At 42.8% G+C, this 57671-nt stretch carries 40 protein-coding genes and 1 riboswitch (1 of these 41 running past the window's edge); of the genes, 23 read left to right on the top strand and 17 right to left on the bottom strand.

Annotated elements, in window-relative coordinates; genetic code table 11:
- Window positions 1-206, top strand: the final stretch of a protein-coding gene (locus HRU23_17405) for an alkene reductase (protein ID NRA55918.1). The gene continues 895 nt to the left of window position 1, outside the view; the window shows 206 of its 1101 coding nt (coding positions 896-1101); its start codon lies off the left edge, out of view; the stop codon is at window positions 204-206.
- Window positions 207-306: 100 nt separating this feature from the next.
- Here the strand turns inward: HRU23_17405 and HRU23_17400 are convergent, their stop codons facing one another.
- From HRU23_17400 to HRU23_17365, 8 genes are all read right to left on the bottom strand, one after another.
- Entirely contained in the window at window positions 307-1413 is a 1107-nt protein-coding gene (locus HRU23_17400; GenBank protein NRA55917.1) for an aminotransferase class V-fold PLP-dependent enzyme, read from the bottom strand.
- Entirely contained in the window at window positions 1410-2588 is a 1179-nt protein-coding gene (locus HRU23_17395; GenBank protein ID NRA55916.1) for a DUF1864 family protein, read from the bottom strand. Before HRU23_17395 ends, HRU23_17400 begins: the two co-directional genes overlap by 4 nt.
- 354 nt (window positions 2589-2942) lie before the next feature.
- On the bottom strand, window positions 2943-3800 hold the full coding sequence (gene yghU / locus HRU23_17390) for a glutathione-dependent disulfide-bond oxidoreductase (GenBank protein ID NRA55915.1): 858 nt from the start codon (window positions 3798-3800) through the stop codon (window positions 2943-2945).
- Between the two features lie 228 nt (window positions 3801-4028).
- Window positions 4029-5828, bottom strand: a complete 1800-nt coding sequence (locus HRU23_17385) for a carbohydrate-binding domain-containing protein (protein ID NRA55914.1) — start codon at window positions 5826-5828, stop codon at window positions 4029-4031.
- A gap of 192 nt (window positions 5829-6020) precedes the next feature.
- Window positions 6021-7214: a HAMP domain-containing histidine kinase gene (locus HRU23_17380; protein ID NRA55913.1), complete on the bottom strand. Its 1194-nt coding sequence runs from the start codon at window positions 7212-7214 to the stop codon at window positions 6021-6023.
- A gap of 507 nt (window positions 7215-7721) precedes the next feature.
- Window positions 7722-10802, bottom strand: coding sequence for an efflux RND transporter permease subunit (locus HRU23_17375; GenBank protein ID NRA55912.1), 3081 nt, complete (start codon window positions 10800-10802; stop codon window positions 7722-7724).
- Window positions 10802-11965: an efflux RND transporter periplasmic adaptor subunit gene (locus HRU23_17370; GenBank protein NRA55911.1), complete on the bottom strand. Its 1164-nt coding sequence runs from the start codon at window positions 11963-11965 to the stop codon at window positions 10802-10804. The genes HRU23_17375 and HRU23_17370 overlap by 1 nt, the downstream gene beginning before the upstream one ends.
- Before the next feature lie 270 nt (window positions 11966-12235).
- Window positions 12236-12760 carry a hypothetical protein gene (locus HRU23_17365; protein NRA55910.1) on the bottom strand — a complete coding sequence of 175 codons (525 nt, stop codon included), beginning with the start codon at window positions 12758-12760 and terminating at the stop codon, window positions 12236-12238.
- Between the two features lie 513 nt (window positions 12761-13273).
- Between HRU23_17365 and HRU23_17360 the strand changes: the two genes are divergently transcribed.
- The gene (locus HRU23_17360) at window positions 13274-13885 is read left to right on the top strand and encodes a TetR/AcrR family transcriptional regulator (GenBank protein ID NRA55909.1); all 612 of its coding nucleotides are present in this window, start codon (window positions 13274-13276) and stop codon (window positions 13883-13885) included.
- 83 nt (window positions 13886-13968) lie between these two features.
- On the opposite strand, the gene hmpA is transcribed toward HRU23_17360, so the two are convergent.
- On the bottom strand, window positions 13969-15150 hold the full coding sequence (hmpA, locus tag HRU23_17355; GenBank protein ID NRA55908.1) for an NO-inducible flavohemoprotein: 1182 nt from the start codon (window positions 15148-15150) through the stop codon (window positions 13969-13971).
- Between the two features lie 174 nt (window positions 15151-15324).
- Between hmpA and norR the strand changes: the two genes are divergently transcribed.
- Window positions 15325-16896, top strand: coding sequence for a nitric oxide reductase transcriptional regulator NorR (gene norR, locus HRU23_17350; protein ID NRA55907.1), 1572 nt, complete (start codon window positions 15325-15327; stop codon window positions 16894-16896).
- 78 nt (window positions 16897-16974) lie between these two features.
- Here norR and HRU23_17345 read toward each other — a convergent pair whose 3' ends face one another.
- Complete coding sequence (locus HRU23_17345; protein ID NRA55906.1) at window positions 16975-17640, bottom strand: hypothetical protein; 666 nt, start codon at window positions 17638-17640, stop codon at window positions 16975-16977.
- A gap of 261 nt (window positions 17641-17901) precedes the next feature.
- Here HRU23_17345 and HRU23_17340 point away from each other — a divergent pair, with 261 nt between their 5' ends.
- The 3 genes from HRU23_17340 to HRU23_17330 all read left to right on the top strand — a co-directional run bounded on the left by HRU23_17340 (window position 17902) and on the right by HRU23_17330 (window position 23371).
- On the top strand, window positions 17902-18819 hold the full coding sequence (locus tag HRU23_17340; GenBank protein ID NRA55905.1) for an SDR family NAD(P)-dependent oxidoreductase: 918 nt from the start codon (window positions 17902-17904) through the stop codon (window positions 18817-18819).
- A 212-nt stretch (window positions 18820-19031) separates the two neighbouring features.
- On the top strand, window positions 19032-21446 hold the full coding sequence (locus HRU23_17335) for a winged helix-turn-helix domain-containing protein (GenBank protein NRA55904.1): 2415 nt from the start codon (window positions 19032-19034) through the stop codon (window positions 21444-21446).
- Window positions 21447-21457: 11 nt separating this feature from the next.
- Window positions 21458-23371 carry an ABC transporter substrate-binding protein gene (locus HRU23_17330; GenBank protein ID NRA55903.1) on the top strand — a complete coding sequence of 638 codons (1914 nt, stop codon included), beginning with the start codon at window positions 21458-21460 and terminating at the stop codon, window positions 23369-23371.
- Between the two features lie 184 nt (window positions 23372-23555).
- On the opposite strand, the gene ggt is transcribed toward HRU23_17330, so the two are convergent.
- Complete coding sequence (gene ggt, locus HRU23_17325; protein ID NRA55902.1) at window positions 23556-25310, bottom strand: gamma-glutamyltransferase; 1755 nt, start codon at window positions 25308-25310, stop codon at window positions 23556-23558.
- Between the two features lie 351 nt (window positions 25311-25661).
- Window positions 25662-25759: riboswitch (TPP riboswitch) on the top strand.
- Window positions 25760-25878: 119 nt separating this feature from the next.
- Here ggt and thiC point away from each other — a divergent pair.
- From thiC to thiH, 6 genes are read left to right on the top strand one after another with little or no spacing between them, the layout of a single operon-like run.
- On the top strand, window positions 25879-27795 hold the full coding sequence (thiC, locus tag HRU23_17320) for a phosphomethylpyrimidine synthase ThiC (protein ID NRA55901.1): 1917 nt from the start codon (window positions 25879-25881) through the stop codon (window positions 27793-27795).
- A complete protein-coding gene (gene thiE, locus HRU23_17315; GenBank protein NRA55900.1) occupies window positions 27795-29489 on the top strand; it encodes a thiamine phosphate synthase in 1695 nt (564 codons plus the stop codon). Before thiC ends, thiE begins: the two co-directional genes overlap by 1 nt.
- Window positions 29482-30351, top strand: a complete 870-nt coding sequence (locus HRU23_17310; GenBank protein ID NRA55899.1) for a HesA/MoeB/ThiF family protein — start codon at window positions 29482-29484, stop codon at window positions 30349-30351. The genes thiE and HRU23_17310 overlap by 8 nt, the downstream gene beginning before the upstream one ends.
- 10 nt (window positions 30352-30361) lie before the next feature.
- Window positions 30362-30589 carry a sulfur carrier protein ThiS gene (gene thiS / locus HRU23_17305; GenBank protein ID NRA55898.1) on the top strand — a complete coding sequence of 76 codons (228 nt, stop codon included), beginning with the start codon at window positions 30362-30364 and terminating at the stop codon, window positions 30587-30589.
- A 3-nt stretch (window positions 30590-30592) separates the two neighbouring features.
- Window positions 30593-31363 carry a thiazole synthase gene (locus HRU23_17300; protein NRA55897.1) on the top strand — a complete coding sequence of 257 codons (771 nt, stop codon included), beginning with the start codon at window positions 30593-30595 and terminating at the stop codon, window positions 31361-31363.
- A gap of 4 nt (window positions 31364-31367) precedes the next feature.
- Window positions 31368-32519: a 2-iminoacetate synthase ThiH gene (gene thiH, locus HRU23_17295; protein ID NRA55896.1), complete on the top strand. Its 1152-nt coding sequence runs from the start codon at window positions 31368-31370 to the stop codon at window positions 32517-32519.
- A gap of 88 nt (window positions 32520-32607) precedes the next feature.
- Here thiH and cysZ read toward each other — a convergent pair whose 3' ends face one another.
- Entirely contained in the window at window positions 32608-33351 is a 744-nt protein-coding gene (gene cysZ, locus HRU23_17290; protein NRA55895.1) for a sulfate transporter CysZ, read from the bottom strand.
- 170 nt (window positions 33352-33521) lie between these two features.
- Between cysZ and smc the strand changes: the two genes are divergently transcribed.
- The 3 genes from smc (at window position 33522) to HRU23_17275 (ending at window position 40273) form a co-directional block, all read left to right on the top strand.
- Entirely contained in the window at window positions 33522-37025 is a 3504-nt protein-coding gene (gene smc, locus HRU23_17285) for a chromosome segregation protein SMC (GenBank protein ID NRA55894.1), read from the top strand.
- 17 nt (window positions 37026-37042) lie between these two features.
- On the top strand, window positions 37043-38116 hold the full coding sequence (zipA, locus tag HRU23_17280; protein ID NRA55893.1) for a cell division protein ZipA: 1074 nt from the start codon (window positions 37043-37045) through the stop codon (window positions 38114-38116).
- A 210-nt stretch (window positions 38117-38326) separates the two neighbouring features.
- Window positions 38327-40273, top strand: coding sequence for a DNA ligase (locus HRU23_17275; GenBank protein ID NRA55892.1), 1947 nt, complete (start codon window positions 38327-38329; stop codon window positions 40271-40273).
- A gap of 103 nt (window positions 40274-40376) precedes the next feature.
- On the opposite strand, the gene HRU23_17270 is transcribed toward HRU23_17275, so the two are convergent.
- Window positions 40377-40862, bottom strand: coding sequence for a GNAT family N-acetyltransferase (locus HRU23_17270; GenBank protein ID NRA55891.1), 486 nt, complete (start codon window positions 40860-40862; stop codon window positions 40377-40379).
- A gap of 94 nt (window positions 40863-40956) precedes the next feature.
- Here HRU23_17270 and HRU23_17265 point away from each other — a divergent pair, with 94 nt between their 5' ends.
- Complete coding sequence (locus HRU23_17265) at window positions 40957-41856, top strand: LysR family transcriptional regulator (GenBank protein NRA55890.1); 900 nt, start codon at window positions 40957-40959, stop codon at window positions 41854-41856.
- A gap of 241 nt (window positions 41857-42097) precedes the next feature.
- Window positions 42098-43411, top strand: a complete 1314-nt coding sequence (locus HRU23_17260) for a hypothetical protein (GenBank protein NRA55889.1) — start codon at window positions 42098-42100, stop codon at window positions 43409-43411.
- Between the two features lie 514 nt (window positions 43412-43925).
- On the opposite strand, the gene HRU23_17255 is transcribed toward HRU23_17260, so the two are convergent.
- Complete coding sequence (locus HRU23_17255; protein NRA55888.1) at window positions 43926-44894, bottom strand: substrate-binding domain-containing protein; 969 nt, start codon at window positions 44892-44894, stop codon at window positions 43926-43928.
- Window positions 44895-46163: 1269 nt separating this feature from the next.
- On the opposite strand from HRU23_17255, the gene HRU23_17250 reads away from it, so the two are divergent.
- From HRU23_17250 to HRU23_17240, 3 genes are all read left to right on the top strand, one after another.
- Window positions 46164-47783 (top strand): methyl-accepting chemotaxis protein, encoded by a 1620-nt coding sequence (locus tag HRU23_17250; protein ID NRA55887.1) that lies wholly within the window; start codon window positions 46164-46166, stop codon window positions 47781-47783.
- A gap of 545 nt (window positions 47784-48328) precedes the next feature.
- A complete protein-coding gene (locus HRU23_17245; GenBank protein ID NRA55886.1) occupies window positions 48329-49474 on the top strand; it encodes a hypothetical protein in 1146 nt (381 codons plus the stop codon).
- A gap of 9 nt (window positions 49475-49483) precedes the next feature.
- Window positions 49484-49900: a phosphate ABC transporter substrate-binding protein gene (locus HRU23_17240; protein NRA55885.1), complete on the top strand. Its 417-nt coding sequence runs from the start codon at window positions 49484-49486 to the stop codon at window positions 49898-49900.
- A gap of 166 nt (window positions 49901-50066) precedes the next feature.
- Here the strand turns inward: HRU23_17240 and HRU23_17235 are convergent, their stop codons facing one another.
- Window positions 50067-51371 (bottom strand): PAS domain-containing methyl-accepting chemotaxis protein, encoded by a 1305-nt coding sequence (locus HRU23_17235; protein ID NRA55884.1) that lies wholly within the window; start codon window positions 51369-51371, stop codon window positions 50067-50069.
- A 382-nt stretch (window positions 51372-51753) separates the two neighbouring features.
- Entirely contained in the window at window positions 51754-52041 is a 288-nt protein-coding gene (locus HRU23_17230) for a SelT/SelW/SelH family protein (GenBank protein ID NRA55883.1), read from the bottom strand.
- Between the two features lie 900 nt (window positions 52042-52941).
- Between HRU23_17230 and HRU23_17225 the strand changes: the two genes are divergently transcribed.
- Window positions 52942-53367 (top strand): hypothetical protein, encoded by a 426-nt coding sequence (locus HRU23_17225; GenBank protein ID NRA55882.1) that lies wholly within the window; start codon window positions 52942-52944, stop codon window positions 53365-53367.
- A gap of 4 nt (window positions 53368-53371) precedes the next feature.
- Window positions 53372-54958, top strand: a complete 1587-nt coding sequence (locus HRU23_17220; protein ID NRA55881.1) for a hypothetical protein — start codon at window positions 53372-53374, stop codon at window positions 54956-54958.
- Between the two features lie 248 nt (window positions 54959-55206).
- On the opposite strand, the gene HRU23_17215 is transcribed toward HRU23_17220, so the two are convergent.
- Window positions 55207-56363 (bottom strand): IS3 family transposase gene (locus HRU23_17215; GenBank protein ID NRA55880.1). Its coding sequence is split into 2 segments (ribosomal slippage): window positions 55207-56105 and window positions 56105-56363, totalling 1158 coding nucleotides; the frame shifts between segments, so codons are not numbered across the junction.
- Window positions 56364-56478: 115 nt separating this feature from the next.
- Between HRU23_17215 and HRU23_17210 the strand changes: the two genes are divergently transcribed.
- Window positions 56479-57453, top strand: a complete 975-nt coding sequence (locus tag HRU23_17210) for a transposase (GenBank protein ID NRA55879.1) — start codon at window positions 56479-56481, stop codon at window positions 57451-57453.
- The last annotated feature ends 218 nt before the right edge of the window (window positions 57454-57671 follow it).

Below are 57671 nucleotides of genomic sequence, written 5' to 3'. Positions count from 1 at the left end.
CGGGTCGTTACAACGACGACAAAGCGGCACAGGCAATCGATACGGGAGTCGCAGATATGATCGGTTTTGGACGACCTTTTATCGCCAATCCTGATCTACCTAATCGGATTAAAAATAATTACCCGCTGGCGTCGCACAATCCTGACACATTGTTTGGTGGGGCAGAGCAGGGACTAACTGACTACCCAGATTACAGCGCGAATTAATCGATAATTTTGATATCCGTATTTATTAATAAAGCGCTTGCCCGAGTGCTAGTTAACACTCGGGCATATTTGTTCACGTTATCGATGCGGCGATATAGCGCTAAGATGTTGGGTATAAGCAGTTAAGTAGCTTGTTCAACTCATGCTGATTGTTGTATATGTGCGGCGAAAATCGTGCACCATCAATACGTTGATCAAACAATATCCCTTGTGTTTGCAACCGATTTATAAAACTCGCTTGCCCCTGACCCATATCAATAATAGTGGTACCACCGCTACGCGCTACATCGCGCGGGCTAACAAGATGCTCAGCGTGCAACGCTTGCCATAGTTGACCATTTAAATCGCGGTTGTGCGCATAGATTTTATCTAGACCTATCGCCAAGGTGTTGTTAATGCTGTTAGCAGCCAGACAGTAGGGCAGCACTGAAGGGGTTCCACCCCAAAATCGCAGGGCGCTAGGGTGGTAACTAAAGTGCTCAATATCAAATTGAAACGGATCTTGATGGGAAAACCACCCGACATCTATCGGATTACAACGCGCTACATTTTCGCGTTTTAGCCATAAAAACCCCGCGCCGGGGCCGCCGCAAAGCCATTTTACGCACGAACCCAGTATAAAGTCAGCATCCCAAACTTGGCAGTCAATCGGCATTACGCCAACTGACTGCGCAATATCTACGATGGTGACAATACCGGCGCTGCGGGCCATTTTACAAATTGGCGCGATATCTAGCCGACAGCCGCTATTGGAGTAAACATGGCTCAGTAACACTAAACCGACATCTGCGGTGAAAACTCGTTGCCACGCTTGATTATCATGGACATTAAAATTGTCATCGAGCAGACGTAGCTGATAACCCAATCGCTCGGCTTGTCTGGCGACAAAAACCATACTGGGGAAATCACGTTTAGACATCAAAATTATCGGGCGCTTAGGATCAAACGGTAGCGCCTGTAATATTTTGGTATAGGCGCTCGACAAATTGACCTGTGGACACAGCAAATCGGTTTCGGTATTGAGCAGTTTAGCCAGTGCTAAAGTAAAGCCTTCTATCGCTGTTAACCAGTGTGGCCAAACTTGCTCTGGGGTTTGCGCCCAAGGCGTGAGCATTGCTTCGTTGAGCGCCGCTTGCGTCGTTTTAGGTTGCAGCCCAACTGAGTGACTTAAAAAGTAATTGTCGGTAACGTGAAAGCGTGATCTCATATTGACTCCACACTGGCTTTAATTCGCTGAACATCTGTGTATCGGGTGGGTATATCATCTCGTGGTGCAGCCAATCGTAGATCTCGCAATGTTTCCAGCGAACGCAGCAACACGTCCAACGGCGGACCACTGGCCGTTAATTTATCCATGTGCTGCTCGTTGAGCGATTGAGCGGGTCTGGTGATGAACTTATCAACTAATTGATTGTGGTGCTGGCTGGCTGTGCGACCATGCATTTTGCAAACTTTTAAGAAAAGGCCCACAAACTGCTGATACCAATCACAGTGGTGTAATGCTGTTGGTGTCTCAATAATCTGGTCCATTAAGCTTTTCCTGCGCATACAATCCATTAATCGGCTTTGATCCTCGGGCATCATATAGAGCATTTTATCGACCAACAGCTGCGAGTAGTAGGGATGATCGGCACGGCATAAACCCAGCATCATATCGATAATATTAATCCCAGAAAAGTCGCCAGCATTGGCGCCGCGATAAATATGCTGTCCAACCCGATAAGATTTGTAATAGGGCCTTATTTGATAGAAGAATGCGTCAACGTCTAATTGGCCGAACAGGGTTGAGTTATACGAGAGCACGTCTTTTAGCGCATCGTTGGCCGCGATTAATAAATCGGCGGCCGCAGGGTTAGAGATACCTAACGGTATAATCCGAAAGAGTGCATCAGCTGCTCTTTTATAAGCGAGCACTGCGCGATTGTTATAATCATTGAAAATGTATTCGTCATTAAGCGAGGTGAAACTTTTTGCCACGCCATTGATAGCGCGGTTATGCGTGGTTAAATGGGCGGTGGCAAAACGCGGTGTTACGCCGAGCGAAGCACCCAATTGCAAAGCCAGTGCTGACGCTTCAACGAGCGGTGAGCTGACTTCTCTGCTCGGCTCGGTGATATCGTGACGGCGACAAGCGGCCATATAAAAACCAACATTACCTAATAAATCAAAACCTGCATCAAAGCCTTCATCGGTATTGCCCTCAGTGAGCAGTGCCTTTATTAAATTTGTGCCCTGCGTTTGCAAAGTGGTCTTTATTTCATCACCGACACCAGTGACATTAGCGCGATCGGTCTGTTGAATATACAGCTGTTCTAACGCGGTATTCATCTGGACAAATTCTGTGCGGATCCATAAATCAAATCGTTCAACATTGGCGGTCATTATTGCTGTCCCTTTATCCGATGGCCCGCTGGAATTAAGTTGGGCATAAAATAAACAATAACAGGTTTGTTTGCTGATACAAGCGGTTGGGGCAAGAGTGAGCAAGCCGTAACACAAGGCGTTGGTAAAATTCGAGATGTCTATTGATGAGAATAGGCGGTTTAAAATTGATTAATGGTCGCTAATCACGGCTTGTAATAAGGCTTATTGTTATTATGCTGGGCGTAGAAAAAATAGACAGCTGATAGGAGCGGTAGAGAGTGGTTAACGGATTACCGCTCGAACTAATCAATAACTTGCTAGCATGTACGTTATGCCCGCTAGCCAAGACTAGGGGCATAATAGATAACGAGGTTAAGATTGCTGCTTTAATACGTTATCGATGTCGGCGGCGCTGTGGCGTTCAAGTAATTGTTCTGACTCTTCGCCCCATGCTCGGTTAACCACAATGCCGCGTTTTACCGCATTACGTTGTGATATTTCAGTGGCCCAGCGAAGTAAATTAGGGTAACTGGCGACATCAAGAAACTCACTAGCTTCATAGAGTTTACCAAGCACCAAATTGCCATACCACGGCCAAATGGCCATGTCAGCAATGCTGTATTGGTCGCCAGCAATAAATGGGTTGTTGGCCAGCTGTTTGTCTAACACGTCAAGTTGGCGTTTTGCTTCCATTGAAAAACGATTAATTGGGTATTCAAATTTTTCAGGTGCGTACGCATAGAAATGACCAAATCCGCCGCCAAGGTAAGGTGCAGAGCCTTGCAGCCAAAACAACCAATTCATCACTTGGGTGCGAGAGTTGAGATCTTGCGGTAAAAAATGGCCAAATTTCTCGGCCAAATATAGCAAAATAGCCCCTGATTCGAATACATTAATCGGGGTGTCTGTTGAACGATCGACCAAGGCCGGAATTTTAGAGTTTGGGTTTACCCCAACAAAGCCAGAAGAGAACTGATCGGCATCACCAATTTTAATTAAATAAGCATCATACTCAGCGTCACTAACACCAAGGGCTAGCAGCTCTTCTAACATGATGGTTACTTTTTGGCCGTTAGGGGTCGCCAGAGAATAAAGCTGCAATGGATGAGAACCAACGCTCAGATCTTGTTGATGCCTCGCGCCAGAATCAGGGCGGTTAATACTCGCCCATTCACCGCCATTTTCGCTATCCATGGTCCAAACTTTAGGTGGTACATACTGATTGTCCATTTTGTTTCCTCGTTGGTGTCGTGTTACGCAGATTCAGTCTAGCTGATTATCTTTTGATTTTTTAGCCAATTTGGCCGTTATCATAATGATCTATATGGGGGCAATTTATTAAAATAGAAGATTGGTATTAAGAGTCATTGATAAAAATAGTGAGGATTAAACATAAAACGGCATGTTTTCCGCCCAAATGAGTGAAAAACATGCCGTTTTTTATTAGTTACTGCTCGCTTAATCAGTAAATGTATAGGTTAGGGTGCCGCCACTGTAGGTGCCAGATTGGTATAAACCGTCTTCTTGGCTGCCTGTTGAGCTGCCGCCAAAGTATAGGTCATAGCTTTCTTCATTAGTTAACTGTGGTGAAGAGAACACCAGCGATTGGTAATTTTTCTCTGGTGCAAAGGTCAGCAGTTCAGCGCCATCATTATCGATAATCGAGACAAGTTGGCCAGCCGACTGGGTGCCAAACGTAACGCCAAGCCAGCGCTGGCTTGAGTCTGAACTAGGCGCCTGAACCATACCAGAGCTGCCAACAGCAACGAGCAAACCACCAGAAATGTCAAATGTGCCATCGTAATCAAGGGGGCCATTCATGTTCTCGGTTGGGCCATTAACTATCACAGTACCGCCAGTCATCTCGATATTGCCATTAGAGTCTAAGCCATCGCCACTGGCGTTAACGACAGTATAGCCATCATTTATTTGCAAATAATAATCGCTATTACCACTACTTTGTCCACCCGGTGTGAAACCAGAAGCATCGGTACCACCTGCGATATTTATACCGTCATCGCTGGCGATTAAACGGATCTGCCCGCCATTAATAATAACGACACCACTTTCTATTCCCTCGTAAGACTTGGAAATATTAATATCGCCGTCGTTAATTATGATCTTGGCATCGGCGTGAATTGCGTCATCACCCGCGGCTATCGCAAAACTGGCTCCATTGATCGTAATACCGTTATTGGAGTGGATGGCATCGTCTGCAGAATCGATGGTAAAGCTACCATCGTCGATAAAGATATTAACGGTCGCTTTTAACCCTTTTGCTGAGGCGTCACTAGCAAGACTTTCATTGTTGCCGCTACCAGATGTCAGCGTAAAACTACCATTGCTGATTTGAATATTGGACTTAGCTTGAATTGCATTAGCCGCCGATGTTATCTCAAAGGTGCCTGCAGAAATTGAAATATAACCTTTATCGGCATTTTCATTGTCAGATTTAAAGCCATCACCTTGGGCATCAACGGTGATATTACCATCATTGATAATCAGGTAGTCTTTGCCACGAATAGCATCGTCTTGAGCAACGACGGTTATATTGCCGTTGTTAATAATTAAGCCGTCTTTACTGGTGATACCATCATTGAAGTTGGCGTTAACGGTTAAAGAGCCTGTTCCGGTAATGGTTAAATCATCTTTACTAAACAACGCGGCATTAGGCTCATCGTCATCACCCTCAAAGAGATAATCGCTCGCATCCGTTAGCGTGTTATAAGTGCCTGCACTGAGAATAATAATAGCTTTTTCGGCGCTTTTGACATAAATCGGGGCATTTGACTCGTTGGTGATATCAGCATTATCTAAAATCAATCGGACAACGTCTTCATCGTCGGTATCGACAATAACTTGGCCGTTGTATAAAGAACCTGTTAAGCGGTAAGTACCAGCAGAGGTTATTTCCAAAATGCTGCCATTGGCCGTGGCACCAGTGCCATCAATAGTGATTGAATCACCCGCAAACTCGATCAGTACTTCGTTATTACTATCCCATTGATAATCAGTAGCCTGTTCGTGACCCGCTGGCGTGATAAAGTAATCTGTTGCAGATACCGTTTGCTGTTCTGAATCAGCGCTTTGATCATTGGCAGCGTCGTCAGTACTGCTAACGTCGGAGCTCTCATTAGTACTGTCAGTGGTCGTTACGCCTTCGTTGGTGGATGTTTGTTCATCACTTGCGCCACACGAAGCAAGACCTGTAACCAGACTTAGTTGGGTGACTAACAATAAAATAGCTTTTGTTTTCATTGGTATCCTCTAGATAAAGGTAAATTTCATAGAGGTTATAACAAGTCACTCGATAAGTAATATCAACGGGAGTAAAAACACAAATAATACACATTTGCATCTTAATGTCTGGATATTTAGACGACAGCTATCTTGAAAAATGCCGCACTGTTAAATTTTTAATCCAGTCAGGTAATCTTTAAATAATTATTTTTATGGCGGCTGGTCAGTAAGTGGCAGTTTTAAAGTGAACTCAATGCCACCCTCTGGTCTATTGGCACATTCAATCGTACCATTTAAGGATTGGGTAACTAAATTGTATACAATGTGCATGCCTAAACCACTACTTCCTTTACCACGTTTAGTGGTAAAAAACGGGTCAAATATTTTTTCAATATTTTCGGCACTAATACCACTGCCAGAGTCATTATAGGTAAAATTAAGGTACTGATCCGAAATTGAAAAATCCAGCCCGATATTACCAGATGTAGCATGTTCAAAACCGTGGGTTAATGAGTTCATGACTAAGTTGGTGATAATTTGAGTGAGGTCGCTGGGATCTCCCCAAAGAGATATTTTGCTACTACAGTGTAAGGTTATTTGGCAATCAATCTTCTTAAGTGCTGGCTTTAGGCTAGCTAGGATCTTCTCGGTATATTCTTTAACATTATATAAACGTAAATTTTTGTTTGATTGATCAACAGCCACTAGTTTGAAGCTATTCACTAACTCTGCCGAACGTCTTAAATTAGTATTTAAGATCTCGGCACAGCTGGTTGTATCTTCGATGTAATGATCAAAATTTTCGCGGGTAACCTTGTTGAGTTTAAATTGTTTAGAAAGTGTCCTAGTTCTATCGCTAAGGTGAGATGAGGCTGTTATAGCAATGCCGATAGGCGTGTTAATTTCATGTGCTATGCCCGCTACAAGCCCCCCTAAAGAGGCCATTTTCTCCGACTCGATTAATGATAATTGTGCAATTTTTAATTTCTTTAGAGACTCTTGCAGTTGTTGGTTCTTCTTTTCTAGCATTGAGGGGCTGGGTAATTTAAGGAATATTGGGATCACAAACCAAATGATAATACCTGCCATAACCGAGGTGAATGCGGTTATGGCTTTAATCATTGCTGAAATGCCATAAATTGGCTTCCAGATGATAATAGCGCTAACGAGGTGTGATGAACCGCAAGCCAGAAATATAATGGATCCAACTAAGATAAAAAACCAAGGATAAGGTAAGTCTTCGCGTTTTCTAACAAATATAATGACAGCGATGGTAATCGAGAAATAAGCAAGCGCAGTCAATACATCAGAGATCACCGATGTCCAGAGAATGTCGGGTTGCCATAAGTAGCACATACCATGTGGCATAAAATTACTATTTTCAAAAAAGGACGAATCAGCCATGGTTATAACCTTAGTCAAACCCAAATTCACTACATCACTAACACTACAAGTACCTCTGTCTAATTCTAGTAGAAAAAATCAGAATTTATCATTATTGATAATAAGAAAAAAGAGAATAAATTATGCGGCGGTGGTGAGCAACCCGAAGGGGCAATGCCTTTGCATGGAATCAGTTGTAGTGAAATTAGCCCTTTAATAAAGGTTGTTTAAATGTGGTGGCGTCAGGGTGATTTAAAGCTACTGTACAGATGGTCGAATTGGTTCTTTGTTTATTGGAATGGGCGTTGTGTTAGCGAGAGTAGAGCAATAACGTAGCGGCAAACAGTAATAGCCATCTGCTAACGTATATTCGTTATTGCAGTAATACGTCATGTAATGCACTAACTAATAGCGTTAGCGCATTACAGTAACCGTTAATATTCGATGGCCTTTTTGCAGTAATACCGCTCGTAAAACAACAGAACCTTAGTTCAATGCCGACGATATACTAACTCGGCACCTTACATTTTAGGCTAACGAAGCCGCGGCACTCACCGTTTTATGGCGCATTAGCAGTTTAAAGGCCGCTGGCACAAAGTAAAATGATAATAACGTGGTTAATACGGTGCCGCCCGCAATAGCCACGGCAAAGGGTGGCCAAAAGCCACCGCCCGCTAAGATCAGCGGTAAAAATCCACCAACGGTGGTGATCGTTGTTGAGGTAATATGGCGGGTACAACTTAATACGGCATCGATGATCGCATCGCTATCACCAGCCATCGCTTGCGGGTTTGTTTTTAGTTCAGCGACTATCACAATCGCGGCATTAATCGCTAATCCCATTAAGCCTAATAAACCAATAATCACGGTAAAGCCAAACGGGTAATTAAACAGATATACACTGAGTAATCCTAGGCCAATTGATTGAAAGGCAGAAAGGAAAATTAAACCACCGAGTCTAAATGAATTAAAAAGTAACACTATAATGGTAATAAGCAGGGTCATAATAACCCCTATACTGGCCATTAAATTGCCTATTGCATTGTTGCGTTTGGCCGCCTCACCGCCAAATTCCAAGCGGTAACCTGCTGGCAGGGTAAATTGTTGTTTTTCTAATTCAATTTGCAATCGTTTGACCACAATTGAAGGTAATATCCCCGCGCGAATATAGCCTTCAATCACGTTAACCCGACTATTGTTGCGGTGAGGAATAGCGCCAAGGCTAGGCTTAATGCTTAAGCTTGAAATTGCTGACAACGGTATGCTCGTCTGACCGTCACCTGAGATAAGGTTTAAGTTATATAAGTCTTCAATATCTTGGCGGTTATCACTGCCTAAACGTACTCGTACTGGAATTGATTCGGTCGCTTCGATAACTGAACCGCCAGTTTGCCCCTGTAATGCCGATTGTAACTGCGCAGCTATCGCGTTAAGTGACATACCTGACAGTTGAGCTGCGTCTTCGTTGATTTTCAGCCTGACTTTCGGTGTGCCAGGTTGTAAGGTCGCTCGTGTATGAATAACATCCTCGGTAGTCGACAGTATACGGCGCAGTTCAAGCCCTAATATTTTTAAGGTATTGAGATTAGAACCATAAAGTCTCATTTCAACGGGCGCATTAAACGGAGGGCCTTGTTCAAGTTTTCTAACTAATATTTGGGCAAATGGAAATTGCTGATCGAGCTGTTGTTGCAGCTGAGGAATTAGCCGGTTAGCCGCCTGATAGTCGTGCGCGGTGATCATCGCCTGGGCAAAATTAGCCGCGCCTTCATTGCGTGGCACCATGTTGTAATAGAAAGAGGGCGCATTGTTACCAATAAACCAACGCACATCCTTTATACCTGATTGCTGGTTTAACACGGCGCTGATTTGCTTGGTCACTGTTTCGGTTTGTAAAATACTGCTTTGTGACGGCAAGTTGAGCTCAATATGAAACATATCGCGATCAGACGCTGGGAAAAACTGCTCTTGTAACTGTCCCGCCAACATAAATCCTGTCAAAGGTAAAATAAACACTAAGGCAATTGCAGTGCGTGGCGCGCGAAGTACCATCGCCAACGAGCGTCTAAATAGCTTACTAACGCGCTCGAGCCGCACGCCGTTGTGATACCAACGCTGCTTGCTTGCGTTATTGACTCGGACAAAACGTCCCGCTAACGTCGAGACAATGACATGGGAAATAATGTAAGAGCCAATTAAAGAAAAGATCACGCTTAGTGCAATGCCACCGACAAATTCACCCGCAGGCCCGGGCATTAGAACGATAGGCATAAAGGCCAAAATTGTTGTCAGGGTTGATCCTAATAAAGGCAGCCATAAATGTTTTAGGGTTGAAATTACCGCAGCAGTGGCTTTGGCACCTTGTTGCAAGCGTTGCTGAATGGTGTCGACCATTACAATAGCATTGTCAACCATAATACCCAGTGCCACCACCAGTCCGGTGACTGACATTTGGTGAATAGGCAGGCCGTAATATTTCATCACACTTAGGGTAAATAATACCGTTAATGGCAAGGACAACGTCACGACAAGCGCCGAACGCCAACCTAACGACAGCAGTAACACCACGGCGATTAAGCCAAACCCCACCAGAATATTCTCGACCAGTTCCTTTAACCGAGTATCGGTGTAGCTGTTTTGATTAAACAGGATCTCAAGTTCAATATTACTGGGTAAATTTTGGCTAAATTGTTCAAGTCGTTGTTCAACCGTATTGCTCCATTGATCTATTCGCAGCTTAGGCAGCATTCTGGTGCCAACCACAACAGCCGGTTGGTCTTCGATGTTGACTAGCTCAGTGGCTGGTGACTTAATGTGGCGACTGACCGTTGCGATATCAGCGACTCGGGTAATATAACCGTGCTGGTCATTAACTAATGGTACTTGGCGTATCCGATTTACTGAATCGAAATCACCCGTTAATTCAACCTGTAATTGGTTATATGGATTAACAAGTTTGCCAGCGCTAACCTTAGCATCCGATGCCGCAAGGTGCTGAGCGATATCGGCGACCGACAATCCCATGCTGGCAATACGGTCTGGGTCTATTTCCAACAGAATTTCTTCTTCTGGTTCGCCATAAACATCCACAAAATCGGTTCCGCCAACCGTACGTAACATGTTTTTTAACTCTTTAGCATAACGACCGAGAATGGCTAAGTTGGCATCGCCGCTGCCGGCCCACTTTAAGCCAATTAACATGGTAAATGCGTAACCTCGGTCATCATCGAGTCGTGGTACTGACGCGGCGCTGGGTAATGATGGCGTGACATCATTAAGCAGGTCGCGCGCCCGTGACCAAATTGGTACGGTGTCGGTGATGCTGTCTTTTAGTTCAATTTTTACCAGTGATACACCTGGCCGCGAGGTTGAAGTAATGTTTTTTATTTGCGATAACTTACTTAACTTACTTTCAATGAGCTCGGTGACAAGGGTTTCAACTCGCTCGGCGCTGGCACCAGGCAAGGCTGTAAAAACACTGGCGACTCGGTTCGTTATGCGCGGATCTTCAGTACGAGGTAAGGTTGATAACGCGCCCAAACCAGCAACAATTAACACAATAATCATTAATGCCAATAATCGACCATTTTCAATAAAGGCTTTTAACATTATTGTTGCTCCGCCAGTGCGATACTATTTGCTAAAACATCGCCACTGGTGACTAACTGGCCGGGTACTAGGCGGTGCAGACCCGCGGAAAGGTAGCGTTCGCCATCATTTATTGCACCACTGATGTAAGCCTTTTCTTGGGTGAGGTATAAAACTTCGACATTACGGCTTTGCAAGGTGAATAACGCGGCTTGTTGCTGTGGTTGCAAAATATAGAGATTCCACAAACCACGAACTCCATCGGTAAGGGCGGAAATAGGCACCCAATAACCGACATTTTTATTAGTCTGGTTCAAGTTCAAATAAGCCAGTTGGCCGTTAATTAAAGGCGAGTTATTGTTTAGTTTAAAACGCAGTTGAACGGTTCTGGTTTGTGGGTCGACATCTAAGCCTTTAGTTAATAACGTTGCCTGATGTGCCTGCTGAGCAATAGTGACAGTAAATAATTGATTTAATTTGAGCTGTTGGGCTAATGCGACAGGCACGCCGACTTTAATTTCGGGTTTGGATGTTTGCAATGTATTGATCGCTGGCGTGCCGGCGGCAACAACTTCACCGATCGAAATAAAACGTTTACTGATCACGGCATCAAAAGGGGCGAGCAGGCTAGACTTGGCTATTTTTATTTGGTTGGCGCTTAAATTGGTTTTGATCCGTTGGGCCGATAAAGTAAGTACTTGCTGTTTGGTTTGCAATTCATCAAGACTTTGCGCCGAGGAGTAATTCTTTTTGTTGAGGGTTGTTACTCGGCGCAGATTGGTAGCAAGTAATTTTTGATCTGCTTTATTTTGGCTTAACTGAACTTGAAGATCCTTGCGTTCAATTAACAGCAATTTAGTATCTTGCTGCGCGAGAATATCACCTTGTTTGACTAATTTACCTTCATCAACAAAAATGGCGGTTACTTTACCGGCTTGTTCAAAACCAAGATTAGCATTTTGCTTAGCCTGGACTTTACCAATAAATTTACGCTTAACCAAATATTGTGATTGCTGGCTTAATATATCGCTACTTGCTTGATGAGCATAAGGACTTTCACTCGGCGCTTGGGCTTGTGAATCACCACAACCAGTGACAATCAGGCTGGTCCCTAGCATAATCGTAATTAATGACAGCTTGCGCCGATTCGCAATATATACTTTTGAAAAAAACGCGGTCTGCATGGCAATATCCTATGTAATATCGTAATCTATGGAACTAATAATTCCATTCTAAATTAATCAAACTGGACTGTCTAGTTTGATTAAAGAATGAGTGATGTGAGTGAAATTACAACAGTATTGAATGTACACTTAGCCAAAAAATCGCGCTACAAATATTGGTGAAATCAGATCAAACGTTACCCTGAAAATAAAAAATGCGGATCAGCTCTAAACTGATCCACATTACAGCGAACATTACGTTTTTGATCTCAAGGTATAACTCAGATTAACTCACTGAAACGTTACTGTGCCGCCAGTAACTTCAAAATTATTACGGCCATATTTACTTAAATTAGGGCAGTTATTGATGGTGCCAGTTACCACAATCGTACTGCCGGGCAGCACGTTTGAGTATTTACCTGTGCCAGCAACAATGGTTAATGTTTGTTGAACTTTAAAAGGCGTTACATTATCTGAACAATATGGGTCACCGGCGTAAACTTGCGTGATTGAATCGCCAGCGGTATACATCACCCCTTTACGTTTTTTATTCACAAAAGTGTGACTTAAGCTGTAATCGGGATTTAATAAACCTTTCATTACGCCTTTAAGCTCAATATGTCGCTTTCTTGTTATTGCCGGGTTGCTATTGATTAATATAACGCGAAAGTATCCTAATTGTTCTGTTTCAGTAACAGAGAGTGTTTTTGCGAAACCTGTGATCGCAGTATAAGTACCCGGGGTTACAGCATTGGCCGTTGCTGAAACTAAACTCAGAGATAAAACTACGATGCCTAAAACATTAGTTCTGTTCATTAATATGTTCCTTATATTAGTTAATTATTTTAAATATTAGTAAAGAGCGACCGACTTGTTGTGGTTGAATTAACAGTGCTAGCGTGCAATTGGCAATAGGTCTCCATTTTAGTGACTGTTATCTGTTGATTGTGAAATCGTTTGTTGGCTGGAGGTAATAGGTCATTTAAAGAGAACTGGACAATTTAACCAACCGATTGTCCTGATTTTAATCGTGTTTAGTTTAGTTAATTTGAGCAGAACGTGAGAGATATTTTTACGTGTTTATAAAAATCAAAGTGTTAGCAACCGTTAAACCATCATCAAACAAGATTACGAGCAATCACTTAGCGTACAAGCTTATGGTAAAGCTAATATATAACGTCATTAATTACAGGGTGTTGCTGGGATCATAGGTACTTTTGAAAAAACGCGGTCACCATGGCAATATCCGAAGTAATAACGTAACCTATGGCAATAGACAGCCCACTATTGATCATACTGGACAGTCTAGTTTTGTTAAAAGCGAGAGATATGAGTAAACTTAGAACCAAAAGTGAAGAAAAACGGGCGTTAATCCAACACGCAGCCACCGAATTGTTTTGCGAAAAAGGCTTCGCTGCGACCAGTATGGAACAAGTTGCTAAGCAAGCTGGGGTGTCAAAGCAAACTGTTTATAGCCATTTTGGTAGTAAAGATGAATTATTTACCGATGCCATTAGCTGTAAGTGCATTGCGCATAATATCGTTGACTTAGTTAATGATAAGCTCGATAACCCGCAACAGGCCTTAACTGAAATTGCGACAAATTTTATTGCGCTGATGACGTCGCAAGCTGCGGTAGAAATGCATCGAACCTGTGTTGCCGAGTCTGTCACATACCCCCATGTCTCGCGGTTGTTTTATGAAGCAGGCCCAGAACGGATGATTAATGAGCTTGACAAGGTAATGCGTGAATTTGTTAAACGCCGCTTGCTTGATATCGACAATACCCGTCATGCCGCCGTGCAATTCTTGTGTGCGATAAAAGGCGAGATTTGCATCCAGCTCGAATTTAACGTTGAAACAACCAATAGCCCCGACCAAATCAATCAGTACATTGAGAACACCGTGGCAATGTTTATTCGCGGTTATCAAATTAAATAAGTTTAAGAGTTGAGGCTTATGTCGCTGTATTACATCAACCTCAACACACTAACCTTTCGTTTAGTTACTCCTCGCTTTATTGATTAAACCGTTAAACTTTCAGTTGGGCCAAAAAACTCATAATGAATTTGAGCAGGTGCTATGCCTAGTTTGTGTGCAATGGCTAAAGCGCTTTGCATAAATGGCTTAGGACCGAGTAAATAAAATTCAACATCGCGATCCTCTGGCAATTGCTGGGCAATTAGTTGCTCGGTAATAAAGCCCGTGGCATCTGGCTGGCACGATGCTTGTGGATTGCTATAAATGTAAAAGGGCGAAATATGATCATGGGTTGCTGTTAATTGCGCAACATGGTCTTTAAACGCATGAACCTTACTGTCAAGAGCGGCATGAATAAAACGAATATCTCGTCCTGAACCGGCTTCACTATTAAGCATGCTAATTGCCGGTGTAATGCCAACACCAGCGGTTAATAATATTAAAGGTTTGGTATTTTTACGTAAGGTAAAATCACCAGCCGGGTGTAACAGTTCAACACAATCATCAAGCTTGAGCTTGTCATGCAGCAGGTTCGAGACGACACCCTCTGGTTCGCGTTTAACGCTGATGCGTAAATAGCTCATGCCGGGCGCATCAGACAAGCTGTAATTTCGACGAATTTTTTCGCCCGCTTGGGTGGTAACGATAATCGTTAAAAATTGGCCGGGCTTAAACAAGGGCAGGGCCTTGCCATCGGTGGGCTCAAAGTAAAAAGAGCTAATAACCGAACTTTCCTCAATCCGCTTAACCAACTTAAATTGACGTTGGCCACGCCAGCCGCCAAGTTGCTGCTCGTTTTGTGCGTAAGCCGTTTCTTCTGCCGCAATAAGAATGCTGGCTAATTGGCCATAAGCTTTGCCCCACGCATCAATTACTTCGTCAGTTGCGCCGTCGCCAAGCACAATTTTTATCGCTTGCAGTAAGCAACTTCCGACCGCGTCATATTGATCAGGCATTATGCCCAGCGACACATGCTTTTGAACTATTTTACTGACTGCGTCGCTTAAATTTCCCAAGGCATCGATGTTAGCGCCATAGGCGATCACTGCACTGGCTAATGCTTTTGGCTGGCTGCCTTTACCTTGGTTAGTCTGATTGAAATAAGGCACAACATCGGGATGTTGGCTAAAAAGTAACGGATAAAACGTTCGGGTAATGTCATTGGCGTGAATTTTTAATACGGGCACCGTGGCTTTAATAATTTTTACTGTGTTGCTGTCTAACATTGCCGATTCCTATGGGAAATTAATTGAGATCAGCAATCACTTATCACAAAACGTGCCAAGAAAGTAAGTCGCTGATTAATAACACTTAAAGTTTGTTCTTAAACACGAGCTAGTCAAATTGACCTAGATCAATAAACGTGTCAATTAGACCCATATTAGGTTATTATGACCTTTATGAATATTTCTCCGTTTATTGATATTGTTGAAGACTTAAATCGACAATTAACTCAAGCCCAACGTTACCAACGGCTAGTATTAGCCATTCAGCGCGCGATCCCTTGCGATGTCGTGGCGTTACTCAAATTACACGATGGTTGTTTAGTGCCTGTTGCGACAGTCGGCTTAATGGAACAAGCACTAGCACGCCAGTTTGTGATCGACCAGCACCCCCGCTTGCAACATATTTTGAGCAACCCGCAAATTACTCGGTTTGATAGCGACTGTACGTTAGCCGATCCTTACGATGGCTTAGTACAGGGCTGTGGCGAGCAATTACAAGTGCACGATTGTATGGGCTGCACTATTTTGATTGATGGCAAACCTTGGGGCGTATTAACCCTTGATTCTATGCTAGCAGGTAGCTTTTCGGCATTAGATCCGGTGGAAACCCGTGCTTATATTGCCGCTGTTGCAGCCGTTATTAAAACCAGTCAGCATATCGAAGCACTAGAGAGTAAAGTTGAGCATAACCAACAAGTCACTCAGCATTTGATCGCAACGGTTAATTCGGGTGACATTATCGGTCGCAGTGCCGCAATTAAAGATATGCAGCGTGAGATTAACACGGTTGCCCCCAGTAATTTATCGGTGCTCATTACTGGTGAAACAGGGGTCGGCAAAGAGCTGGTTGCTAAAAGTTTGCACCAGCTATCGCAACGAAAAAATCAGCCGTTGGTGCAAATAAACTGTGCCGCATTACCTGAAAATATTATTGAAAGTGAATTGTTTGGTCATGTGAAAGGCGCTTTTTCTGGCGCGATTAACCAACGTAGCGGGCGGTTTGAATTGGCCGATGGTGGCACCTTATTTCTTGATGAAGTAGGAGAGTTGCCATTGCCAGCGCAAGCCAAGTTGTTACGCGCACTGCAAAATGGTGAAATTCAGCGGGTTGGCAGCGACAAAACCACGGTAGTGGATGTCAGAATTGTCGCGGCGACTAATCGTGACTTGCAGCTTGAAGTCAAAGAAGGTCGGTTTAGAGCCGATCTTTATCACCGATTAAGTGTTTATCCGCTCTTAGTACCGCCGTTGCGTCAGCGTGATCAAGATTATTTGTTATTGGCAGGTTACTTTCTTGAAAAAAGCCAGCAACAGCTAGGTGTCGTAAAATTACGTTTACAAGCTTGTGCTATTGAACAACTGGCTCGTTATGACTGGCCGGGCAATGTTCGAGAATTAGAGCACCTGTTGAGTCGCGCAGCACTTAAAGCCATTAGCGAACAAGGGCGACATGCGAGCATTGTTAGCATTAGCGACCAGCATCTTAATTTACAGCTCACATCAGCGCCCAGTGAGCGGAGTAATCTAGGTAGTAATATTGGTGATGCTGCCAATAGTATTTCATCGGTGAGTGAAGTAATCAATGATGTTACCCAGCTAGGGCTGCGCCAAGCAACCGATCAATATCAACGTCAGTTGATTGATACGGCGCTAAGCCAGGCGCATGGAAACTTAGCCGCTGCGGCTCGACTGTTACAAATAGATCGCAGTAACTTAATTAGGACCATGCGTCGCTTAACTATGTAACTTTTAAGCCCTGAACAGGCTTTGTTTGCAGTACGCTGCATAAGTTAATGAGTTGAACGGTAACTTATGCAGCAGGACTTATTTTCTAACAATAGTCACCATTGCAACTGGGCCATGCCAGTTGTAAGTGGCTCGGCTTAGATCGGCTTCGCCATGAATACCTGGGCTCGGGTAAATATATCCTTCACCTTCGTCTTCAGGAGAAAAGGGCACTCCCGCGCAATGCGGGCCAGGAATGTTGGCACACAATTCATCATTGGTTTCACTGCCACCATCATAAGCTTTCATGTAATAAGTCACCGGCATATTACGTTTTTTGGGTAAGGTCATGCCCAGCATCGCGACTAGGGTATCATTGGTCGGCAATGCCATAGCAACCAAACTTAGTTGGCGATAACGCCCCGACGCCGTTACCTCTAATTCAACGGACATGCCGGGCATCAGCAGTCCTGCGGTGGCTGCGGTATTATAGACTTCATCAACATTGGCCAATTCTTGATTTAAGCCTGAAATATCACCACCTTCGGCAATATTTATAATGTTTTGACTGGCGGCACTGCCAACCGAAAATAACGAGAAAGATTTCAAATGACTGGCCGCCAATAAAGGGGTGAAATTTATGCCTTTGGTAATGTTGGTTACCGTCACTTGATAAGTACGGCCCTGGTGATTGTAATTAGCACTGGCTTGGAAACTTAATGAGACTGCTGCGGCTAACATTAATACTTTATGATTAAACTTCATTGCGCTACTCCTGATGATTTGAGGTATGCCCAGTGAGTTGCCACTGGCTTGCTCATCAACAATAGGGCAGCGGTGTCACGGCTTAATCACGTCTTTATCACGAATTAGTCACAATGATCGAACTAAAAAGCTCACAAATGTAAATAAGTAGTTGCTGCTTATTGCGCGAAAAACTACCATGGGTTTAAAGAATGTCGTGTTAGCACTAATACCCAATATAGTGCTTAATTTCAAATGAAACATCATGTTAAGAGGTTAAGAATGACAATAGATTTTAGCGGAAAAGTAGCAATAGTTACTGGGGCCGGCAATGGGCTTGGTCGCAGTCACGCATTGGAATTAGCAGCACGCGGGGCCAAAGTAGTGATTAATGATTTGGGCGGGGCCAGAGATGGCAGCGGTCAATCCTCTGTGGCGGCACAAGAAGTAGTGGCCGAGATTATTGCGCTCGGCGGTGAGGCGATTGCCAATGGCGCTAACGTCGCTAATTTTGACGAAGTGCAAGCGATGGTCGACCAAACTATGGCCACTTGGGGCCGAATTGATATTTTAATTAACAATGCCGGGATCTTGCGCGACAAATCTTTTACTAAAATGGCACTAGATGATTTTAAATCGGTGTTCGATGTGCACGTTATGGGCACGGTTAATTGTTGTAAAGCGGTGTGGGATATTATGCGCGACCAAAATTATGGCCGTATTATGATGACCACATCGTCTAGCGGCATGTACGGCAACTTTGGCCAAACTAATTATGGCGCCGCTAAAATGGCGGTGTTGGGTTTAATGCATACCTTGGTATTGGAAGGGTCTAAATATGATATTCGAATTAATGCGTTAGCCCCCATTGCCAATACTCGAATGACCCAAGATTTAATGCCCGAACAAATATTGCCGTTACTGACTCCCTTTGCTGTCACCGCTGGCGCATTAGTTTTGTGTGATGACGACGCGCCTAATCAATTTATTTTATGTGCGGGAGCTGGTGGTTATGCGAGCGCAGCCATGCATGAAACCCAAGGCGTGATGTTGTCAGCTGCCGATCAATCGCCAGAAAGTGTCCGCCAACATTGGTCGCAAATTTCAGATCCCCGTGATCAACAAAAATTAAGCTCAGGCATGCAACAGTCAGAGAAATTTATTACCAAAGCGTTCGCACTACTTAGTGAGAAGAGTTAAGAATTAATTGAATTAAGTCATCGGATATTGGTTGAATTTGAGCCTTGTGGCACGCTCAACAAGCGACGTTTATAGTCACCAACGCCTAGTTTAGCGTTAAATCGATTGTTTTATCGGCTGGCTGGTGGTCAAAATCAATATTTGTTTTGAGCTTGCTGCTAACTGGTTATAATAGGGACTTTGTCGTTGTTATAATCTTTTAGGAAGCAAGTTTGGTCGATCCAGTAACGTCTGATGATTATCAGTTAGGCCCGTGGTTTTTTTACAGCCAGCGCCGTCAATTAGAGTCATCTGAACAGCTCATTGAGTTAACCCCAGTCCATAGTGCAATTTTATTGATATTGGTTGAACATTACCCTGAACCCGTGGCGAGTGAGCAACTTATTAAACAAGTGGGTGTTGAGCTCACGCGTAATAAACTATATCAAAGTATTGCTCGGTTGCGCCGGATCTTTAACGATTCAGTTCATCGCGCTCATTTTATTGGCACCATCCCCAAACGTGGCTACTGCTTGGTCATGGAGCCACAGCGAGTTACATCGTCGCCTCAGCTGCCTATTGCCGTTGAGTCAAGCACTGAACAATTACAAAACCCTGCAGCAGGTTTAACATCGATCAATGTGTTAGACGATTTGAGTTTTATTACTGCAGCTCCCCAAACGGCGATTATAAACAGTGAACCAGCGGCTAAAGCCTCAGCATTAGAGCCTGAGCCTGAATTTCATGTTGAAGAACCGTCTCTGGAAGCACTTTCTTTTAAAGGAAAGTCTGTTAAAGGAAAGTCTGTTAAAGAAAAGTCAGTTGAAGAACTACCTGCTGACGAAGTACTTGATCGACAGATTCAAACTGAGTGTAGAGCCAGTAGTGCCGAACCCAGTGCTAATACCAATATCAATACCAATGAAAAATTAGAACAGCCGACACCACAACCTCGCGTTACTAAACGCCGACGGCTAGCACCGTTGCTGATTATAATCAGCATGTTGGCGTTTATTACTGCCAGCTGGTGGTTTAACGATAATGAGCTTAAAGTAAGCCAAGCAACGAGCTCAGATCTTGTTTATCTTACGCCTGTTACCTTTGAGGTAAATGCTGACAATGTACCTGCGATGTTAAGCGAAGATGTTGTACAACAAGTGACTCAAAACGTCGGCTGGTGGTTAAAGCACAAAATACAACACATTGGATCGATAACCGTCGTTGAACATCAAAAGCTGGACAAATATCCACGTTTGGACACGGCATTATTTTATGCCGAAGATGGCGTACAGATTAAGCTAACTTATTATGACAGCGCCAATAGCGCTGCGATTAAGTACGCGTCACTGCCGCTAAATTACAGTGGTAGCTGGGCCAGCCAGCCAATAAACATTGCACTCACCAGAATACTTGCACCTAATGTTAAGTTGAATTTAGCGCAAGAACATTGTGAATTTAACCAGTTTGTTGGCACCAAAGAACGTAAACCTCAGTTAGAGTCAGGCTGCCTGATAAGCTATCAGCAACAGCTGTTGTTGTTAAATGAACAACTAGCAAGCGTGGAACAAACTGTTAAATCCTCGGTTGAACAACAACAAGCTGAACAATCGTTCAGTCAGCTTGTTGGCGTGCTTAAACAAAAGTTTCCAACTGATAGTTTAGGCTATCGGGCCGCTGCGCAGTGGTCGTTACGTCAAGGTGATATTGCTAGCGCGACAGAACAATACGAGCGGGTGATTGAACTAAATAACTCGCAGCTCGACAATTTTACTGCCCTAGCGCAGCTATATCGCCAGCAAGGTCAATATCAATTAAGTTTACGCTTGATCCACGCTGCACAGCGTTTAGCTCCGGTCAATAAAGAGCTAAACTATTGGCAAGCACGCGATTTGGCGCAGTTGGGATATTTCGCCCGTGCTTATCAACTAGCGAAGCAACAACTTAATTTTAGTGATAATGTAATAGAGAAATTGCGTTTTACTCATCTTAATTATGACAGCTTGGCAGCATTAGACAGCGCTGGTCTAGCAATCGCCGATCCAAAGTTGATTAAGGCCGTGGAGCAATCATTGGCAAACAATTCACTCCCACTTGATCATCCTGTTGATGCGCTTGCTATAAGTGGCCAACATTCTGTGGTTAATCTTCCAGCAAAGTGGCGTTATGTTGTATTGCTTAGCGCCAATGGTCAATTAGAACAAGCATTAGCTTTTGTCGCAGAGCATAAAATGACGCCGCTACCAGGCAATGATATAGCGCTTGTTAGCAATCAAGCTTTGTACTTGGTACATTATGCTCGGATACTGCAATTAACGGGGCAAGATAAAAAGGCCCAGTCATTGCTGCTTGCTTTAGTTGACTTTTTTAGTAACGAACCAATAGCGCCATCGTTTTATTCAACCCATTTGGCGCAAGCCTATGCACTACTGGGTAATACGACTAAAGCGATTGAAGAATTGTCCCGTGTTGTTAGCACTGGTTGGCTGCCTGATATCCGTTATGACCTTGCAAATTTGGAATTTAATCCTAATTTTAAGTCGGTGGCCGATAATTTGACGTTTATAGCCTTAGTTCAATTGGTTAACCAGCGGAAATTAAGAATCAATAAACACTGGCTAAATTTAGGGCTCGATCCAGTGAAGGAATAGATAAAAATAGTATGATATTACTACGGCTTTGCTTACTGCTTACTTTAACTCTGCTAACTCCTTATAGCAGTGCAGTAAGTGATCCGTTAAAGCCTGTCGTCGTTCAAATAAAATGGCATCATCAATTTCAATTTGCGGGTTTTTATGCCGCGAAAGAACTTGGTTATTATCAAGATGTTGGCCTAGATGTAACGATTAAAGAACGTAAGACCAAAAATTCGGTACTAGACCAAGTTTTAAGTGGCCAGGCCCAATATGGGGTGGCAGATTCAACCCTAGTGTTACACCGCTTAAAAGGGCTGCCAGTAGTGGCATTGCTGGCCAGTTATCAGTATTCGCCGTTGGTATTAATCACTCGAGCCAGAGACAATATTCTTAATCCGATCCAACTTAAAAACAAACGGGTGATGTATGGGTTAAATTCTGACGACAGCACGTTATTAGCGCTGTTCAAACAGTTTGATCTGACGATCGAAGATTATCAATTTGTAAACGTAGCTGATCCACGTAGCGCATTAGAGAATAATGAAATAGACGCCTATGCTGGTTACATCACCAATCAACCTTATTTGCATCAAGAATCAGGTTTGGCCGTTAATATCATCAATCCATCAAATTATGGTATTGATTTTATCGGTGATTTTGTTTTTACCACCGAAGCCTATTTGGCTTTAAATAGCACCGAAGTTGCTGAGTTTAAACAAGCAACCATCAAAGGTTGGCAATATGCGCTGGCCAACCCAGCGCAGGTCATTGACTGGATTATTCATGTCTATCGTGCAGAACGATCGCTTGGCGCGTTGCAAAATGAAGCCCGCATGAGTCGGCGTTTTTTTGACCAAGATCTAACTAAGCTCGGTCAGATCTCGCAGCAACGACTGCAACAGTCAGCTCAGCTGTATCGTGACCTAAACATGGTCCCTAGCCAAAGTACTTTAACGGGATTTCAGTTAACGTTGCAAACAAACAAACCCTTGGTTGATTGGCGCATTGTTGCATTTAGCTTGCTGATGTTTACGCTGGTTATGTGTCTGTTATTCAAGCTTCGGCGTAAAATAACTACTGGGCTAAATAAAATCAGTGCCTTGTTCTCAAAAACGGCCTTATTAGAGGCCCAATATCAGCACCAAATAGATCAAAATATTCTCAGCTATCGAACCGATAAAAACGATTGTTTTGTTTTTATTTCACCCGCATTTTGTGCAAAAATTGGTTATTTAGAATATGAGTTGATTGGGCGACCGAGGTCGGCTTTTTACCATCCTGAGTTTCCTTCATCGGCAGCAATAAAAATCAGCAAAAGCATTTTGTCACACTTGAGTTGGAGTGGTGAGATTATGTATAAAAACAAACGTGGTGATTTATATTGGCATCGCGCGCAGTTAGAACCCATTGTTAAAAATGACTATTTGTTAGGATATTCGTCAATTGAGTATGATATTAGTGACAAAAAACGGATCGAACAGGCGGCTGTAATCGATGCGACGACCGGCTTATTTAACCGCTTTAAGATTGAACAACTGTTAAAGTACGAATACAACAGATCTAGCCGCACTAATTTACCGTTTTCGGTCATTTTGTTAAATTTTTCAGGCATAGAATTAGTGCGCACCAAAGAAGGGGAACAGGCGCTAGACGAAATGTTATTATCGCTTGCCAATATTGTAAGTTGTGAAATCAGGTTGTCTGATACGGCAGGACGGTGGAAAGCCGAGCAATTACTGATTATTTGTCCTGAAACAACCAGTAATGGCGCTAAGTTACTAGCCGCCAAAATTTCCCGCAGTATTGAACGTTACACTTTTAGTTCGGCTATTGTGCCACTAGTACTTATTTCTGCCGATCGATTAGGCAAACGAGAAGACATTAGCCAATTGATTGAACGGCTAGAAATAAAACTAGCCAGCGCCAATCAAGGCCATTGACCTTAAGTAAATGACCTTAAGTAAATGAGCTTAGGTAAATGAGCTTGGCTCTATTCACCTTAAATGTAGCTAGCTTCGCAATATATTGGTACAACAGACCCAATGAGCTTAGATTCATTGAGCTGATTAATTGAAATGAGTGGCGCAGTGAGTATCAAGCTGCGCCGACCCGCTTTTACATACGCTATTTAGCTATCAGCGCCTTAGTCATAACTCCCTTGCTCAGTGCCGAAGGCCTGCGGGGATCCGATGCCCCAAAATATCCTTGTTGGTTAAGCATTATCGTTTGAGTACTGCCCATCGCTTGCTTAACTTTTATCTGATGACCTTTTTGCGTCAGCAACTTGACGGTATCTGGGCTTATTCCCCGTTCAATCCGTAAGTAGTCAGGCAACCACTGGTGATGAATACGCGGCGCTGCACTCGCTTCGGCAATATTCATTTGGTGGTCAATGACATTGAGGATCACTTGCAAGGTAGTGGTAATAATGCGCGAGCCACCAGGGCTTCCAGTGACGAGAAACGGAACACCGTCTTTTAATACGATGGTCGGGGTCATTGAACTGAGCGGGCGTTTCAACGGCGCAACGGCATTAGCTTCGCCACCGATTAAACCATACGCATTGGGCGTGCCAGGTTTTGCCGAAAAATCGTCCATTTCATTGTTCAGTAAAATGCCGGTACCAGCAGCGACGAGTCCTGAGCCATAGCTAAAATTAAGGGTATAGGTGTTAGATACTGCGTTACCGTATTGGTCGATAATACTATAATGAGTGGTTTCATTGCTTTCGTAAGGGGCGAGTTTACCCGGCGCGACATCGGTACTTAAGGTGACCTTGTTGGGGTTGATTTGCGCGGCGAGATCTTTGGCATAATTTTTATTCGTTAACGCAGCAACAGGCACTTTTACAAAATCAGGATCGCCTAAATACTTACTGCGATCGGCATACGCACGACGCATTGATTCGGCCATCGTATGAATGGTCGCGCTGCTATTATGACCCATTTCGCTGATTGGAAACTGCTCTAGCATATTTAACATTTGCACCAGATGAATGCCGCCAGAAGAAGGGGGCGGCATTGAAGCGACTTGGTAACCACGGTAGTTGCCGATCACAGGCTGACGTTCCATGACTCGATAGTTTGCCAAATCTTTGGTGCTTAGCACGCCGCCTGCTTGTTGAACGGTGTTACTAATGCTGTTGGCCACATAACCTGCGTAAAAACCAGCTGCACCTTGGGCGGCAATCAGTTTAAGGCTTGCGGCTAAATCACTTTGCACCAACCGCTCACCAGGCTGATAAAAACCACCGTCGGCTTTATAAAATATGGCTTGAGAACTGGGCCATTTACCTAAACGTTTGGCCATTTTTTTAAGTGAACTGGCTAAGTCGGCGGTAACCACAATGCCGTTAGCGGCTAAATCGATCGCGGGTTGCATTACTTGGCTACGTTTCATGGTGCCGTATTTATTAAGCGCCACCTCCATGCCCATGACAGTGCCGGGAGTTCCGACTGCTAGGCCGTGAAAGCGTGATAGTTTACTGTCGGCATTGCCGTCTTGATCTAAAAACATGTCACGAGCGGCCTGCGCTGGAGCAATTTCACGATAATCAAGCGCAATAGTCTTTTGCTCTTTGGCCAAATAAATCATCATAAAACCACCTCCGCCAAGGTTGCCTGCTCGGGGCAGTGTTACCGCTAAGGCATAACCAATAGCGACAGCCGCATCAACGGCATTGCCGCCGGCCGCTAAAATATCAACCCCAATTTGGCTGGCCAATGCTTCTTGAGTCGCGACCATGCCTGAATTTGCCCACACCGGATGGTGCAGTGCGAATTTGCTATCAATAGCAAGTTGCGCTGGCGTATTAGCAGCAGAAGCGGCCAACGTCACTGTCCATAATGATAAAACAATGTATTTTTTTATTTTTAGCATCGTACATTCCTTAAGTTAAACACCAATAGAAATCCTAACTTAGTCTGAAAATAGAGTTAAGGTTAGTATTTAATTAGATTTTTTTTGAGGTTGGTCCAGTGCCGTAAGAGCATGAGTGATACTGATGTTTTATTTTTGTTTAAGAGACGATAAAGTCATTGCTACAGCGGACTTGCGCGATATAAACCCCTAAAGATTTTGTGGCCTTAGGATTAGCCTTATCGCCGGAATACCGGCTGCTGAGTAATATTTAGTAAGGCGTTTTCAATTTGTTGCTTGAAATAATTTAGCGATTAGCCCTATACTGCTCCTGTTCCAATTGACAGATTGCGTTAATCCGCATGTCTTTGGAAGATCTTGTCGGAGTGCCACTGGCTGAGACCGCATTGCGGGATCCGTAGAACCTGATCAGGCTAATACCTGCGAAGGGAAACAAGAGGGATATTGATATTTCACAAATTTGCTGTGTCTGCTTGTCTGCCTACAGCCAAAATTTGATCAATTCCTACTCTTGCCACTTCTCCTGACATTCATTACTCCAACATAATTATTATATGGTGATGTTTGCATGGCTAGAATAGATAGAGAAAAAGCCCAGAAATTTATTGATGAAATCTGTGGTCAACCTTTCCCCAACTCAAAAAAAATCTATGTCGAAGGTTCGCGCCCCGACATAAAAGTACCGATGCGTGAAATTGCTTTAAGCGATACCTTGCTCAGCGGCAGTAAAGACAACCCGGTATTTGTACCAAACCAACCTTTGCATGTTTACGATACATCGGGCCCATACAGCGACGTTGATGAAACAATCGATTTACGTAAAGGCCTTGCTGCGATGCGTCGTGACTGGATCCTTGAGCGCCAAGATACCTATGAATTGGCTGAGGTTTCTTCAAACTTCACCCAACAACGCATGGCCGATGAAGGGCTAGATCATTTACGTTTTGAGTCACTGCCTAAGCCGCGTAAAGCGCTTAAAGGCAAGTGTGTGACCCAAAAGCACTATGCGATGCAAGGTATAATCACGCCAGAGATGGAATATATTGCGATCCGTGAAAACCTTAAACGTGAAGAAGTTCGCGATAAGGAATTAACACAACAACATCCAGGTTTTAGCTATGGCGCAAGTTTGCCTGAGCAAATTACTGCCGAGTTTGTGCGTCAAGAAGTTGCCCGCGGTCGCGCGATTATCCCCAATAATATCAACCACCCAGAATCAGAGCCAATGATTATTGGCCGTAACTTTTTAATAAAAATTAACGCTAATATTGGTAACTCGTCGGTAACGTCGTCGATTGAAGAAGAAGTTGAAAAGCTGGTATGGTCAACGCGTTGGGGCGCAGATACCGTGATGGATCTGTCAACTGGCCGTTATATTCATGAAACTCGGGAGTGGATTGTCCGTAACTCACCTGTGCCGATTGGCACCGTACCCATTTATCAGGCGCTTGAAAAAGTAAATGGCGTTGCTGAAAACCTCACGTGGGAAGTGTTCCGCGATACACTTATTGAGCAGGCCGAGCAGGGCGTTGATTACTTTACTATTCACGCCGGGGTATTGTTACGTTATGTGCCAATGACCGCAAAACGCGTAACAGGCATCGTTAGTCGTGGTGGTTCTATTATGGCTAAATGGTGTTTGTCACACCATAAAGAAAGCTTTTTATACGTTCACTTTAGAGAAATTTGTGAGTTGTGTGCGCAATATGATGTCGCGTTATCACTGGGCGATGGTATGCGTCCGGGTTCAATTGCCGATGCCAATGACGAAGCACAATTTGCAGAATTAGAAACCTTAGGCGAACTAACTCAGGTTGCTTGGGAGTACGATGTGCAAGTCATCATCGAAGGCCCAGGTCATATTCCATTGCACATGATCAAAGAGAACATGGACAAGCAGTTGGAGATCTGTGATGAAGCACCTTTTTATACTTTGGGGCCTTTAACGACCGATATCGCACCGGGTTATGATCACTTCACGTCAGGCATTGGCGCGGCGATGATCGGCTGGTTCGGCTGCGCAATGTTGTGTTATGTCACTCCCAAAGAGCATTTGGGTTTACCAAACAAAGAAGATGTTAAAGAGGGTTTAATCACCTATAAAATTGCCGCTCACGCCGGTGACTTAGCCAAAGGACATCCGGGCGCCCAAATTCGTGATAATGCGATGTCTAAGGCGCGTTTTGAATTTAGATGGCATGATCAATTTAACATTGGACTTGATCCTGAACGTGCGTTGGCCTTTCACGATGAAACTTTGCCCCAAGACTCTGGCAAAGTAGCGCATTTTTGCTCAATGTGCGGGCCTAAATTTTGTTCAATGAAAATTTCACAAGAAGTTCGTGATTACGCGGCCAAGCAAGAAACAATTGAAATAAAGTTACTCGATGAAACCATTACGATTGATGCTGCGATGGCGCAAAAATCACAAGAGTTTAAAGATCAGGGCAGTGAGATTTACAAGCTGGCAGCTGAGGCAAAGTAATGGCCGAACTAGCTGATACGATCCCAGTTATCTGGACTATTGGTGTTGATTGCTTAGATGGCGCGGGCATCATGGCGGATGCCCGCGCCGCAATGCATTATGATGTGCATTGCGTGACCATGGCCAGTTGCATCACGGCGAAAAATAGCCTGCTTGTTACTGCGCTGACCGCAACGCCTGTTGATCTGCTTGAAGCGCAGTGGTTAGCATTAATTGAACAAACATTAATAGAACAGAAAGTGCCGCAGGTGATAAAAATTGGTTTTCTGGCCAATGTTGATCAAGTTATTTGGCTAGGCGGTAAGTTAGCCGAACTACGTTATTCACAAATGCAACCAAGCGAAAGTGCACTGGCTACACGGGTCATTTATGATCCTGTATTGGCCAGCACGAGTGCTGGTTTTGCATTTAACGAGTCGATGTTTGCCGCGATAAAGCAATACTTGTTGCCCGAAGTTGATTTGTTAACACCAAACTTACAGCAGGCACAGCGGCTGTGCCAAGTTACCATCGATGATAATCAAGCGGTAAGCTATTTAGTGGCATTAGCCCGAACTTTATCCATTGAGTTTGAGCTCAGTGTGTTACTTAACAGTGGCCAGTTGGCACATGACCAGTCATTATCTAATGATTCACTGCCTGGTGAGTTGAGATATGACTGTTATGTAGCAGGCTTACACGCCGTTGAAGCGCGCGAGCCATCACGTGGTTTTGTGATGACATCGCCGTGGTTAGCCAATGACCGTACTTTTAATGGTACTGATAGCATCTCTGACAGTAGTTTAAGCAGCACCTTCGCCAGTTTAATCGCTGCTTTATTAGCGCAAGATTATACTATGTGCGACGCGCTGGTACTGGCAAAGACCACCATTAATCAGGCGACTGAACACGCAGTGCCACTTGGTAATGCTCAGGGTAGCTTAAGTGCCTTAACAGTGCCAACTCAAGCCAAATATTTACCAAAACTTAGTGAGCTAAATTTGTTTTTAGCCCAGCAATATATCACTGAGCATGACGATACGCCATTTACACCAACCCAGCAACAGCTTGGTTTATATCCAGTGGTCGATACACTAGATTGGCTTGAACGACTGTTACAGCTTGGAGTGAAAACCATTCAACTACGGGCTAAAGACTTTTGTGCCGACGAGATAGAACCACAAATAATTGCGGCCATAGCCTTAGGTCGAAAGTATCAAGCACGGTTATTTATTAACGATTATTGGCAGCTCGCGATTCAACATCAAGCCTATGGCGTGCACCTTGGGCAAGAAGATTTAGCACTCGCTGATTTGGCGCAAATAAAAGCAGCAGGATTACGATTGGGCTTAAGCACCCATGGTTTATATGAAGCTGTAATGGCTAATCAACTGCAACCAAGCTATATCGCGCTTGGTCATATTTATGCAACCCAAACTAAAGACATGCCATCGACACCCCAAGGTATTGATAAGTTAAAAATTCAGGTTGAGTTATTTAAATCGCAGCGGCCTTTGGTTGCCATTGGTGGTATTACCCGCGCGCGGGTTGCTGACGTGGTAGCCACTGGTATTGGCAGTGTCGCCTTAGTGACCGCTATTACCCAAGCTGACGATGTCACACAGGTAACCGAGTCTTTGTTGACACAAGTAGGCGCCGGGCAAGTAGCAGTCAATTTAATACCGACGCTAGCGAGCGAGGTGATTGATGAGTAACTTTCAAGCGACAGCCGACGCTGGTTTATCTTCAGAAGATCAATCTAGCTTGTCTTCACAAGAGCCATCTAGCTTGTCATCACAGGAGTTTATCCGTTATTCGCGCCAGATCATGCTAGATCAATGGGGTGAAGCCAAGCAATTAAAACTCGGGCAAGCTCATGTTGTGATCATTGGCGCTGGCGGTTTGGCCAATATCGCAGCCAGTTATTTAGCCGGCGCAGGCATTGGCCGATTATCAATCATTGATGAAGACGAGGTTGAATTATCAAATTTGCCACGCCAAATAGCCTTTGATCTTGATTCAATCGAAAATTCCAAAGTCTACGAACTGGCTAACCGCTTGCGTGAGCAAAATGATCATATTGAGATCATTAGTTTTCATCAGTACCTCGACCCTGCCAATATTGGCAAGCTCGTTCGTGACTGTGATTTAGTGCTCGATTGTACTGATAATACCGTGACACGACATTTGGTTAATCGCCACTGTGTTGAGCAGAAATTGCCGTTACTAAGTGCCTCGGTCGCCGGTTGGCACGGGCAGTTACTGTTGGTTGATCCCGAGCAGCCGCAATGGGGGTGTTATCACTGTTTATTTCCGCAGATCAGCAGTGCCAAAGAGGCTGCGAGCTGTCAAACGCTCGGCGTAGCTGGCCCGATGGTTGGAGTGCTAGCGTCGTTTCAGGCAAGCCAAGCATTGCGCTATTTGATCGACGCCCCCAGTGATTTAGCCAGTAAGTTGGTTTGTATTAATGGTGAAAATTTAGCCATGCAGTCGTTTGGCCGTGTCAGTGATAGCCAGTGTTTAGTCTGTGCTACACAAAAGAAAAAGCCAAAGTCACAATCTGAGCATCAGCAGTAGGAGCATCATAATGAACAACAATAACCCGACAAATGCGGTGTTGGTCAACCAAGAAAATTGGATCGAGCTTAGTGAACAACTAAGCAAACTCGATCAATTGCTAATTCACCTCGACTGTCTTAATGACGGCGTGGCTGTGGCGATTAACAATCAGGTGGTGACTAAAGAAAACTGGTCGACACAAGTTATTAATAATAATGACAAAATAAATATATTTGGCGCAATCGCCGGGGGATAAACAATGAGTGATTTATTAACGATAGCCGGTCACCAATTTGATTCTCGGTTGTTTACCGGTACTGGTAAATTTTGTGACAAAGCCACCATGATGGCTGCATTAGTGGCTTCTAAATCGCAGTTGGTTACCATGGCCCTTAAGCGGATTGACACAAACGGTAAGTCAGATGATATTTTGGCGCCGTTATTAGCCAACAATATGAAACTGCTGCCTAATACCTCTGGTGCAAAAACCGCTGAAGATGCCATTTTTGCCGCTCGGTTAACCCGTGAAGCTTTGGGTACCAATTGGATTAAATTAGAGATCCATCCTGATCCTAAGTATTTAATGCCCGATGCAATCGAAACATTAAAAGCAGCAGAGGTACTGTGTAATGAAGGCTTTATCGTTTTGCCCTATATTCACGCCGATCCTGTGTTGGCCAAACGGCTAGAGCAAGTAGGCTGCGCCGCGGTAATGCCATTAGGCGCGCCCATTGGCAGCAATAAAGGACTAGTTAGTCGCGAATTTCTAGAAATAATCATTGAACAAGCCAATGTGCCAGTCATTGTTGATGCTGGCATTGGCGCGCCATCACATGCCGCCCTGGCAATGGAAATGGGCGCTGATGCGGTGTTAGTTAATACCGCGATGGCTGTATCGCCCGATCCTGTTGCCATGAGCAAAGCTTTTGCGATGGCGGTTGAGGCGGGTCGTTTTTCTTATATCGCAGGTTTGGGTCAGGTCAACAACAACGCAATTGCAACCAGCCCGCTAACGGCTTTCTTGGACTAACAACATGAGCAGTTTTCAAGATTTATTTGACCAGCACAGCTGGGAACAAACGGCCGCTACTATTTACGATTGTGACGAAGCGGGCGTAGCGGCGGCGCTGACCAAGGCTAAAAGCAATACCAAACTTAGCCTCGATGATTTTAGGGCACTGATTTCACCGGCAGCTGAGCCTTATTTAGAGCATATGGCGCAGCTGAGTAAAACCATTACCCAGCAGCGTTTTGGTAAAACGATTCAAATGTTTGTACCGTTATATTTGTCAAATATGTGCTCAAATATATGCACTTATTGTGGTTTTAGCATGGAAAATAAGATCCGTCGCACCACGCTTGATATGACGCAACTTAAAGCCGAAGCCATTGCGATTAAGAAACTCGGTTTTGACCATATCTTGCTGGTGACTGGCGAATCAGAACGTAAAGTCGGCATGGCCTATTTTGAGCAAGCCTTGATTGTCTTGCGTCAGTATTTCTCGCATATCTCGATGGAAGTACAGCCGCTGCTGACCGAAGATTACCGCCAGCTAAAAAGTTGGGGGGTTGAAACGATCTTGGTCTATCAAGAAACCTATCATCGTCAAAAATACGCGAGTTATCATTTAAAAGGTAAAAAAGCAGATTTTGACTTTAGGTTGGCAACCCCAGAACGGGTCGGTGATGCTGGCATTAATAAAATTGGCATTGGCTGTTTGTTAGGACTTGAAGATTGGCGAACCGACGCGTTACATGTTGCGATGCAATTACAGTATCTTGAACGACAATATTGGAAAATGAAGTTTTCGTTATCTTTTCCCCGCTTAAGACCTTGTGAGGGGGGGGCAACTGTAAATTCGCCGATGTCAGAACGGCAATTAGTCCAGCTGATTTGCGCTTATCGTTTGTTTAATAATCAGGTTGAACTATCGTTATCTACCCGTGAATCGGCGGTGTTTCGTAACAATATGTTGAGTTTGGGGGTTACAACCATGAGTGCTGGTTCTAAAACGCAGCCGGGCGGGTATGCGAGCGAAGACAAATCGTTGGAGCAGTTTAGTATTGATGACAACCGCAGTCCGGCGCAAGTCGCGGCCATGATCAAAGAGCAAGGTTACGAAGTGGTTTGGAAAGATTGGCAACCGGGTTTAAACGAAGTAGCTGATCGGTGTGAAGTCGGTTAGCGGAATATTTTAGAATTAAGATCAGCCACAATGGTCGGCTGATCTTAATTAGCGGTCAAGCAACGGTCAAGCAACGGTCAAGTAAGGGTTAATCAGGTTGCTGTGCTTTATAGCGATCAACCCACAACGCAGTCGCGCCACAAATGGCCGCAGGCATCACCACTAAGTTTACAATTGGGATCATTGAGAAAATTGTTACCATAAAGCCAAACGACATTGCGGTTGCGCGATCTTGCTGCAGTTGGCTTTTCATATCATCGAAACTAATTTTGTGATTATCAAACGGGTAATCACAATATTGAATTGCCATCATCCATGCCGAGAATAAAAACCACAACACTGGCGCAACAGTTTGTCCAATCACCGGAATTAAAAACAAAATCAAACAGCCAATCGCTTTAGGTAAATAATATTTTAGCTTAATAAATTCTCGTGATAACGTCCGTGGAATGTCTTTAATGACATCTGCCGCAGAGCCTTCTGGTGCAGGATCGCCGGTCAGGTAACATTCAACTTTTTCTGCTAGCAAGCCGTTAAACGGCGCGGCAATCCAGTTGGCCACCGAACTAAAAATAAAGGAGAACACCACCAAGACTATTATCACCGCCAGTGGCCACAAAATGAAATTTAACCAAGACAAAAAATCAGGAATAAAGTGATTGATGTAATCAAAAACCTCCTCCAATTGCAGGTAGAGAAAATAGAAAGCGCCGCTGAATAAAATTAAATTTATAGTAAGGGGTAATAAGACAAAACTGCGTAGGCCTTTAACCTGAATTATTTCGAAACCTTTTAAAAAGTAGCTGGCACCGCTGTGCGATTGTTTAAGCAAGGTATAGATCCTGTATCAAATGCGTTAATTGCGACAATATAACAAAAAAGTAGCGCTAAGGTGTTACAAAATAGGCGGTTAAATCGCATTTTTGTTCAAATTTACCCAATCCCTAAAGCAGTATGCGATAATGCCGGGTTATTGCCATATTTTATACCTCAAAGAGAGCCATGCGCTTAAAACAACTCAAGCTCGCAGGATTTAAATCCTTCGTCGATCCCACTAAAATAAGTCTGCCTAGTGATTTAAGCGCAATCGTTGGGCCCAATGGCTGTGGCAAATCAAATATTATCGATGCGGTTCGTTGGGTTTTGGGTGAGAGCAGCGCCAAAAATCTGCGTGGAGAGGGCATGACCGATGTCATTTTTAATGGCTCGACCGCGCGTAAACCTATTTCACAAGCCAGTGTTGAACTGATATTCGACAATAGCGACAACAAAATGTCAGGGCCGTGGCAAAGCTACAGTGAAATTGCGATTAAGCGCCAAATTAACCGCGATGGTCAGGCCGATTATTTTATTAATGGCCAAAAATGTCGCCGGCGTGACATTACCGACTTATTATCTGGCACCGGGCTTGGTCCGCGCAGTTACGCGATCATTGAGCAGGGCACTATTTCGCGCTTGGTTGAGTCCAAACCTCAGGAATTGCGGGTCTTTTTAGAAGAAGCTGCGGGCATCACCAAATATAAAGAGCGCCGTCGTGAAACAGAAACGCGGATTAAGCACAGCCGAGAAAACCTTAGCCGTTTAGCCGATATTAAACATGAATTAGACACGCAGGTTTCTGCACTGGAATCTCAAGCCCAACAGGCCGAGCAATACGGTCAGTTAAAAGCCCAAGAACGCAGTTTAAATCAAGATATTATTGTGTTGCGCTGGTCTAAATTTGAGCAGGAATTAACGCTAGCACAACAGCAAAAACAACAGCAGTTTCAGCTTTTAACCGAGCTTGAACACAAACAGGCATTAGCTGAACAGCAAAACGAGCAAGTGGTCAGTGAAATCACCCGCTTAAGTGAACACTCAAATTCTTTATTGCAGCAATGCTACCAGCAAGAAACCGAGGTAGCCAAAGCAACAGCTCAAGTTAAACTGCTGGCCACCAAACACCAGGACTTACTTGAGAACCAAGACAAGCTTCAGCTAAGCCTTAATGCCAATACCGATCGCCAGCAGCAGCAAACTCACAAAGTTGCAGTTGCTACCGACGCGGCAGCTCAATTAGCGCCACAACTAGTCCAATTGACAGGGCAGTTAGCGGTACTAAATAGCAACAGTGTCGATACCCAACAGCAACTTGAGCTGAGCCAACAACAATTAAGTGATCTGCTAAAACAGCAAACCTCTTTGCGGCAACAGCTTGAACTTAGTGAGCATTCCAGTGCTAAAATTGGCCAAGATAAGCTCAAGTTAGCCAGCCAACGCGAGTTAATGACTGATAAGCTCAGTAGCTGCGCCGTGGAACGGGCAAGCTTAGCGCCACAAGAAAAAATGCAACACTACCAGGGTTTAAGACAGCAACATGTCGATGCTCTCTCACACCAAACGGCGGCAAAATCGCAGTTGCAGCAAAGCAATGCCGTGGTCACTGCGATGCAACAGCAAGTACTAGCGCTTGAACAACAACAGCAAAAGTTAGCCAATGAAATGGCGACCAATCAGTTGTTAATTAGCGCAAAACTCGCCAATGATGACCAAATGTTAGCCAATCATTATCAAGGCTTTCAACAGCTATGGCAAAAAATCACGATAGCACCGCGCTGGCAACGAGCACTGCAGGTGGTATTAGGCGACTTTTTACAGGCTTATTGTGTTGAGACTCATACACCAGCTTTGGCTGGCACTGGGCATCGGTTAGTTCATAAAACGGACTCTGCAGCGGCTGCTTCGCCAAGCCAAGTTACAACGCCGCAATTGTCTCAAAGTTTACAAGCACTGATTGAGTGCGATTATGCGATCAACGATCTGATATCAGGGATCTTTTGTGCTGATGATCTCCAGCAAGCCAAAACGATAGCTGCAAGTTTAAGCGCTGGCCAGTCGGTTATTACGCCCTGTGGTCAATGGTATGGTCAAGGTTTCAGCGTGATTAGCGCGCCTGCCAACGATGACGCGACTGGACTCGGGCTGCTTGAACTTGAGCAGCACCTGCAACAACAGCAAACCAAAATGGTGACATTGCAGGACCAAGCTGAGCAATTAGCGCAACAGGGAAATTTGCTTGAGAAAACGCTAACTGAGCACCTTGAAGCCAGCGAGCTATGCGATCAACAAAGCATTAGTTGTCAGCAACACATGATTGAAGCGAAACAACAGTGGTTGCTTGAACAGCAAAAATGGCAATACGTATGCGATCAGCACGATGACATTCGGCGTCAAATTGTCGATTTAGAACAGGTTGAATCGTTAGAACAGCAGCAGTTGGTGCAATTGAGCCAGCAACAAATAGCGCTAAATCAACAGATTAATCAATTAATTGCTGATCTTAAAACAGCACAAAGCAGATTGTCGGTATTAAAACAATTACGCCATGGTCAGCAACGCGATTTAGTGCAGCTTCAGCATCAAAAACACGACGCTGAACTGGCCGACCAAAAACTACAAATGCAACTTAGCGCCACGCAGCTACTGCTAAGCCAAATTAATGATGTGGCTCAAGACACTCAACTGGCGTTAAACCAGGTGATCGAGCAGTTAGAAGCCAGTGCAGCACCTTTAGCTGAGCAACGTCAGGCCTGTCAGGTTGGTGGTGAGCAACTGGCTGTATTACGGCACGAGCATCAACAACAGAGCCAGCAGCTTAAACAGTGCCAAGTTAGTCAAGAGCGTCTTAACCAAAGTAAAAAAGAGCAGCAGGTTAAGCTAGCTAAAGGCCAGGCGCTTATTCAGCGCGCCAATTTAACCAGTGAAACGCTTAAAGTAAAACTAACCGCGCAAGAACAAGCACTAGAGCTATCAGCAACGGCGCTTACTGCGTTAGCTGCAGCGTTGGTGGTTGAAACTGATCCCACATTATGGCCGCAGCGTTTAGTCAATGTTAAAGAACAATTAGCTAATATTGGGCCAATCAACTTAACAGCGATTGAGCAATATAATGAGCAGAAACAGCGCTCTGATTTATTGAAGCAACAAATTGACGATTTAGAGTCGGCCTTAGAAACCTTGGGCAGTGCAATCAAAAAAATTGATAAGCAAAGCAAAGAGATGTTTAAACAAACTTTTGATGCGGTTAATCGCGATTTTAAAATTCTGTTCCCTAAAGTCTTTGGTGGCGGCAGTGCTCAGCTAACATTAACCGATAGTGACCTGTTATCTTCAGGTGTTAGCATCATGGCGCAACCACCCGGTAAGAAAAATAGTACAATTCATCTCTTAAGTGGTGGCGAAAAAGCATTAACCGCATTATCATTAGTGTTTGCGATATTTCAATTGAATCCTGCGCCTTTTTGTATGCTTGATGAAGTAGATGCACCTCTTGATGATGCCAATGTCGAAAGATATTGTAATTTGGTTAAAGAAATGTCTGAAAAGGTACAATTTATTTTTATTACGCATAATAAAGTTAGCATGGAAATGGCCGATCATTTGACCGGTATAACCATGATGGAAGCGGGTGTTTCGCGTGTCGTTGCAGTGGATGTAGCACAAGCTGTTTCTTTAGTTCAAGAATAACAAAATTGGTAGTATTAATGGAATTAGAATTACGTACAGTTTTATTGATTATTGGTTTAGTGGTTATTGCCGCTATTTTAATTCATGGCTTGATTAGCATTCGCCAATCAAATAAGCCCGTTGACCTAACTGGGATCGATCTTAGGGAGCAAGACGACGAAGGCAATATTATTCGTGATGGCTCTGGCTTTGATCGTCACGGGGTTGGGGTTGCCCGCATTATCGATGACAATGGCGAAGAATTACCAGTGGACTCAAGTTTTAATGGCTCACTAGGTAATACTGACACAACTAAAGTCGACACTAATGCGGTACAACAATCAGAGCTTGACAGCAGTGAGACAACGATTAATTTTGACGTAGCACTTGATGGCACTGAGAATAATAATGGTGCGTCGCACTTGATTATCGAAGAGCCGATTGCTCCAGTATTCGACTCGCCAATTCAGCGAGAAAAGCCAGTCAGTAAATTCGATTTTGTTAAACCTAAACCGCCAGAGCCTGTCATTCGATCTACCCAAGCAACAACTATCGAATCGAACAACCTTGAATCTACCATAATCGAACCGGCTCTTGTCGAACCCGCAACCGTAGTATCAGCAAAAGTTGAGCCAACGGTAAAGCCAACAATAATAAAACCGACCACCGTGGAGCCAGTGGATCCGATGGATGTGCTGGTACTTAACGTGGTTGGTCGTGATGCTAGCGAGTTAGAAGGCGCGCACTTATTGCCGTTATTACTGACCTTAGGCTTTAAATTTGGTGAGATGGATATTTTCCACCGTCATGCCAGCAGTGCTGGCCACGGTGACGTTTTATTCTCTTTGGCCAATATGGTTCAGCCGGGTATTTTTGATATCGACAATATGGAACAATTTAGTACCACGGGTGTATCGTTGTTTATGCAGCTACCTCATACTCAGGGTAATTTAGAAACATTTAATATTATGCTTAATGCGGCCGCTAAAATTGCCGAAGAGTTTGACGGCCAAGTGCTCGATGGTAAACGTAATATTTTAACCAACCAATTAACCCATCAATATGTTGAGCGGATCCGCTCTGTTGAGCAACGTGTAGCCGCCAACAAATAATATTATTAGCATTGTAACATTAACAAAGCGCAGTATATTTACTGCGCTTTGTTGTTATGAGTGTAAGTTGTTATGAGCGTAAAATGACCTAAACCAAGCGCTGTTATAAGCAATGTGGTTCTTATATTATTTAGGGTATTAGATCCGCCCAATTATTCATTATTATCCAAATTTAACATTAATTTTTTAGCCGCTTAATAGGTGCCGTTCATGTCCATCGTAAAATTTAATCCAGCACAATTATCAATTATTGAGCCACTAGATATCACACTTGAAGTAAGCGCTATTGACGCGTTATTTTCTCAGGCTATCAACGACCTGTCGCTTGAAGACTTACTTATTAGTTTAAAAATAGCGAACGCGTTGTATCGTGCTGGCAGCCCGGTGTTTAACGACGAAACATATGACAGCTCAATAGCTGCGCTTAAATCTCGCGAGCCTAACCACCCATACCTATCAACGATAGAGCCAGAAGCTGTAGCCGACAGTAAAACCGTTGCTTTGCCTAAAAAAATGCTTTCGACGGACAAAGCATATTCATTTGAAGAAATTAAAAAATGGACAGGTCGACTGTTAAAAGCCGCTCAAGTTGTTGGTGTTAGTGACAGTGAGGTACAAATTAGGGTAACGCCTAAGTTAGATGGCTATGCGGCATTTGATGATGGCACAAAGCTTTATACCCGCGGTGATGGTATTCGCGGCCAAGACATTACCCGCGCTTTTCGTAAGGGACTGCAAGTTGCAGAAAATGGCGCCCGAGGTTTAGGCCCTGGTGAAATCGTGATCAAGAAAAGTTATTTTGATTCGGTTTTAAGTGATAACTTTGAAAATTCAAGAAACATCCAAGCGGCGATTATTGCTGAGAAGAAAGTCGATGAGTCGGTCCAAAAAGCAATTGATGAAGGTGCCTGCGTATTTTACCCATTTTCGTTAATTGAAAATTGGACCGGGCATTTTGAACAAGTGCTGGCTGATTTCGACAATATTGTTGAGAAAATTTGGAATTCGGTAGATTACGATATTGATGGCGTGATCCTTGAAGTTACCAATGATGCGATAAAACAAGAGATGGGTGCCACCAGACATCACCACCGCTGGCAAATTGCGTTTAAAGTTAACGAAGACTCTGCCCAAGTTAAAGTGTTAAACGTGGTACCACAAACATCGCGCACCGGCAGAATATCACCAGTTGCAGAATTAGAACCGACTAAGTTAAGTGGCGCGACTATTAGCCGGGTTACCGTTCATCATTACAACATGGTCAAAACCAACAGGGTAGGGCCTGGTGCCATTGTGCAATTGGTTCGAAGTGGCTTGGTTATTCCTAAAATAGAAAAAGTGATTCAAGGCGCTGAGCCACAATTACCAACCGAGTGTCCTAGCTGTAGTTCGCACTTGATTTGGGAATCAGATCATTTAGTGTGCCCGAACAAAACCGATTGCCCAGCGCAAACCGAGAATACCTTGGTCCATTTCTTTAAAAGCCTGGGCAATAACGATGGTTTTGGTCCTAAAGTGATTGAAAAGCTTCACCAGTTCGGGATAAAGCGGATTCATGAAATCTATGAAATACAACGCCATCAATATCTAACTTATGGTTTCGGTGATAAAACTTCGCGTAACTTGGTTGAACAATTGCGTGTTAGCCGCGAGGTTGAAATAGAAGATTGGCGTTTTTTAGCAGCTTTTGGCGTGAGTCGATTGGCTGGCGGTAATTGTGAAAAGTTGCTGCAACACCACTCGCTTGTGGAACTGTTTGAGCTTTCTGTTGAACAAATGGTAACAATTGACGGTTTTGCCCAAGTGAGCGCTGAAGCGATTGTTGAAGGTTTAGCTAACGTCAGGGACGAATTTTTCAAAGTTTATGAGTTAGGTTTCAAATTAGCTGCTACCCCAAAACAGTCTGACCAAGCCAACGATGATTCACCGATCGCAGGTAAAATCGTGGTCTTTACTGGCACCATGACTAAAGGATCTAGAGGCGATATGGAAAAACAAGCCAAAGCGCTCGGTGCTAAAGTGGCAAAATCAGTGACTGGAAAAACATCATTTTTAGTGACCGGTGAAAAAGTTGGCGAAAGTAAAATTAACGCTGCGAAAGACAAGGGCGTTGAAGTGCTTAGCGAATCACAATACCTTGAGTTTATTGGTCTTTAATTTGTAATCTATAAAGGCGCTTTGGTAGCAAAGCGCCTTTATGTTAGCGTTGAAATCATGCGAACGCTTCGTTTTCTGAGCAGAAAAACTAAGAGTTATACCATTACGGCTGCTCGGCAAAATCAATCAGAGTTTGGCCAGACATCCGGTAACCAACCCATTCATCTTGTGATTTAGCACCTATCGATTGATAAAAATCACGTGACGGCTTGTTCCAATCAAGACAGCTCCATTCGAATCGACCACAGTCTTTTTCTAGCGCAATTTGTGCCATTTTTTTCAGCAGTAATTTTCCTGCCCCTTTGCCACGATGTTCTTGAGCAACATATAGATCTTCAAGATAAAGGCCAGACTTGGCGAGCCAAGTCGAGTAGTTGAAAAAGTAAATTGCGATGCCTATTGCTTGACCATCTTGTTCACAAATTAAGGCATTAATATGGCTGTCGTTAGCAAAAATAGTGTCTGAAATTGTTTTTTCGGTGGCCAATACTTCATGTTCTGCTTTTTCATAAATTGCCAGCTCACGAATGAAATTTAAAATAATAGCTGCATCTTTGGCAACTGCTTGACGAATTGAAAGTTGATTCACTTTTTGCTCCAGTTATGTTTATTGACGTTATCATAACCTTTGAATTACTATGATAACAGTGCATTATATTCATATTAAAATGAAAAGGATTCATGTGAATTTACATCAATTTGACCTAAACCTATTAATTTTGTTTGACGCTTTGTACCGAAATAGGTCTGTATCGCTAGCCGCTGATGATATTTGTATCAGCCAGTCAGCCTTTAGTCATGGCTTATCACGATTAAGAAAACGCTTAAACGATGAATTATTTGTGCGAATTAATAATGTGATGGAGCCGACGCCGCTAGCGCATCAGCTAGCGACAGCCATTGCGCCTGCACTTGGCCAGATCCATAATGGTTTAAATAACACACTTGAGTTTAACCCGGCAACCAGCGACATTGAATTTACTTTTGCTGCCACTGACTACACTCAATTTAGTTTATTACCAAAGCTTATAGGTCAGCTAACAACATTGGCACCGAACATTCGCATTACTGTTGTGCCATCTGAAGATAAAATACCCACTGAGAAACTAATTAATGGTGAGTTGGATTTTGTATTGGGCTTTAGCCATGAAATTGAAAAGTCGGCGAACATAGAATATCTAACCTGGTTAACCGACCGGTATTGCACAATCGCGCGCAAAAACCATGCTCAACTACTCAATGGTTTATCACTTGATACCTTCTTGCAGTTATCTCATGTCAGAATTTCACCCTGGGGTGAAAAAGCAGGAATTGTTGATCAAAAGCTCGCCGCACTGGGACTAAAACGAGACGTGGCGTTACAATTACCTAGCGTGATGGCCGCGCCTTATACGGTATTAAACTCAGACTTAATTCTTACTTTACCCCGACTTTTTGTCACACACATCAGTAACATGATCGACATTGACATTTTTGAGCCACCATTAGCGATCCCTGATTATCAATTAAATATTTACTGGCACAAACTAAACTCCAGCAAAGCGAGTCATCGTTGGCTACGTCATCTGATTAGCAAACTTTAAGGGATACGGACCACAACACTGTTTACGCGATCTTCTGTTTTTCGCGATAACAAACATAAAAGTACTACTTTTGATAAAAACCGGTTATAACCGATCAAGGTAAGTAAGCTAATCCCCTTGGATATCATCATCATAATAATTTATTACCGTCACTCTTGTTCTGGATCAATCTGGTTTCAGCGTTGGTCTTTCTCCTATGATAAGTTAATCAGTAATTTCTTATATTAAGGATTTGATAATAATGAGCAAAAAACATATTGGTTTCCTTTCTCCACAACCTTATATGGCGAGTGGCATCAAAGAGATGGAGCAAGACTTTAATGTCCATGCTCTAGATGTAAAATCATTACATCCAGATGATATTCAAGCTGTTGTTAATCAATGCAAAGCGCTTGGAATTAGCGCCGTTGCAGGTTATGCACAAAAAGATGCTTTCCCTCATATTCTTATCAATGAGCAGTTGGGTAATGATGTACCCTCAAGATTAGCATTTTTCTATTGCATGAATAAATATTTGATGCGGACATTAGAAAGCAACGCATTTTTCTTCGCACCGGTTGACCCGCTCACCGAGACCGATGACGAGATTTTGGCTAAAATTCCAGATGATGAATGGCCCTTCATGCTTAAAAATACTTCGCTATCGCTGGGACGCGGTATCTTTAAGATAGCCAGCCCAGACGAACTGCGTGCAACACTGAAAGCCTACCGTGAAGATGCTGCATTGCAAGAACTTATCGCAGGTCAGTATAAGTCCTATCTTAGTGGGGTTGATCCAACAACCATTCCTGCCGTTGCGCCACCATTTATCGCTGAACACATGGTCGATATGAATAGTGCCATTGAGTATTGCCTTGAAGGATATATCACCGGTGATGGTAAAATTGTAAATTACGCGCTGACAGAGGAAGTCTATTTTTCTAATCACCAGGCACTGGGCTATGTCACGCCACCCATTTCAATTAATGCCAATATGGCGACCAAAATAGAACAATGGGTTGAAGATTATATGGGCCGGCTTGCTCACTTGGGATACCGGAATCAATTCTTTAATCTTGAGTTTTGGATTATGCCAGATGGTACGATTAATTTGACCGAAATCAATCCGCGAGCAGCCCATACATTTCACTATAACTATCTATATAGCTGCAATAACTCTTTGTATGGTGATAATTTGTTATTGGCAGGTGGTGAAGAGCCTTCAGCAAATAACCCATGGCAAAAATGGCGTTCTGGCAAGCAACTACGTTACACATTGATTGTGCTTATCACTGGCAAAGAAACAGGTACAGTTTCAAACATACTCGACTACGATTATATTGCTCACTTAGAGCATCAAGAAGGCATTTTAATTCGCCATAACAGACAAAAAGACGATGTACTGACCGATGATGATATGACTGTTGCTGGCGTGATGTTATTGCAAATGTGGATTGTCGGTGACAATAAAGAAGATGTTATTAGCAAGGAGCATGAAATACGGGCTAATATTTATCGTAAAACCCAAAGCGATATAGATTACCCGCCTTATTGGTCTTTGAATGTATTAGTTTAAGCTAGCCATAGCTATGTTTTAATTCTGATTTATACTTTGTATTATCTGTGAGCCATTAAATTGAAATGTCGGCGAACATAGAATATCTAACATGGTAAAAAGACGGATATAGCACCATCACACGACAAACCATGCTCAATTATTCATTGGTTTGTCACTTGCCCCATTGTTGCAGCTAGCCTGAAGACCAATTAAATATTTACTGGCACAAACTAAACTCCAGCAAAGCGAGTCATCGTTGGCTGCGCAAATTGATTAGCCAGCTTTAAGGCAAGTAGGGGATTACTAATGAAAGTTCGCCGAAGTAGCATGGGTTTACGGCGAGTTGGTGTGCTAATAGCAATTTAGTACCGCAGCGCTAATCGAGTTGGTATAAGCTGTTATATCAACTCTAGAGTAACCAAAGGTATGTGTGACTGCTTGTAATCTTTAATTGAGTATAAATATTATCAGTATGACTATTGTTCTTGAACACAGCGCTATCAATGGATTTGATGAAACGACGCTATTGGTATTATTTCTTCATTTCAATAATACTGGGTATATAATTTTTTCGGCTGATGTTTTTATTTGTTTTATCTTGTACTAATTTTTTCATGATTTCATAACTATTTTTCCCTAATTGAGGAAAGTTAATGCTGGCAAAACCATGGACTAGTCCAGCATTGATGAGTTGACTCAGTTGATTTTTACGGCTAGAGCCTATGCCAAAGATCAGTAATGGTTTGTTATGACTTATCTGTTGGTGAAAAGGCTCAATTAATTTTTTGTAAGCCGTTATGTCAGACACCGGCCAATGACCCACTGCAATAAAAACATCCGGCTTCAATACTCTTATCGTATATTCGAGTTGATCATGTGACCTTTTTATATTATCTGACGTATACCATGGACATCGGTTAAGTTCGGTCCATTTACCTTTTTTAGTTAACCTTTGTGACTCTGTGAATTTGTTATTGTCACTAAATTCTGCGCGAGCACCTTGTATCCGTAAAGCTAGATTTTGGTCATGCATTACTGTCATAAAACAAATCGTTCCGCCTTTTGGTAATAATGTTTTTGCTATTTTGGCTAAATCTTTGCCGAATTCAATATTATCTATACCCACGTAAGCGTGGCTGAGGAACTGGTATTTTTCATTAAAGGGAGAATCAAAAGTAATAACAGGAATATTAATGTTTTGTAGGGCTCTTGCAGCAAGTTCAGAGTTCATAACTGAGATGGCAAGTGCATCATATTGTTGGCTTTTTACAGCAGATTTAATTGCTTCTTCTTGACGTCGTATTTGGGCATTTCCCTTTCCCCCTAAAAGTAAACATCTGTCGCCAAAGCGTTTAGCGGCTTTATTGCATCCTTGCCAAACATCAATAAAATTAACATCATTAATACTTTTGGCAACTAAACCAAAAGTTAAACCCTCAGCGACAGCGGAAGAATTAAAGCATAAAAAAAAATAGGCGAGCACGATCTTGTTGATGTTCATCTTGATTCCTTTGAAAAACTGGAGGCTGTAGAATCAACATATCTATGTCTTTTTAGTATAGCAGACATGGATCAGAGCAAAGTCAAAAACCATTTAATTTAGCAAAATTTTTATCAATGATTTGAAACCTGTTTGGTTTCCAAAAGTTGTGTTTTGAGTAAATATAGTGATACGTATCAATTTGTTAGTGCTTGGGTGTGTTGTCATTTTTTTTGTTGGTTACTTGGCAGATATCCCGTTACCTGATCAATTTTGACCTCAGGATGCTAAACAAAAAATTGTGCCTGATGAAACGGTTAATTATCAACTTGCGATGTTCTGATCAAGTCCAACCGGACAGTTAGGTAAAGGATTGTGAAATTTAATTGGCGACTGATCATAATTAGCTCACTACAGTAGTGCAACATTGTAATACTTCAAATATTTGGTGACATATTGACGCATATATACTCGATTCGGTTGTGGCATCTTAAATATCCAATCGTGCTTCAAACGACCAAAGGAACGTTTCACTACAGAGCAGGTTAACTCTTCGCTGGGAAACTCTAATATGGTAATAATGGAGTTGAGAATTATGATTAAAGCGCTCGGTAATTGGGACCTGAAATGGATTGAGTTACAGGTATTGCTAAACAACCTCGCTCCTCGTTATTTATGTAAGATATGCGTAGAAACATTAATCTAACTCCGCTGTCTTGAATAAGAGCCACGGTATTACTTAAGTACTGCAAACTAGCAAAGTCGAAACAAGGTTGGTGCTTGATCCTTTCGCAACAAGGTTAAGTTTGTGCGCGAAAGTTGTCCCTAACATTTGAGACACCTAGATCAATTTGTAGCACAGCATACTATTTAAAGTAGCAAAGTAATTATTAGCGAATAAAAAAGCATCAAACAGAAGTGTGGATATTCAGGTTTTTTTTGTCTTTAAGTTGAATATCTCTAACAGATATTACGATTTTTTTTAATAAATATAAAACGTATGTTTTAATCTGTTGGCACTGACCAATTAACCGGATTCGGTGATGAGCATAGCTTTGCCGGGCTTTTCAACGTTCACCGACGTTATCAATAATCTATTTTTATCACAAAAATAATTACAGTTGTAAGTCGATTTTGTTTAATTGTGACTTGTTGATATTTAAGCGCACATTCGGCGACTTTATACGCACTATTCAACCTGTTCAGTATATGTTCCTTGTATTCAATCACTTATATCTATAGAATCCGAGCGCTAGTAAATTAGCTAATGTTGGTCATTGAGGTTTCGTAATGAATTGGTTTAACTCGCTTTCTGTTCAAGTAAAAATACTTACTATTCCCGTTGTTGGTGCTCTTGGTTTTAGTGTCTATCTTCTGATTAGCATACTGTCGATGTCAAATACTGTTGACTTGCTTAAACAGGCCTATCAAATTGATTATCGTCTATTGCAGACCGCAGAGTTAGGTTTGGTTAAACTCGATAAAATTAAAGAAACATTGGCCAACGCAGCAACAATGGGTGAAGGTGAACTTATTGACAATGCAAAAGTATACAGCCAAGAAATTGAACACGCCTTTACAACAACCGCATTAGCAGATAAAGAAAATGCAATATTTTTGAACGCCTGGTTACGAGACTTTAAGCAGTATTATGTTGCGTCAAGCACCTTGTCAGCTCAAATGGTCGATGGCACGATAAATTTTGATACTTTAGCTTCGCAGGCGCAGAGAATTAGCGAGCAGTTAATCAAAATTGAGAGTAATTTAGCAACTTTCAAACATCAGCGTTATGAGGCTTTTGTCTTTGCTTTTGAGGAAGTGAATACTAATGTAGAATCGACCTCGCAAACAGGTTTAATTATCGGTATCGCGACCATTGGTCTTTTGTTCATTGTAGCAGTGCCAATCGCACGAAATACCAAGCGTAGCTTAGCTGAAATCATTGATTCAATGCGAAACATCGCGCAAGACGACGCAGATTTAACCGTGCGCCTAAAGACCAACAGCAAAGACGAAATAGGTGAGTTGGTATTCTGGTTTAATACCTTTATAGAAAAACTCCAAGGTGTTATTAAACGTGTGGTGGACACTTCTCTGCCCATTGCTAATACCGCTGAGAATATTCAACGTTTATCAAACGACACTATTATCTCTTTTACCAAGCAAAGCGAAAGTGTTATTCAATCGCGCCAATCAGTCGATGAGATGAGCCAGAGTGTTGGCGAAATCACACGTAATGCAGCAGATGCTGCGACAGCAGCGCAAAATGCTAATAAAGAAGCCGATCTCGGTAGGGAAGTTGTGTTGCAGACCGTTGCAGGCATCGAAGAACTGGCTCAAATAGTAGCTGATACCTCTGACACCATTAATCAACTGCAAGAAGATACCAATCGTGTCAACGTGGTGTTAGAAGTTATTAAAGGTATTGCTGAACAAACAAACTTGCTCGCTTTAAATGCTGCAATCGAAGCCGCGCGTGCCGGTGAACAAGGTCGAGGATTCGCGGTTGTTGCTGATGAAGTAAGAAATTTAGCGTCAAGAACCCAAGAGTCAACAGAAGAAATTAATCTTATGTTGATCCAATTACAAACAGCCGCAAGCAAAGCTGTAAGCATGATGGACAATTCACGTCAAAGCGTTGAAGCCAGTGTTAATAGCGCAAATCAAGCGGGCGAACGTTTAATGCTGATTACTGAAACCGTCAATACGATTTCAGATATGAATGGTGCTATTGCGGTTGCCACAGAAGAACAAAGTCAGGTAGCAACCATCATGGTCGGGCAAGTTGAAGATATTCAATTATGCGCGCAAGAAGCTTCAGCTGCCTCTAACGAAATAGCTAACGTTACTAATGATTTAAATATGTTAGCGTCAGAACTTGCGAAAATTACAGGCCAATTTAAAGTATAATTGAAGCTAGCAATTATACTTTTTCTGACATCACATAGTGAGCTGTTATAGCGGCTCACTATGGTTGTTGTAATACCCACCTAATTTGAACCCAGTAAATCAGAACTCTCTAGAGAAAAACTTCCCAGAACTGAACTCACAAGATAATAGCTACCAAGTTTAGTGCATTGTTTTAATCGACGAAATGACGGTTAAATTTCGCGTGACTTCGGTGCTGTTATTTTTAATTTCGATATGTAGTTTAGTCAATACAGTAATAATTCAAATATATGTTTAATATAGTTGTTTAAAACGTCATTATTCGCTTTGTTTATTAATTGTAAAAAGATATACTATTAACAGTAAGCTACTGTAATTATTAAAGTAAACTACCATTTACTTTTGCTGATCATCCTTTTAATCGGCGCGATAATTATTTGTTTTACTCGATATTGCATCTCAATATACACGGATAATGATGCAGCTCAGCGTTTATGAGCACGACTTTTCATGGAAGATCTAAGTTTTAATTTCAATTATTAAATTTTTTACAACGGAAAACATACATGAAAATAACATTCAAAAAGCTAGCAGCTTTGTCGGTTGCTACTTGTCTTAGCACTACTGCTCATGCAGAGATCCAGTGGAACGGTTTTGCATCAATTGTTGCCGGACAAACAACCTCAAGTGGTGACACTTTAAATGGTTACGACGACTCAATTAGCCTAGAGCAAGGTTCTTTCTTTGCGCTGCAAGCGAGTAATGATTTGGGTGACGGACTAAGCGTTACCGCACAAATTTTGGCCCGCGGAGAGAACGATTGGGATCCTGAATTTGAATGGGCTTACCTGAGCTATGCTATAAACGATCAGTTAAACATTAAAGTAGGTCGTCAGCGTGCACCGTTTTACATGTTCTCAGATTATCTTGATGTATCATATGCTTACCCATGGATCAGCCCGCCAAAAGGTGTTTACAATGTGCCTTTTTCAAAGTTAGATGCGATATCTGCCACCTATACATCTACCTTGGGTGAGTTTGATGTATCAACTCAGCTAATTTACGGTAACTACGACGGTGATGTCACAACTGACGACGGTACTTTCAACGTGGAAACCAATAATCTTGGCGGATTTTCAGTGACAGTAACCCGTGATTGGTTAACGTTGCGCGGTGCATATTTTGTTGCTAGCGATACCAACGTAATGCATCCTGTACTTGCCGGAACCGCTGCTTCATGGAGCAGCGCTGGTTACCACGATGTTGCTAGTCAATTGCTTGTCGCTGAAGACGAAGCGGTTTTCGCTGAGCTTGGCTTACAAATTGACTATAACGATTACATCGTTATTGCCGAATATGCCAGTTTAGAAATTAAAAACAGCTATCGCGCTAAAGAAGCTTCTTATTACGTGACTTTAGGTAAGCGGTTCGACGATGTTTTAGTCCATGTTACCTATGGTAAAGATGACGATGAAAGTCGCGTAATAACCAATGATGTTGCTAGTGGTAATCTTCAAATCGATGCATTAAAAGCTGGAACAGATGCCTTTATGCGTACTCAGGAAGATGACAGTAGCTACGTTACTTTAGGTCTTCGTTGGGACTTCCACAGCTCTGCAGCACTGAAATTTGAATACACAGATTATTCAAACGATATCAACGCTGCTAGTGATGCGAACTTATTTCGTATGGCTTTCGTAACTGTTTTTTAGGAGTAGACAATGAAAAGTATATTATTAATCCTTGCTGCTACGGCTTTATTTAATAGTACTGTTGCGCAGGCTGAAGTAGCTGTAATCGTTAATAAAGCCAATGCTAGTGCCATTACGACTAGTGATGCTTCACGGATATTCCTAGGTAAAATTAAAAGCTTTGCCAACGGCAACAAAATTGTGCCAGTGAATTTACCAGCATCTAGTCCGGCTCGTAGTGAATTTGAACAAAAAGCACTTAAAAAGAGTGCTAGCCAGCTTAAGGCTTTTTGGTCTAAACAAATCTTTACTGGCAAAGGTAAGCCGCCAAAAGATTTAGGTTCAGAGACTGACGTTATTAACTTTGTCGCCAATAATGCCAATGGAATTGGTTATGTTGATGCCGCACAAGTGACTGACTCTGTGAAAGTAATCGCTACATTTTAAATTTTGCTAGCCATTACATAAAATTAAAGGCATGCAACAATATTGTTGCATGCCTCTTTATAGCAATTATTTTATCGATTCATATTTACAAAAATTCATACAGCCTTTCATCTCATTGGTCAATTGACCCTATGTCAGCTCGTAATAAGTTCGACTCGTTAGCGGGCTACTGTAATCTATCAAGCGAGGCTGTTACTCCCGACATCCCTTGGTTAATCTTGACAAAAATACCATCCACTTGAGAGACAAGATCCTTACCCAACTGAGCTTTTTCTTGCGTTTCGATAATATTTTTAGACAGGGCTGATGATAACTCGGAATTATTTTTAACGACATCGGCTATTTCAGTGGTTGAACTGGTGGTTCTGGCGGCTAATAGCCTTACTTCGTCAGCGACAACAGCAAAGCCTCGTCCTTGTTCTCCCGCTCTTGCTGCTTCTATTGCCGCATTTAAAGCCAGCAAATTGGTTTGGTCTGCGATAGATGAGATTGTGCTGACAATATTACTTATTTTATCTGATTGCTCACGAATAGCTGAAATATCCCTTGCAACGACTTCGACATTTTTAGTGATTTCATCCATGATCGAAACACTTTTCACTAACACCTCTTTGCCTTCTTTTGATACCTGCTCAGTGGCTTCTACCGTAGTGTGCACGGCAACTGATGCTGTTTTTATATCATTGACCCTTTGGGTTACATCAGTGGCAAATTTGACAATTCGAATCAGTTTTCCAGCTTCATCTCTGATAGGGTTATAGCTTGCTTCTAGCCATAATATGTTATCTTGGCAATCTTTACGCTCAAATAAACCTTGAACAAATTCGCCATTATTTAACTGGGTCCAAAACGTTGAATACTCTCTACTCGCTACAAGTTCACTAGGGCAAAACATTTTATGATGATTGCCTGCTATATCACACAGACTATAGCCTGTAGCGGCTAAAAAGTTTTCGTTTGCATCAATTATTGTACCATCGAGCTCAAAAGAAATGATGGCGGTTGAGCGATCAAGCGCGCTAAGAATACCTTTTTTAATATTCGATTCTATGACGAATTCAGTGATATCACTGGCAATTTTCACCACTGATTCGATGTGGCCATTGACATCTTTAACCGCGTTATAACTTGCTTCTAGCCAGATGGGGGTACCCTGTTTAGTAAATCGTAAAAACTGATCACTAACTGACTCTCCCGAGGCTAGCTGCTGCCAAAAAATCTCGTATTCACTTGATTTTGTGTATGTTTTATCACAAAAGATACGGTGATGTTTTCCCTTAATTTCATCAAGCGTATAATCTACAGCATTTAAAAAATTTAGATTTGCATCTATGATTGTGCCTTGCGGTGTAAACTCGATAAAGGCAACTGATTTTTTTAAACTATCTAAAATTCGCTGAGACTTGTTTGCTGCAAGCTGTTCTTGCGTAGGCGCTATATCAACAACCTTCCTATTAAAAATTAACCCCATGTAACTACTTCCTTATAGTTAAATTTAGAACCGGCACAAATATTTTATTTAACCTGAGTTATGGCTAAGAGTTTTATAACTCCTTTATCCGCTACTCAATTATTTATATTGATTACTTTAATTTAGAGTATCACATATATATCAAATGAATAGATCAATTTCTGCTGAATTTTTAAACAAAATCAAGCGTACGTTAATCACCATGTGCAGCAGTAAGAGACAGAGTAAAACTAGCCATATTGTGATTAATAAGCCCAAATATAGCGATACTCTTGCGGTCTATTTCGGAATGTATTTAAAGTACTCATCGAGTATCTAAAAGGGGAAGGGGTTAAATTACCCAATAATATTGGGCAATTTGTACTTTATTTTATAACTGATGTTATTCTTTTGCTTTTTTTCGGTCGATACAGCCTAAATCTTTGTCGGGCACAATTGCATCTCTAACACATTGTTTTAATTCGGTGATCTCAGGGAAACGGCCCATTTCTTTACGTGACCAAATGATATTACCATTGGCAATAATTTCGAAAATGCCACCTTGACCTGGCAGCAGCGATAATTCATCAATATCGCCCTCGAAAGTCGTCAGGATCTCTTGAGCCATCCAACTTGAGCGCAATAACCAACGGCATTTCGAGCAATACTTAATTTCAATCTTATTCATAATTGTTGTAAAACCTCTACTGATCCACCCAACTAGCGGCAAGATGGGCCATGTAGTATAGGATATTGTGATATTTAATTAGGGTAAAAAATTGTTGGTTAAAGCGTGTTGGTATCTTCCAATGTTCTGGGCAAAAGCGATACCACCATTTGTCGCATTCACATTTTCAAAATATGAGTTGAAACCAAAGGATAACTACCTTGAAAAACACCGCTAATCATAACCGTCCATTTTAATATGCGAAGACCATAATTGAAATTGAATAATCTTTCAATCGTTTAGTTATATTGAATGAGTATTATTAATATTGAATTGACAGGTTTATCAAACAAGTTTGTTAAATCAACCGATATCGCATTTCTAGTTAAATATTATCCTATAAATCTGATGATTTTTGCTCTTGAGTCCGTTCATTCTCCTTGATCATATTAAAAAACCCTACTGTGATTGCTCTTAAGGTTGTCCTACTTTTTTCCTTTGTAATGCAGTGCAGTGGATTGTATGTTTTTATCGCCTAAATAATAGTTGCAACGCGCATCATGAATAAAATAGTAATAGTGGCCATATGTTATCTAGATTTTGTTGTGAGAAAAGTAAAGGTTAAGCTACTCAATTATTCAATAAAGTACCTGACTGCCATATCAACATGTAGGTTTGTTCGTGGCTTTCGTTTGGGAGACAGTAGGCAGGAATAGTTATCTTTTAAAGTTGTAATTCAAGCTGGTAAGTAAAAACTATGCTTTTTTTATCCATGAATATATGTGGAAAATGCAGTGGCAGCTCACCAAAGGCAGTCTATACTTACTAGCAATATTAGAAGGGTAATACTTAGTTCGTACTATCAACTTGTTATATAAGTATGCACTATTCACTTGTCATATTGCCCGTGAATAGGAGGGCATAATGAACACTCTATCAATTGTCAAACAGCTGTGTACAGCAGGGGGAGCGGTAATTCTGTTGCTTTTCTCAGTGCCGACTCTAGCCGAAAACGACATCAACATCGACAAACCTAACGTAGCTGTAAAAACCAGTGGTTGCATTCTCGGAGGATCGGGAATGGTCATGCATTTAGATCCGCAAACCGGTCGACCTACCTCAGTGCCATCAGCAGAGCAATCTAATGCATGGGCCGCGTTACACTCCGCCCAAGCAAACCGATCAACCACAGGGCTGGTACAACAAAGAGGGCCAACAGGTGGGGTAAGTGTCAATTTACGCCGTCGCTTTCGCAGTCCATTGGTTGCAGTGGTCAATAAAAATGGCAGCGTCAGCACCGAACACTTAAATTGTGGCCGCTCAGCTGCCGTTATTGGGCAAGGGGGGTAGCAGCATGTGTATTCGTTATTTTAAGCAGATTACTTTGCTAGGCATACTGCTTGTCTTTTTGTCACTGATGACAGCGTTTGCTGCAAACATCGTGATTGTGAATGCCGATGGTGCCGGTGAAGGGTTTAACGATCCCACGATAGCGACACCTATTGGTGGCAACACAGGTACAACACTAGGTGCCCAGCGACTTGAGGTTTTTCGTTATGCAGCCCAGATTTGGGGAGCATATTTAGAGAGTGAGGTCGTAATAGAGGTAGAGGCTCAGTTTGATCCACTTTCTTGTAATTCAAGCTCCGCTGTACTGGGCTCTGCGGGAGCCACCACGGTTCATCGAAACTTCATTAATGCACCGCTCAGCGATACATGGTACCCACAAGCGTTAGCTAATGCTCTGGCTGGTAGCGACTTACAACCAACGGTTCCAGATTTGGGTGCAACGTTCAATAGCAGCATCGACAATAATAATACGTGTCTGCTGGGCACCAGCTGGTATCTGGGGCTTGACGGCGATAACGGAGGCGATATCGATTTGGCCGATGTTGTCATCCATGAGATTGGACACGGCTTGGGGTTTGCATCCTATGTCGATGAACTAACAGGTAAACGCTTCTTTAGTATGATCGACATTTATTCAGCGAATCTAGAAGACCACTCCGAATCATTAACTTGGGATCTAATGACCGACGCACAGCGCCATACCTCAGCCATCGATACCGGAGACCTACATTTTATTGGTGGTAATGTCGATGCTGCAGTGGGTCATGCGCCGATGTATGCGCCAAACTCGGTCGAGCAGGGGTCTTCCGTTTCACATTGGAGCACCTCTTTTACACCAAATCAGCTCATGGAGCCGTTTATTACTAACCCACCGATCCATGATCCGGGATTAGCATTTGAATTAATGCTCGATATTGGTTGGTTGGCTGATATAGGCAATAACCTGCCAGCAGTAAATATTAGTTCACCTATTAATGGCGATACATTTGTAGCGGGCAGCGCTGTCAACTTAAACGGCTCTGCCTCTGATATAGAAGACGGTAACCTAGATGACTCAATCAATTGGAGTTCTAATCTTGATGGATCTTTGGGGGCAGGTAACTCGCTGGTTGTAGTATTTAACACCGTAGGGGAGCATACGATCAGTGCCAATGTCAGCGATGCTGATTCAGGCTCTGCCACGGCAGAAGTGCTTATTGAAATAACACCAGCAGCATCGGTTATCCCAAATCCACCAACAGATGTAACAGCGATAATGGGGGAAACATGGCCACAAGTAAGCTGGACGACTAACAGTAATGAAGCGAGCTTTTCAATATGGCGAGATTCGCCGCATAAGAAACGGGCAGGAATGTTTGTCGGAGGCACGGAAATAGGGACGGTTGAAGCTGTTACCAGCTTTAACGATATTACGGGCGATGCCGGCACCTTCCGCTATTGTGTACGTGCTCACAATAGTGCGGGTTCATCGGACTGGATCTGTTCGACCACAACTGTTGTTGTGGCAAGTGATAGCACTGGCGGTGGTGGAAATACAGGTGGCGGCGGAGGAAATTTTTGTGATGCCCATCCTAACCATAAACGGTGTTGATAATGGACGACTCAAATTTGAAAGTCGTTATTAGAAAAACTTGATAGTTAACGGAGCGTCCCGCAGAGATAGCGAGACGCTTGTTCAAGATTAAATTTAGGACACTCACAAATATACACTTAATATATGAATCTTAAATAGGTAGATCGTAATTGATTTAGTGCAATGCTATTTGTGCGTGTTTTACCGTTATTCACTATCAATCAAGATACTTGTCAGTGTTGTGGTCAACTAAATTTGGCCACAGTTTAAGAGGCTTTCTTAAATAATCTTTCAGCCTCGTTTGGACTAATTCCTTCGTTATGCCGGTGTGGCCTAACTTGGCTATAGTAGCCCATGATATAATTCGTTATTGCATGATCTGCTTGGGTAAAATCTTTATAACCTACTTTGGGCACCCATTCCGTCTTTAAGCTTCTAAAGAATCGCTCCATTGGGGCATTATCCCAGCAGTTTCCCCGACGACTCATACTTTGCTTCATTTGGCAGCGCCATATGGTTTGACGGAACTTTTTACTGGTGTAATGCATACCTTGATCTGAGTGGAACATTACTCCCTTTGGGCGTTTTCTTACTTCATAAGCCATCTCTAATGCACTTGCTGTTAACTTACTATCTGGCGATAACGAGAATGCCCAACCTACTGGTTTGCGGGCGTATAAATCCATAACCACAGCTAAATATGCCCAGCGAGTTCCTATCCAGATGTAGGTGACATCGCCACACCAAACTTCATTAGGTCTGCTCACATTGAATTGACGCTTAAGTAAGTTCGGTACGGCCAAATGCTCATTGTTCGCCTTTTTGTACTTCGGCTTAGAAGGCTGACAACTAACTAAATCCAACTTTTTCATTACCTTACGAGCTCGGTATCGACTCAGCGAGATACCGTCATTATTGAGTATGCCAGCTATCGAGCGAGAGCCTGCTGAGCCACCACTCATGTTAAACGCAGCACGTACTTCACTCTCTAATTTAATCATTGCAAAGGATGGTCGTTGTGGCTTAAGATTTTGATACTTATAGCTACTTCGATGAATATCAAACACTTCGCAGAGTAATTTAACGGTATGGCTCTCTTTCAACCGACTGACTAATAAGGTTTTCTCATCGAGTCCGACATCAAGAGAGCGGTAGCCTTTTTTAGTATTTCTTTCTCTTCCTCGATGCGGCGTATCCGTTTTTCAAGTTCACGGATCTTAAGCTTATCTTCTGTTAAAGGTGTGGCTGTTGGTGAACCGCCATCACGCTCTAGCTTTAGCTGTCTTGCCCATTTATCGACAGTGGATTTACCAACATTCATCGCATCGGCCGCTTCACGAACGGAGTAGCCCTTATCAACAACTAACTGTGCTACTTCCAAACGAAATTCTGGTTTGAAATGTGGCTTTCTTGCTCGACTCATAATGTCACCTAAATTAATATGAGGTGAGTATATCACCTCTAGTTAGGTGGCCAAATTCACTGTACCACTACAATGTACTATGCTTGTCACCTGCAATTGGTAGGAGATAAATATCATGACAAGAGCCAGAGACAGTTTAATTGATTTGTCAGCCACGCCTTATTACCACGTAATATCTCGTTGTGTTCGCCGTGCTTATTTGTGCGGTGACGATAAACTCACAGGTAAAAACTTCAATCACCGCCGTCAGTGGTTAATCGACCGAGTTAAGCTACTTTCTAGCGTCTTTTCAATCGATATTGCAGCGTATGCCATCATGAGCAACCATTATCATCTGGTGCTACGTGTAAACCGTGAAGCAGCACTGGCTTGGTCAACGGATGAGGTGATTGAGCGCTGGTACCGACTGTATCATGGCAACCCGATGGTTGATTTGTACCTTCGCGGTCAAATAGAAGATGAATGTCGATTACAACGTATTGAAGAATATGCTGAGCAGTGGCGGCAGCGGTTATATGACATTAGCTGGTTTATGCGCAACCTAAATGAAACGATAGCGCGTGAGGCTAACAAGGAAGATAAATGCAAAGGACGTTACTGGGAAGGGCGCTTCAAATCACAAGCACTGCTTGATGAAACCGCGATACTCAGCTGCATGATGTACGTTGATTTAAACCCAGTAAGAGCAAAAATGTGTGATGATTTAGAACACAGTGATTACACTTCCATTCAAGAACGCATTACCACTTATCAAGAACATCAATCAAACCAGAACAAAACCGCACAAGACAAGCAACCGCCAGCATTACTCCCCTTTGGTTTATCACAAGACAGACATGCAATAGCATTTTCGCTGGTGGATTATCTCGAACTCGCTGATTGGAGCGGTCGTGCTATTCATCCTCAAAAGCGCGGCTACATTGGTAGTTCGACTCCTAAGTTAATTGAAACACTGGGCATTAGTGAAGATGACTGGATAGAGGTAATAAAGAACTTCAGGCGTCACTACGGTAACTTTGCTGGCAGTGAACAAAGCTTGCGACGTTGTGCAAATGACCATCACCACCGCTGGTATAAAGGTGTAGGCTGATTTTAGAAAAAATAACAATTACCTTCAGTAACTTAACGAGTCTTACTGATGGCTTATTACGTCAAATTTTCAAATTCTCTGTAAATTCCCCGAAAAACTAATTTTTTTGCACTACAAATAGTGTGAAATGGATTCCTAGATTAAATAATAGGGGGCTTTCTCGTTAATACATCGCCGTCTAAATTTATTGAGTGTCCTTTATTGTTTTCTTTGGTAAG

The organism is Gammaproteobacteria bacterium (genome assembly GCA_013214945.1).
Taxonomy (GTDB): domain Bacteria; phylum Pseudomonadota; class Gammaproteobacteria; order Enterobacterales; family Psychrobiaceae; genus Psychrobium.
This window is presented reverse-complemented; position numbering and strand designations above follow the sequence as displayed.

Excerpts from the sequence above, each read along its gene's own strand:
- hmpA (NRA55908.1), bottom strand. The coding sequence starts at position 15,150 with ATGTTAGACAGCAACACAGTAAAAATTATTAAAGCCACGGTGCCCGTA.
- HRU23_17210 (NRA55879.1), top strand. The coding sequence starts at position 56,479 with ATGACAAGAGCCAGAGACAGTTTAATTGATTTGTCAGCCACGCCTTAT.
- HRU23_17235 (NRA55884.1), bottom strand. The coding sequence starts at position 51,371 with ATGGGGTTAATTTTTAATAGGAAGGTTGTTGATATAGCGCCTACGCAA.
- HRU23_17360 (NRA55909.1), top strand. The coding sequence starts at position 13,274 with ATGAGTAAACTTAGAACCAAAAGTGAAGAAAAACGGGCGTTAATCCAA.
- HRU23_17255 (NRA55888.1), bottom strand. The coding sequence starts at position 44,894 with ATGAACATCAACAAGATCGTGCTCGCCTATTTTTTTTTATGCTTTAAT.
- HRU23_17395 (NRA55916.1), bottom strand. The coding sequence starts at position 2,588 with ATGACCGCCAATGTTGAACGATTTGATTTATGGATCCGCACAGAATTT.
- HRU23_17240 (NRA55885.1), top strand. The coding sequence starts at position 49,484 with ATGAAAAGTATATTATTAATCCTTGCTGCTACGGCTTTATTTAATAGT.
- HRU23_17370 (NRA55911.1), bottom strand. The coding sequence starts at position 11,965 with ATGCAGACCGCGTTTTTTTCAAAAGTATATATTGCGAATCGGCGCAAG.
- zipA (NRA55893.1), top strand. The coding sequence starts at position 37,043 with ATGGAATTAGAATTACGTACAGTTTTATTGATTATTGGTTTAGTGGTT.
- yghU (NRA55915.1), bottom strand. The coding sequence starts at position 3,800 with ATGGACAATCAGTATGTACCACCTAAAGTTTGGACCATGGATAGCGAA.
- HRU23_17275 (NRA55892.1), top strand. The coding sequence starts at position 38,327 with ATGTCCATCGTAAAATTTAATCCAGCACAATTATCAATTATTGAGCCA.
- HRU23_17260 (NRA55889.1), top strand. The coding sequence starts at position 42,098 with ATGAGCAAAAAACATATTGGTTTCCTTTCTCCACAACCTTATATGGCG.
- ggt (NRA55902.1), bottom strand. The coding sequence starts at position 25,310 with ATGCTAAAAATAAAAAAATACATTGTTTTATCATTATGGACAGTGACG.
- HRU23_17245 (NRA55886.1), top strand. The coding sequence starts at position 48,329 with ATGAAAATAACATTCAAAAAGCTAGCAGCTTTGTCGGTTGCTACTTGT.
- HRU23_17380 (NRA55913.1), bottom strand. The coding sequence starts at position 7,214 with ATGGCTGATTCGTCCTTTTTTGAAAATAGTAATTTTATGCCACATGGT.
- smc (NRA55894.1), top strand. The coding sequence starts at position 33,522 with ATGCGCTTAAAACAACTCAAGCTCGCAGGATTTAAATCCTTCGTCGAT.
- HRU23_17250 (NRA55887.1), top strand. The coding sequence starts at position 46,164 with ATGAATTGGTTTAACTCGCTTTCTGTTCAAGTAAAAATACTTACTATT.
- thiC (NRA55901.1), top strand. The coding sequence starts at position 25,879 with ATGGCTAGAATAGATAGAGAAAAAGCCCAGAAATTTATTGATGAAATC.
- norR (NRA55907.1), top strand. The coding sequence starts at position 15,325 with ATGAATATTTCTCCGTTTATTGATATTGTTGAAGACTTAAATCGACAA.
- HRU23_17310 (NRA55899.1), top strand. The coding sequence starts at position 29,482 with ATGAGTAACTTTCAAGCGACAGCCGACGCTGGTTTATCTTCAGAAGAT.
- HRU23_17345 (NRA55906.1), bottom strand. The coding sequence starts at position 17,640 with ATGAAGTTTAATCATAAAGTATTAATGTTAGCCGCAGCAGTCTCATTA.
- HRU23_17375 (NRA55912.1), bottom strand. The coding sequence starts at position 10,802 with ATGTTAAAAGCCTTTATTGAAAATGGTCGATTATTGGCATTAATGATT.
- HRU23_17365 (NRA55910.1), bottom strand. The coding sequence starts at position 12,760 with ATGAACAGAACTAATGTTTTAGGCATCGTAGTTTTATCTCTGAGTTTA.
- HRU23_17385 (NRA55914.1), bottom strand. The coding sequence starts at position 5,828 with ATGAAAACAAAAGCTATTTTATTGTTAGTCACCCAACTAAGTCTGGTT.
- HRU23_17220 (NRA55881.1), top strand. The coding sequence starts at position 53,372 with ATGTGTATTCGTTATTTTAAGCAGATTACTTTGCTAGGCATACTGCTT.
- HRU23_17340 (NRA55905.1), top strand. The coding sequence starts at position 17,902 with ATGACAATAGATTTTAGCGGAAAAGTAGCAATAGTTACTGGGGCCGGC.
- HRU23_17225 (NRA55882.1), top strand. The coding sequence starts at position 52,942 with ATGAACACTCTATCAATTGTCAAACAGCTGTGTACAGCAGGGGGAGCG.
- thiS (NRA55898.1), top strand. The coding sequence starts at position 30,362 with ATGAACAACAATAACCCGACAAATGCGGTGTTGGTCAACCAAGAAAAT.
- thiH (NRA55896.1), top strand. The coding sequence starts at position 31,368 with ATGAGCAGTTTTCAAGATTTATTTGACCAGCACAGCTGGGAACAAACG.
- HRU23_17300 (NRA55897.1), top strand. The coding sequence starts at position 30,593 with ATGAGTGATTTATTAACGATAGCCGGTCACCAATTTGATTCTCGGTTG.
- HRU23_17330 (NRA55903.1), top strand. The coding sequence starts at position 21,458 with ATGATATTACTACGGCTTTGCTTACTGCTTACTTTAACTCTGCTAACT.
- HRU23_17400 (NRA55917.1), bottom strand. The coding sequence starts at position 1,413 with ATGAGATCACGCTTTCACGTTACCGACAATTACTTTTTAAGTCACTCA.
- thiE (NRA55900.1), top strand. The coding sequence starts at position 27,795 with ATGGCCGAACTAGCTGATACGATCCCAGTTATCTGGACTATTGGTGTT.